Here is a 56012-nt window from a genome sequence, read left to right as displayed (position 1 = left end):
GGGCCCGGGCGGCGGGGTCCCGTAGGGGTTCGGTGGCGGCCCGTACGGATCCGGTGCCGGTGGCGGCCCGTACGGATCCGGTGTCGGCGTGGGCCCGTACGGACCGGGTGCCGGCGGCGGCCCCCAGTGATTGCCGCCCTGCCCGGGGCCGTTCGGCGGACCCCATCCCCCCGTTGCCATCGCGATTCCTCCTCGCCCCTGCGGCCCATGCGTTCGACCGCTCATTTTTCGCCAGTGGCCGGGGAATTGTAAGGCACGCGGTTCGGTGTCCTGCCGGGCCTCGGGAAGTGGTCACGTATGACAGGGCAGGGGGTCATCGCATGGCCAGCGCCGCCAGCACGGTGGCGGCCAGCGCCGCACGGATGACCATGCCCTGCACCGACGTGTTCTCCGAGCGGGCGTGTGCGCCCGAGCCCACCGCGCCGATACCGTCCAGGACCGGCGTGCCCTCGGCCACGACGAAGTTGCCGTCGCTGGCTCCGCCGACCGACGCCTCGGGCAGGTCGTGTCCGAGCAGTGCGGCGCACCGGCGCGCCAGCTCGGCGAGTGCGGCGACCCCTTCCGTGCGCTCGAAGACCGGGCGGTTCCAGCCTCCGGTGACCTCCACGCAGGTCCGTGGGTCGACGGGACGCACCGCGGCGAGGGCGTCTCCGAGGCGCTGTTGTTCGGCGGCGGTGGCGACGCGGACGTCGATACGGCCGACGGCGTGCCCCGCCGTGACGTTGCTGCGGGTGCCTCCCGCCACCACGCCCACGTTCAGCGAGGTGCCCGCGTCCGGGGCGCGCAGGTCCGTCAGACGCAGGATCTGGTGGGCGAGTTCGTCCACGGCGCTGGCTCCGGCGGTGGGGTCCAGACCGGCGTGGGCCTCGATGCCGGTGACCGTGACGGTGAAGAGTCCGACGCCCTTGCGGGCTGTCTTGATCGCGCCGTCGGCGGCGGCCTCGAAGACCATGGCGAGGCGGCTGTCGCGTGCCTCGTCGACGATGGCGTCGCGGGAGGCGAGACTGCCGGTTTCCTCGTCGCCGTTGAGCATCAAGGTGCAGGCCGGGCGCGGCAGGTCGAGTGAGTCGAGGGCGCGCAGTGCCCACACCGCCTGGACGAGGCCGGCCTTCATGTCGAAGACGCCGGGGCCGCTGATGTGGTCGCCGTCCCGCCGGAAGGGCCAGGTGTCCAGGGTGCCGGTCGGCCAGACGGTGTCGTAGTGCCCGAGGAGAAGGACGGGGCGGTTGTCCTCGGTGGTGGTGTCCCGGGCGGGGTAGCGGCGGACGAGGATGTCCCCGGCCTCCTCGCGCGCGAGGGTCTCCTCGGCGTCCGGTGCGCCGAGGCGCCGGTCGAGCCAGTCGCGCAGCCAGCCGAGGCAACTGTCCAGGGCGTCCGGGTCGTCGCTGGCGCTGCCCTGGGAGGTGTAGGCGGCGAGGTCGGCGACCATGTCCTCGCGGTGGGCGTCGAGCCATTGCCGCACCGCTTCGGCCTGTTCGGAGCCGAGCGGGAGCGAGGGCGCGGGGGGCTGGGCCAGGCGGTCCAGTTCGTCCAGCCGCGACTCCGACATGTCCTGCGCGGCACCCTCCAGTTGGCGCAGGCCGGTCACGACCGTGTGCAGCAGAGTGGTGGGCAGGCCTTCGCGCGCCGCGTGGTGGAAGACCTCGGTGTAGTGCGTGGGGGCTTCCACGGGCCGGTGGCGCACGGCGAGGTCGCGCCAGATACCGCTGCGGTCCTTCGTCTGGGTGCGCAGCCATGCGGTGAGACGGTCGAAGGCGGCGTTCTGGGCGGCCGGGTCCGTCCCGTGCCGGAAGGGGTGCGGCTCGAAGGCGTCGAACGCTTCCAGTGTGACGCCGAGGCGGTCGGATACGGCGAAGATCTCGCCGGTGAGCGCGGCCATGGCGGGGCGGTGCCGGTCGATGAGGTCGGCCATGGGGGCGTCCGCGAGGGCGGTGGCGGCGAGCATGGCGCCGAACCCGGCCTTGGCCCACAGGTATCCCTCGACGTTGTCGCTGGCCACGGCCGGGCCCCAACTGTGCAGATGGGCCACCAGGTCCCGGACCCTCGGGCTGACCGGCGCGCCGTCGGGCTCGCCGATGACGAGGGCTCCGGCGCCGCCGTCCAGGATGACGCCCGGTTCGATGACGTCGGCGAAGATGTTCACGAAGGCCGCGACGGTGCGGGCGGCCCCCAGACGCTCGGCGATCAGGGACTCGTTGAAGCCGTTCTGCAGGGAGACGACGTAGCCGTCCGGGGCCAGGCGGGGCGCGATCCAGTCCAGCGCGGTGCCGGTGGCCTGCGCCTTCACGGCCAGCAGGACGCGAGTGAGGCCACCGGTGAACTCCTCCGGGGTCGTGGCGGTGACCGGCACGCTCTCGCGGGTGCCGCCGCGGGCGACGACGAGTCCGCGGGTGCGGATGGCGTCCACATGGGCGCGGTCGGTGTCCACGACGGTGACCGGGTGGCCGGCCCGGGCGAGGGCGAAGGCGAGGGTGCCGCCGATCGCTCCCGCGCCGACGACGGTGTATCCGGGCCTGACCGGCTGGGCGTCGTTCATCGGGTGGTTCGTCCTTCTTCCGTGGTCGTGGCTGCGGTGCTCGCGGTCGCGGTGGTCGTGGCGGTCGTGGCCGCGGTGGTCGCGGTCGCGGTGGTCGTGGCCGCGGTGGTCGCGGTCGCCGGCACCGGGGCGGGCGCAGTGGCGCGGGTGTCGTCGGGCTGCCAGATCCGGGGCAGGTGCAGGGCGCCCGTGCTGGATCCGCCGTCCACCCGCACCACCTCGCCGGTGATCCAGGAGGCGTCGGGGCCGGTGAGCCAGCGCACCGCCCGGGCGATGTCCTGTGGTGTTCCCGGGCGGCCCAGTGGGTTGGTGCCGATGGCCTCGGCGTACTGGGCGGAGACGGGGTTGCAGTCGCTGTCCACCGGGATGAAACCGGGGCTGACCGCGTTGACGCGGATGCCGTGTGTGCCCAGTTCCAGCGCGGTGGCGCGGGTGGCCATCTCCAGGGCGGCCTTCGAGCTCGCGTACGGGCCTCCGCCGGGGCGGGCGCGCAGCGCGGAGCCGGAGGAGATGTTGACGACCGCACCGGGCCGCCCATGGCGGATGGCGAGCCGGGCGAACGCGGCGGTGGCCAGGACCGGGGCGCGCAGGTTGACGGCGAACAGCCGGTCCCAGGCCGACGCGTCCACGTCGGCCATGTCGAGGGAGGGGTAGACGCCCGCGGCGTTGACGAGGATGTCGATGGGGCCGTGCTCCGCCCAGGCCGCCTCGACGAGGGCGGCGGGCGCGTCGGGGTCGGTCAGGTCCGCGGCCCGTGCGGCGGTACGGCTTCCCTGCTGTGCCCCGGTCCGCTGGAGCGGGGCGAGGTCGCGGTCGACGAGGGTGAGGAACGCGCCCTGGGCGGCGAACTCCTCGGCGATCGCCCCGCCGATGCCGCCCGCGGCGCCGGTGACGAGGACGTGGGTCATCAGTTGAACTCCTTGTCCTTGGTCTCCGGCATCGTGAGGTAGACCACGAGGGAGATCAGTGAGGCCGCCGATACGTAGATCCACAGCAGGTCGCTGTGGCCGCTCTCGTGCATCCACGTCGTCAGATAGGGCGCGGTGCCGCCGAAGAGCGCGACGGCCAGGGCGTACGGCAGGGCGATACCGGTGGCACGCACCTCCGGGGGGAACTGCTCGGCCATGATGACGGCGCAGTTGGCGGAGTAGCCGAGGATCAGCAGCATGCCGACGAGCTGGACCAGGAACAGGCTGAGGAAACTGTTGCTCAGCAGGTGCAGCAGGGGCCAGGCCAGGATGACGAAGCCGCCCGCGAACCCCGCCATGGTCGGCTTGCGTCCCAGCCGGTCCGAGACCACGCCCACAAGTGGCAGCGCGATGACGAAGACGACCAGGCACAGCGTCTGGGACAGCAGCGCGGTCTTCAGCGGGATGCCGGTGGTCAGATTCGCGTACGTGGGAAGGTAGTTGACCCAGATGTAGTAGGTGAGGGTGCCCGCCACCGTGATGCCGGCGACGCGCAGGGCGGCCCCGGGGTGCTCCACGAACATGGCCTTGACGGGATTGGTGCGGGTGCGGCCGGAGCCCCGCACCTGGGCGAAGGAGTCGGTGTCCGCCACCGAGACCCGCAGCCAGAGGCCGACCAGTCCGAGCAGGCCGCCGACGATGAACGCCACCCGCCAGCCCCAGGCGTGCAGGGCGTCCTCGCTCAGTGCCGAGGTGGCGAGTGTGCCCAGGAGGGAGGCGACGAGCACGCCGCCGGCGACCGACACCTGCTGCCAGGACCCGGCGAAGGCGCGCCTGCCACGGGCCGCCGACTCGACGAGGAACGCGGAGGACGAGCCGAACTCGCCACCGGCGGAGAAGCCCTGCACCAGCCGGGCGACCAGCAGAAGCAGCGGCGAGCCGATGCCGATGGTCTCGTAGGAGGGGGTGATCGCGATGACGAAACCGGCGGCCGCCATCAGGCCGACCGTGAGGGTCATGCCCTTCTTACGTCCGTGGCGGTCGGCGTAGGCGCCGAGAACGGCGGCACCGACCGGGCGCATCACGAACCCGACGGCGAAGACGGCGAGCGTGGACAGCAGGGCCACCGGGCCGTCGCTCTTCGGGAAGAACTCATCGGCGATGATCTTGGCGAAGATGGAGTACAGGGCCCAGTCGACCCATTCGACGGTGTTGCCGATGGTGCCGGCGACGATGGCCTTGCGCTGGGCGCCGCTGAGCCGGGTCGTGGCGGGGGCGGCGCCGTCCTGGCGCAGGGGGCCGGTGGGCGTGGCGGATCCGGTGTTCATGGTGTGTGCTCCGGAGTGTCGGCGGCGGAGCCGGCTGTGGTCCGGCCGTGCAGCACGTCGCGGGCCGTGTCGGCGAGCTGGGCGTGCGTGGCGTACCAGACGCCGGGGTGAGCGGCGATGTGGTCGAGAAGCTCCCGCAGCGCCACCAGGCGCGAGCGGTGGCCGATGACGTGCGGGTGCAGGGTGAGCTGGAAGACGCCGCCGTCCCGGTAGGCGGCGTCGAACTCGTCGGTCCAGATCTCCCGTACGTCGCGCGGACGGCTGTGGGGGCGGGCGGAGCCGTAGCGGTCCATGGTGAAGTACGGGGCGTCGTCCCGGATCCAGTCGACGGGGATCTCCACCAGGCCGGTGGGCCGGCCGTCGGCGACGATCTCGTACGGCTCGTCGTCGGCCATGAGCGAGGAGTCGTAGGCGAAGCCCAGCTCGATCATGATGTCGAGGGTCGAGTCCGAGAAGTCCCAGGACGGGGTGCGGATGCCGACCGGGCGCCGGCCGGTCAGCGTGGTGAGGGTGTCCAGGGCCCGCGCCGTGAGGTCCCGCTCGTCGTCGCGGCCCAGCAGCATGTTGCGCTCGTGGATCCAGCCGTGGACGGCAAGTTCATGCCCGTCACGGGTGTAGGCGCGGGCCTCCTCGGGGTGGACGAGGGCGGAGACGGCCGGCATGAAGAAGGTCGCGGGGACGCCGTAGCGGGCGAGGAGGTCCAGGATCCGCGGGGAGCCGGCGCGGGCCCCGTACTCGCCCTGGGCGAGCAGGCCGGGGCTGGTCCCGCCGTCGCGCAGCGGGATCGTCTCGTGGTCGGCGTCGAAGGAGAGGGCGACCGCGACGCGGGCACCGCCGGGCCACCGGTCGGGGACCAGCCGCCGCCCGGCGCGGACCGCGTCGACGTGGCCGCGCCAGGTGTGTTCGGGCCAGCGCCAGCTCTCCGAGGGCAGGCCGAAGTCGTCTGTGGGCATGGTGATCTCCACAAGGATCGGAGCGGAAGAGGGCGGAAGAGGGCGGAAGAGGGCGGAAGGGGGCGGAAGGGGGCGGAAGGGGGCGGATGAGGGTATGGCCGGGCCGCTATCGCGCGGTGTGCCCGGCGGCCGGCCGGGGGCTCAGACGGTGCGGACCATCCGGTGCCAGGAGTACTTGAGGGTGGCGAGGTGCAACGTCACATCGGAGGCGATCAGCCCGGGCAGCGTCCCGATGACCTCACTGGTGTAGCGGAGCAGATCGGTGCGACGGGGCAGAACCATGTGTCCGACGAGGTTGAAACGCCCGGTCGCCGCGCACAGGAACTTGGTTCCCGGATGGCGCGCGAGCTGCCGCCCCGCGGCTTCGAGCCGGTCGGGCTCGATCGACAGCCACACCATGAACTCGGCGTCGTACCCGAGCAGGCCCGGTTCGACCAGAGTCCGGAACTGCAGGATGCCACGGGATATGAGACGTTCCATGGCCCGTGCGACGCCCGCCTCGGTGTGGCCCAGGCGCCGGGCCAGGGCGCTGATCTGGGCCCGGCCATCTTCCTTGAGAGCCGCCGCGACCTCCTGCTCCAGACCGGTCAGCGCTTTTGGCGCCTCGTCCCAGTCGTCGCGGTCGCACGACGACGCGAGGGAAGCGGGCCGCAGGTCCGCGGCCGCCTCGGCGGGCAGCAGCCCGGTGTCCCACATCGACGCGGAGGTGAACGCACGGATGACGGCGACCGCCTCGGTGCTGCTGATCAGGTCGGCCCCGGGCAGGTCGGTGAAGAGCATCCGCATCATCTCCTCGTTGTCACGGGCAACGAAATCGACGATGAGATCGGCCGCGCCGGTGACGACGGCCAGGAAGCGCACATCCGGGCTGACGGCGAGCTGGTCCGCGAGGTCCAGCCCGCGACCGGGCCTGGCCTGCACCCGGACGAGCATGGACGAGCCCTCCCGGGTGCGGTCCAGCTCCAGCGTGCCGACGACCCGCAGCAGTCCCCGCTCGCGCAGAGCCTTGTAGCGCCGCTGGGCGGTCGTCTCGCTCGTACCCACCCAACGGGCCACCGCGCACCACGGCGCACGACCATTGAGCTGGAGCGCCGCGATCACGCAACGGTCCAGGTCATCAATGGTGTCCACGAGTGCTTGGTGGGTCATGAGGCGGACGCTAATGAGCGCTTTTCCACTCGTCAATGATGGAATCCTGCATTGCTCCAGGTCACAGCCGGGCGATCCGGCACCCCGCAGATCACGAAGGCGTAACACCCGCAGATCTGGCGCGCATGAACGGACGAGGTGCGGCGTGACGGATTACGTCACGCGGATATCCAAAAAAGTTCACCCTCGCCCGCCGCGGCGCGCACGGGCGTGATTCCTTCACCTCCCCAGGTGGGGCGGCCAGTGCATCGGCAGCAACCGCGTGACGGCCGCGGTGATGGTTTGTGCGGCGTGGGTGAGGACGGTGATCTCGCCGGCTCGGCGGCGGGTGACGGCCATGATGCGGCGGGCCGGGGCCGCCCTGTATCTGCTGTTCCGATCGCGCTCGCCCTGCTGGCCGCCTACCGCCTCGCGACCGGACATGGCCCCTTCTCGCGCGCGGGGGAACAGACACCCGCGGCCACCCTGCTCTACCGAGTGGTCCACGAGGAACCCGACCAGGAACCCGACCTCGAAGGCGTCCCCCCGGAGCTGGAGCCACTGCTCACCGCGCGTCCGGCCAAGGACCCGGCCGGGCGCCCGACGGCGGCCCGGCTGAGCGGATGGCTGGAGGAGAGGGCGGCCGGACCGGGCGCCGGCCCGAGGAATGCCCCACGGTTCTCGCCGGAACACTGACCGAGGCCGAGCACGCGGCGCGCACCATGGTCGACCTCGCACACCACTCCACCGCGGCCCCCGCCGGTCCGGAATCGGCCCCGACGGCGGCCAGGCCCGACACCGTCCTCGTCACCCCCGCCGAGCCCGCCCGGCGCCGTCCGCCCGCCTGGCTGCTGACCACGGCCATCGCGATCGTCACCGCCACGACGACATATGTACAAGACCGACGGTCGGCGGCCCACGCACCATCCCCGCATGAGCGAACACAGCGTTGAGCTCTCGCGCGGGATGCATGTGGTCCACGACGGCCCTCGGCAGGCACCGCCCCTGTTGCTCATCCACGGATCGGGGGCCTCGGGCGGCTTCTGGGGCCCGGTGGTCCCGGCGCTCGCCCGCCACCATCACGTCGTTCGGGTCGACCTTCCGGGCTGCGGCCAGTCCCCGCCCGCGGCGTCCTATGACGTGCCCGCGCAGGCGGGTCAGGTGGCGGCGCTGTTCGACGGCCTCGGCCTCCGTTCCGTGGCCGTGGCCGGGCACTCCAGCGGCGGCTACGTGGCCACCGCGCTTGCCGAACACCGCCCCGACCTGGTGAGATCGCTCACGCTGATCAGCAGCGGCCCGAGTCTCGACGCCCTCCTGCCGCAGCCGCTCCTCCTTCGGGTGCTGTTGGCCCCGCCCCTCGGCCCGCTGCTGTGGCCGAGGCGTTCGGACGCGACGATCCGCAGGGGAATCGGGGCGGCGTGCGCTCGCCCGGTGGAGGTGCCGGACGACGTGGTCGCCGACATACGGAGGATCACCTACCCGGCGCTCAGGACCGTGCTGCGCCGGAACGCCGCGTACATCACCGAGCGGAGTGTGCCCGAGCGTCTCGCCGCCATCGACCTCCCCGTACTGGTGGTCTTCGGTACTGCCGACCCCCGCTGGGAGCCCTCATCGGCGCACCAGTACGACGCGGTGCCGAACGCGCGGGTCGAGCTGCTGCCCGGCGTCGGGCATGTGCCCATGATCGAGGAGCCCGAGGCGACCGGCACCCTGCTGCTGGGCTTCGCGGCGACGGGCGTTGACACCCCGCCCGTGACGCCCTGAGACCTGGACTGGTCGCGTGATGTCGGCGGGGACACCATTCGACTGGTCAGCGGTGGGCGTCGCGGTCCCGCGTCCGTCCGGTCGGCTGCCGGGGGGCAGCATGGCCGGGTTCCGCCAACGTGTCCCCGCGGCGGTGGACAATCGCCATGGTGGCGCACCCGTCCGTCACCCTGCTGCTCGACCTGAGCGAGGGCGAGGGCCTCGTCTACGACGCACACGGCCGGCATGGGCGCGGCAGTGTCGTCGTCGGGCTCCACCCCGGCGAGCTGCGGGCAGGCGGCCGGGTGGGCGAGTGCCTCCAGATCCGGCTGGAGCCGGTCGCGGCGGCCGCGGTGTTCCGCCCGTCGGCCGAGCTCAGCGGGACGGTGGAATCCCTCGATGATGTCTGGGGCCCCGACGCCGAGCGAGCCGAGGACAGGCTGTGTGCCGCCACGTCGTGGGACGAGCGGTGCGCGATCGCGGTGGACATCCTCGGCCGATGGCTGGGCAGGCGCCCACCCGTCGCCCCGGAGGTCGCCCACGCCTGGCGGCGGACGCTCACCGGCCGGGGGCGGGTGCGGGTCGAGCGCCTGGCGGAGGAGGTCGGCTGGAGCCGCAAGCGCCTGTCCGCCCGCTTCCGCTCCCAGCTCGGCATCACACCCAAACGCGCCGCTCGACTGGTGCGGTTCAACCACGCGGCCCACCTTCTCGCGGCGGGTCACGCCGCCGCCGACGTTGCCACCGAGAGCGGCTACGTCGACCAGTCCCATCTCCACCGCGAGGTCAAGGCGTTCACCGGGCTCACCCCCACGGCCGTGGCCGTGGCGCCGTGGCTCGCGATCGACGACGTGGCGTGGCCGGTTTCCTCGACGCCCCGGAGGCCGCCTGCCGTGATCGCGCAGGCGCAACCCACCTCATGAGAGGGCACCCCGGGGTTCGGAGAGCAGCCCGTTGAGTTCCGGGAAGGGGATCGCGCCGAGGAGGGAGCCGTAGTCACCGGTGTCGAAGAGTTCCCGCGCCGCGCGGCGAGCGGCAGCGTACGCGGCCTGCGCCACGCCGGAGCCCAGGCTGACGCGGGCCACGCCGAGGGTGCCCAGCTCGGCGACGGTCGGGGCGCCGGGGCCGGCCATGACGTTCAGCGGTCCCGAGATGTCTTTGGCCAGCGCCGCGATGGTGGTGGTGTCGGTGACACCGGGGACGAAGATGCCGTCCGCACCGGCGTCGACATACATGTGCGCCCGGGACAGGGTCTCCTCAAGTCGGGTGTCCGGGTTCCCGAGCCCCAACAGGTACGTGTCGATACGGGCGTTGAGGAAGAGGTCCGCCCCCGCCCGGTCAGCGGTCCGCCGGGCGACCGCCAGCCGCGTGGCGAGCTCGCCCGGGGGCCTGGTGCCGTCTTCGATGTTGACGCCGACGGCGCCCGCCGCGAGCACCCCGGTGATGGTCCCGGCGACGTCGGCCGCGTCCTGCCCGTACCCGCCCTCGATGTCGGCGGTGACCGGAACCGCGACCGCTGCGGTGATGCGGGAGATCGTCTCCAGTGCCTGGTCGCGGACGAGCGCGTCGCCGTCCGGGGAGCCCAGCGACCAGGCGACGCCGGCGCTGGTGGTGGCGATCGCGGGGGCGCCCGCGGATTCGATGACGCGAGCGCTTGCGACGTCCCAGGCGTTGGCGAGCGTGAGGGGCCCGGCGAGGGTGTGCAGGGAGCGGAAGAGGCGGGCTTTGGCCTGCTGCGTGGCGGTCATGCGGGTAGCCAAACACTGCCGGGTGGCCCTTTCCGGCAGGAATCCGACATCGACGTCGACCTTGCCGAATCTCGGCCCACCCACCGGTCGCTGGTAGTAGGTCCCGCGCCTCATGCGCACGGTGAGCCCGCTGGCTAGGGTCGGCTCCCATGCGGACCACGGGAAGCGTTCGCCGCCAGGCGGCGGAGCGACGGCGCGACACACTGGACCGGCTCGTCGCCGAGCGGGATGTATGGGTGTCGACGGGGCATCCTGAGCGCGGACCGCACCAGGTGCCGCTGTGGTTCCTGTGGGATGGGCAGGCCGTTTGGATGTGCACCAGCGCCACTTCGGTGACGGCGCGGAACGTCCGCGAGGAGCCGCGCGTACGCCTGGCACTGCCGGACACCTTCGATGTGGTGCTTCTCCAAGGGGAGGCGGAGTGCTTCCCGGATCAGGAGGTCCCCGCAGACGCGGCCGAGGCGTTCACCGCCAAGTTCGGGTGGGATCCTCGCACGGAGGAGGGCCCCTTTCTGTACGTCCGCGTGGTGCCGAAGACGGTGCTCGCCTGGCGCGGCGAGCAGGAGCTGCGCGGGAGAACCATCATGCGCGACGGGACGTGGCAGGAGTAGTCGCCGCCTCCGGGGAAGACGCGGCGCTCACCAACCGAGGCACTCAGTGGCCAACTGAAGCGCTCCGTCGCCAAGTACTGCGGTGTACCAGGCCGTTGACAAAGTCGATGGGCAGTAGAAATCTGTCGTCACGGCACTGCAAAAGATAGACGAAATTACTCAACTCTTGCACTGCGGCTGGCTCGGCTTCTTCACCGCGACATCGTCCGGGCCCGCTGAACACCGTCATCGTCCACCAGGCGCACCGCTCCCTCATGCCTGCGTGCTCCCTGCCCCGAGAAATCCTGCGCGTCGGTGGGCGGCGGGTGGCGGGGCCGGTTGCGAGCGCTCAGGGGAAGAGATCGAGAGGGCCTCATGAGAAGAAGACATCACGGTCGGCGGTTAGCCGCCGGGCTTGTGACGGCGGGTCTGCTCACGGTCGGGCTGCTGCCCGTGGCAGCCCATGCCGCAGAGGGAACGAACCTGGCGCTGGGCAGGCCGGTGACGGCCAGTGGGGCACACGGCTCCTACCCGGCGAGCAATGTCACCGACGGCAGCCAGTCCTCCTACTGGGAGGGCCCCGCGGGCTCGTTCCCGCAGTGGGTGCAGGTCGACCTCGGGAGCAAGGCGGATATCGACGAGGTGGTACTGAAACTCCCCGCGTCGTGGGAGTCCCGCACCGAGGGCGTGAGAGTCCAGGCCAGCGCCGACGGCCAGAACTTCACCACCGTGGCCGCCGACGCGCGCGAGGACTTCTCGCCGTCGTCCGGCAACACCGTGGCGCTCGATGTCACGGCCGACGCGCGGTACGTGCGCGTCCAGGTGACCGGCAACACGGGCTGGAACGCCGTCCAGCTCTCCGAGGTGGAGGTGCGCGGGAAGGCCGGCGGGGAGAACCCCGAGGACCCGCCCGCGGGCACCAACCTGGCCCTGCGCAAGCCGATCGAGGCGTCGTCGACCACCCAGAACTACATCGCGAGCAACGCCAACGACGGCAGCACCGCCACCTACTGGGAGGCGAGCGGCCAGTCCGCGACGCTCACCGCGAAGCTCGGCGCCGACGCCGATCTGACCGGCGTCGTCGTCAAGCTGAACCCCGATCCGGTGTGGAGCACCCGGTCGCAGAGCATTCAGGTGCTGGGACGGCCGGCCGGGGAGTCCGGTTTCACCTTGCTGAAGGATCGGGCCGACTACACCTTCAGCCCGTCGCAGAACAAGAACACGGTGACCATCCCGGTCACGGGCCGGTACGCGGACGTACGGCTGCAGTTCTCCGGAAACACCGGCGCCGGCGGCGGACAGGTCGCCGAGTTCGAGGTCGTCGGCGCGGCCGCACCCGCCCCCGACCTGACCGTCACCGATCTCTCCTGGTCGCCCCAGTCGCCCTCCGAGACGGACGCGGTCACCGTCGAGGCGACGGTCCGCAACGCCGGGACGGTCGCCGCGCCCGCGACCACGGTGAACGTCAGCCTCGAGGGCACGGTCGCCGGCAGCGGCGCCGTCGACGCTCTCGCCGCGGGCGCGTCGTTGAAGGTGCCGGTCAAGGTCGGCAAGCGGGCCATGGGCAGCTACACCGTCTCCGCCGTCGTCGATCCGACCGACACGGTCCCTGAGCTCGACAACACCAACAACAGCCGCAACGCCGCCTCGAAGCTGGTCGTCGGCCAGGCCCCCGGACCGGACCTGGAGGTCACCGGCATCACCACCAACCCCTCCAGCCCGGCCGTGGGCGCCAAGGTCACCTTCACCGTCGCGGTGCACAACAGGGGCACGAGCGCGGTGCCCGCCGGATCGGTCACCCGGCTCACCGTCGGCGAGACCACGCTGAACGGCACGGCGGGCACCGTCCCGGCCGGTGGTACGGCCACCGTGGCCATCGGCGGCGACTGGACCGCCACCAACGGGGGAGCGACGCTCGCCGCGACGGCCGACGCCACCGGCACCGTCGCCGAGACCAACGAGGACAACAACACCTTCGCCCGCTCCCTCGTCGTCGGACGTGGCGCCGCCGTGCCGTACACCGAGTACGAGGCGGAGGACGGCCGGTACGACGGGACCCTGCTGAAGGCGGACGCCAAGCGCACCTTCGGGCACACCAACTTCGCCACCGAGTCCTCCGGGCGTGCATCGGTCCGGCTCGACACCACCGGTCAGTACGTGGAGTTCACCTCCACCACACCGTCCAACTCGATCGTCGTCCGCAACTCCATCCCGGACGCGGCAGCCGGTGGCGGCAAGGAGGCGACCATCAGCCTCTACGCGGACGGGAAGTTCGTCCGCAAACTCACCCTGTCCTCCAAGCACAGTTGGCTCTACGGCACGACCGACGACCCCGAGGGCCTGACCAATCGGCCCGGCGGCGACGCCCGGCGGCTGTTCGACGAGTCCCACGCGCTGCTCACCGACTCCTACCCGGTGGGTACCAAGTTCCGGCTCCAGCGGGATACCGGTGACGACGCGGCCTTCTACATCATCGACCTGGTCGACCTGGAGCAGGTGGCGGCACCGGCCACCAAGCCCGCCGACTGCGTCTCCATCACCGACTACGGGGCCGTGCCCAACGACGGCATCGACGACGCGGACGCCATCCAGCGCGCCGTCACGGCGGACCAGGAAGGTCAGATCCCCTGCGTGTGGATCCCCGCGGGCCAGTGGCGCCAGGAGAAGAAGATCCTGACCGACGACCCGCAGGATCACGGCCAGTACAACCAGATGGGCATCCGGGACGTCACCATCCGCGGTGCCGGGATGTGGCACTCGCAGCTCTACTCGCTCATCCCGCCCCAGGAAGCGGGCGGCATCAACCACCCCCACGAGGGCAACTTCGGCTTCGACATCGACGACAACACCAAGATCTCCGACATCGCCGTCTTCGGCTCCGGCACCATCCGCGGCGGCGACGGCGGCGCCGAGGGCGGTGTCGGGCTCAATGGCCGCTTCGGCAAGAACACCAAGATCACCAACGTGTGGCTCGAGCACGCCAACGTCGGCGCCTGGGTCGGCCGCGACTACTCCAACATCCCCGAGCTGTGGGGGCCCGGTGACGGCCTCGAATTCAGCGGCGTACGGATCCGCAACACCTACGCCGACGGCGTCAACTTCACCAACGGCACCCGCAATTCGACCGTATACAACTCCTCCTTCCGCAACACCGGCGACGACTCGCTCGCCGTCTGGGCCAACAAGTACGTGAAGGACACCTCGACGGACATCGGCCACGACAACCACTTCCGCAACAACACCATCCAACTGCCCTGGCGGGCCAACGGCATCGCGGTCTACGGCGGCTACGGCAACACGATCGAGAACAACCTGATCTCCGACACCATGAACTACCCGGGGATCATGCTGGCCACGGACCACGACCCGCTGCCCTTCTCGGGCCAGACGCTCATCGCCAACAACGGCCTGTACCGCACGGGCGGCGCGTTCTGGGGCGAGGCCCAGGAGTTCGGCGCGATCACCCTGTTCGCCCAAGGGCAGGACATCCCGGGGGTCACGATCCGCGACACCGACATCCACGACTCCACCTACGACGGCATCCAGTTCAAGACGGGCGGCGGCGCGATGCCCGGCGTCCGGATCGAGAACGTCACCGTCGACAAGTCCAACAACGGGTCCGGGATCCTCGCGATGAGCGGGGCGCGCGGCAGCGCCACGCTGACGAACGTGACGATCACCAACTCGGCCGAGGGCGACGTGATGAAGGAGCCCGGCTCGCAGTTCGTGATCAACGGCTCCGCGAACCGGTCCGCCGCATCGGCATCGCGCGACTGAGCGCTGTTCCACAGGGTGCACCGGCATCGGCCCGTGACCAGCGGATCTTCCGATCCGCCGGTCACGGGCTTGACCTTGACACGGTGATAACGTGTGTCCTGGGTGCAGGAGGTGGCCCCGATCAACACAACCATCGGAACCCCGCAGAACACCCGCGTGGCCAACGCCCTGAGCGCCGACGACTCGTCGGTCCGGCTTCAGGCGGCCCTGGCGGTCGGCTCGAACCCCGACCCCGGTTTCCTGGAGCCGCTCGTCGAGCGGTGCGCGGTCGAGCCGGACTTCTTCGTACGGGACATGCTGTCCTGGGCGCTGACCCGCCTCTCGCCGGAGATCACCCTGCCCCGGATCCGCCTGGAACTCCACGCTGAGCGCACTCAGGCCCGCAGCCAGGCGTTGCACACGCTCTCCAAGATCGGCGACAAGGGCGCATGGGCCTGGATCACCCGCGACCTGCTGCGCGACACCGACGACGAGATCGCGCGGACCGCGTGGCGCGTCGCGGTCGTCCTCGTACCCGAGGACGAGAAGGAGGACCTGGCCGACGAACTGGCCACGCAGCTCGGCCGCGGCGACCGCGAGGTGCGGCTGAGCCTGAGCCGGGCCCTGGTCGACCTCGGCGATGTGACAGACCGCGCCCTGGAGCGGGCCGCGGCGGACGAAGACCCGGCGGTGGCCACGCACGCCCGCGCCACCGAGCTGCTCCGGCAGAACCCGGAAACCGGCTTCGACGCGGCCATCGACGAGGCGAAGCGAGTCGTCACACTCGGCCCGGAACGAGCCGCTGCCGCGGAGGCTACGGCGTCCGCGAAGACTGCGGAGATCGCGGATTGCTGATCGGCGAGGTGGCCCGTCACTCGGGGGTGAGCGCCCGGATGCTCCGGCACTACGACGCCCTCGGGCTGGTGCGCCCGACCGGTCGCACCGTCGGCGGCTACCGCGAGTACTCCGCCGAGGACGTCCGCAGGATCTTCCACGTGGAGAGCCTGCGGTCCCTAGGGCTCTCGCTCAAGCAGATCGGGCGCGCGCTGGACGACCCGGCCTTCATCCCGTCCGCCCTGGTCAGCGACCTCATCCAATGGACGGAAGACCGCTTGGCACGGGAAGCGGAGCTGCTCGAACGGCTCCGCGCGATCGATGCGTCGGCGCCCACCGGCTGGCAGGACGTCCTGCGCATCGTCGAACTCATGCAGGGGCTCAAGTCGACCAGCGCCGCGCGCAGGCAGCAGGCGGTCCTGGCCCGGCCGGGGGACGTGCCGGTCCCCGCCGAACTGCTGGCCGGAGCGGTCCTGGCCGAATCCGACCCCGTTGTCGCCGGCGCCCTGCGCTGGGCGCTCGCCCGATCCGGCGGCGACGGCGTGGCGACGCTGGCCGCCGGCGTGCACTCGGAGGACGTCGACATCCGGCGGCGCGCGGTACTGACGATCGCCGAGATCTCCGAGGCCCCGGGCGCGACCGCGGTGCTTGCGGACGCGCTCGGGGACCCGGACCCGGCGGTGCGCAGACACGCCGCTCTGGCGTCGGGCAAGCGTGGCGTGACCGCGGCCGTGCCGACCCTCGTCGGCATGGTGGTCGAGGGCTCCAACGACGTCGACGCGGCGGAGGTCCTGGGAACGCTGTCCCAGGACCCCGGGTGCGGGGCCCGGATCCTGACCGCACTGGCCGACGAACTCGCCGCCCCCACCGCGGACTCCGCGACCCGGATACGCCTGGCCCAGGCCCTGGTCGAGCTGTCGGGGACCGCCGTGCGGGAGGTCCTGCGCCAACTGACCCACGACGACGACCGCGCTGTCGCCCTCGTCGCCTCGTCCTTCGTCGGACTTCTCGAAGAGCGGAGGCGGGGCTGTCACAAACAGGGAGGCCGTCTTGTCCTTTCTATGGACAGTCCCTGTTTGGAGGAACACATGAGTGCTGAGCACGCACACCTGCCACATGGCGTTGAGGTGATCATGACCCTGCCGGGGGCGGCGGACCGGATCCCGGCCGGCGCCGAGGCCAGGACCGTCCGGGTCACCCTGGCGCCAGGTGACCCCGGCGCGCCGCCGCACCGGCACCCCGGACCGCTGTACGGCATCGTGACCGAGGGCGAGATCCTCTTCGAGCTGGAGGGGGAGGCGCCCCGGGTGCTCAAGGCCGGTGACGCCCTGTTCGAGCCCGGGGGAGATGTGATCCATTACCAGGGTGCCAACAACCTTCCGGACGCGCAGTCGCAGCTTGTGGTGACCATGTTCGCGCCGCCCGGTACCCCGGTTCTGACCGTGGTCAGCCCGGAGGAACTGGCCGAACGACGGCACCTACGGGTGGCCAACTGAAAAGCGTGGCCGACTGAAAGCTCAGTTACACGTGTGCGGGGTAGCCGGAGCACATAGCCGTGAACCGGCTACCCCTCGCCCTCGACGGACAGTCGGTAGGACGCCCTAATTCGGTGCCTGGAAGCCGCCGATCTTCTCTTCGAGCAGTTCGGCCAGCCGCAGCGGGGTGCGGTCCTCGAACATCGGGCCGATGAGCTGCACTCCCACCGGCAGGCCCTCGGGGGACCGGCCCGCCGGTATGGCGGTGGCGGGCAGGCCGGGCATGGTGGCCAGACCTGCCCAGACGAGCTGGTCGAAGTACGGGTAGTCGACGCCGTCGATGTCGATCCGGCGTTCCAGCGGATTGGGGTCGTGGTCGTGCGGGAACGCGGGAGTGGGCGTGATCGGGCACACCACGGCATCGAACTCGGCGAACAGTTGCCGCCAGCCGTGGCGGTGCAGTTCGCGGCGGTTGTTCGCCTGGAGCCAGTCGGGGTGGCTGAACACCATGGCGCGCAGCCGTGCCGCGTCGAGACTCTGGTCGTCCGCGCTCAGTCCGGCGGCGCGGGACCGCAGCCGATCGTACGGTTCGATGGGAAAACGTGCGACGGAGCCCGAAACCAGCAACTGGCTGTAGAGCGTCCCGGCCTCGGCCAGATCGGGTAGCAGCGGACTGTGCCGTTCGACGTGGGCGCCGCCGTCGACAAGCGCGTCGGCGACTCGGTTCACGCCCGCCCGCACCGCCGACCCGGTTGGAATGAGCGGATGTTCGTCGAGGATCAAGACCCGGAAGTCGCGGAGCCGTTCGTGGCGCGTGGGCGGCAACCTCAAGTGGTGCGCCACGCCGAGCGTCAACGGATCCGGTCCGGCCATGATGTCGAGCAGGAGTGTGAGGTCGCGGGCGGTGCGGGCCATCGGACCGACGACGGCGAGGTCGAGGTCGACCGGCAAGGCCGGTGCGGACGGCGGGACCATACCGCGGTTGGCCGCCAGCCCGAGTGTCGGCTTGTGTGCGTAGACACCGCAGAAATGCGCGGGGGTGCGCAATGAACCGGCGATGTCGGAGCCGATGGACAGCGCGCCGAATCCGGACGCCAGGGCCGCCGCCGATCCGCCGGAGGATCCGCCCGGCGTGCGGCCGTGGTCCCACGGGTTGTTGGTGGTGCCGTAGATCTCGTTGAAGCTCTGGATATCTTGCAGCCCCAAGGGCACATTGGTCTTACCGAGCACCACCGCGCCCGCGTCCTTGAGCCGCGACACCTGCACCGCGTCCTCGGCCGGCATGAAGTCGCGGTGTGGCGGCATGCCCCAGGTCGTGGGCAGCCCGGCGATGTTGTAGGACTCCTTGACCGTCACCGGAATGCCGAGCAGCGGCCGGTCCTCGCCACGGGCGCGCGCCTGGTCGGCATCGCGCGCGGCGGCCCGTGCCCGGTCGAAGTCCGGCACACAGATCGCGTTGATCGCCTTGTCGTCCCGCTCGATACGGGCGATCGCCTGGTCGGTCAGTTCCGCCGAGGTCACTTCACCGGCACGCAAAGCGGCCGCGAGCCTTTCGGCCGTCTGAAAATTCCACTCCATAAATCCGACCGTAACGGCCGCTGGAGCAGGCCATGAAACGCTTCTCAGCGCAACGGGACGAATGCCTGAATACGCATCAAGTTCCTCTTACCTCCGCTCCAGCGCGGCCAGTCGCAGCTCGAGCTGGTCAACTCGGTGCCGTAGCAGGGTGACCTGGGCCTCCAGGCTGACTTCCCGTTCCGCCCGGCGTTGAATGCGCGGTGACGCGGCGGCGCGCTCGATCACCGCGTCCAGTTGGACCAGGCGCTGCGGCCCGTTCGGGCCGTCCACGAGGCGGGACCGGATCTCGCCGTTGCGGTACCAGGACCGCAGGGCGGAGCGGGAAACGCCGGTCTCGGCCTCCGCCTTGGCCAGTGTGACCCAGGGTGTCTCGTCCAGCCGCTCGAACAGCTCCAGCTCATTCTGCCAGCGCGCGAGCCGGTCCTCCCAGTCCGACGGTGTCTCCATCACACCTTCCCTTCGCCACGGTGACCCTATCAATAACAGTGTATTGACAGGGGTTGCGACCATGGAGACATGCCATTTGAAAGGTTCACGGTGGAAGCCCGCAAGGTGGTCGTCACGGCTCAGGAGGAGGCGAGGCTGCTCAAGCACCACTACATCGGCACGGAGCACATCCTGTTGGGGCTGCTCGACGCGCCGGACAGCACGGCGGCGAAGGTTCTGCACCGGCTCGGGTACGACAAGGAGACGGCGCGGGCCGATATCGCCGCGGTGGTCAAGCCCGGCGCGCAGGAGCTGAGCGGCCATATCCCGTTCGCGCCGCGCGCGAAGAAGACGCTGGACCTCGCCGTGCGCGAGGCGCAGCAGCTCCACCACACCTACATCGGTACGGAACACATCCTGCTCGCCCTGGTCAGCGAAGGTGAGGGCGTCGGCGCGAAGGCGCTTGCCGAGCGGATCAGTCCGATCAGCAAGATCCGTGCCGCGGTGCTGGCCTCAGCGGAGGGATCGCCGGACGCCGCGGCAGGCCCATGGCCGGCCGGCACACCTGCCACGGAGGACACCGTGTCCGCCGCCGGCGCGCTGGCCGGTGGCGCACCGGTCGGCAGCCATCACCTTCTAGAGGCGATGCTGCGGGCGGAGAACAGCATGGCGGCCAGGGTGTTGCGCGAACTCGGAGTCGACCCGGACGCGGTCGCCGCCAAGATCGACGAACTGGACCCGGAGACGACCACGGACGCGAACCCGGAGGAAGCCGCCGCGCGCAGGATGGAAATCCGGCTGGTCGACGAAGAGGTGCACCTGATCCTGCGGGACCCGGCAACGGTCACGATCGCCAAGAACGTCACCGAGCTGTCCGGCGGCCCGATCCATGGCGTCGGGCCGGTCGCCGGGATGTTCGTCCCGCTCTGGCGGTCGACCAACCAACTGCTGCTGCAGATCCAGCGCGTGCTGGAACCGGAACCCGAGGAGGCGGACGGATCCGCCGCGAGCAAGGTGGCCAAGGCCGTGCGTACGGTGCTCGCGCCCCGGCTCCGCCGGTGAATCGGAGGCAACCATGACCATCGGCATCGTTGGAGCCGGCTTGGGCGGCCTGGCCCTTGCCCGTGTGCTGCACGTGAACGGCATCGACGCCATCGTGTACGAACGCGAACCGTCGCGCGACGCCCGCGGTCAGGGCGGCATGCTCGACCTGCACACCGAGACCGGTCAACGGGCGATACACGAGGCCGGTCTGATCGACCAGTTCCGCGCGATGGCCCGTCGCGAAGGCCAGGACCTGCGCCTTCTGGAGCCGGACGGCACCCTCCTGCTGCAGGAGGACACGCCCGAGGACGCCCCGCTCGACCGACCCGAGGTCGACCGTGCCGATCTGCGTCATCTGCTGCTGGATTCGCTGCCCGAGCACGCGGTGCGTTGGGGGCACGCCTTCGAGCACGCCGGTGACGGCCTGCTGCACTTCGCCGACGGCAGCAGCACGACGTATGACCTGTTGGTCGGCGCCGACGGCGCGGACTCCCGGGTCCGCGCCCTGCTCACCGACGCCCGACCAACGCACACCGGCCAAAACGTCGTTGAGCTCGGGATTCCCGAGATCGACCGCACCCATCCCGATCTCGCGGCGATGGTTGGGCGCGGCAATTACTGGGCGCTCGGCAACGGACAATCCCTCTCGGCACAGCGCAACGGCGACGGCCGCGTACGCATCTACCTCAGCTTCTACACCGCCGAGGACTGGTTCGGCCGTAGTGGCATCCCGTTCGACGACCCCGCCGCCGCCCGGGCGCGGCTGATCGACCTGTTCACCGGCTGGGACGCACGGTTCACCGCGCTGATCGCCGCCTGCGACGACACGGTCCTGCCACGGTCGATCACCACGCTTCCGGTCGGTCTGACCTGGCCGTCGACACCGGACATCACGCTGCTCGGCGACGCCGCGCACCTGATGCCGCCGGTGGGGCAGGGCGCCAACATGGCACTGCTCGACGGCGCCTTGCTCGGCCTCGCGCTGGCCGCGCACCCGGACGACTTTCCCGCCGCCGTGGGGGAATACGAACGCGAGATGTTCGAACGCACCAGCACTGCCGGTCGGCAGTCCGCGAGCGTCCAGGAAATCCTGATGTCGCCGGACGCCGGCCGGAAGATGCTCGCGTTCTTCCAGCCGCGCTGATGCGATCGAGAGGACCGGTGGCATGGCCACAGGGGCGGTCGGTCGGAACCGTGTGTGAGGGCACCGTCGGGTGCCTACCGGGCCGGGCGACGGGCTTGCGTCCGGCGGACTGATCAGGCAGCGGCCTTGAGCATGCGGTCGATAGTCGACCGATCGGCTAAAGATTAGTAGACCAGTCGTCTAATTGCCACCAGCGGCATGGACCAAGGGGGACCGGCCGACCCCCGGGCGTCCGGCGGGACGCCCGGGGGCTGCGGATTCTCGGTATAGACGATCGGTCGTACACTTACCGCCATGGGACGCACCAGTGATGCGAAGGAGAAGATCCTCAACGCCGCGCACTCGCTCATCGAGCTGCGTGGCTACTCGGCGCTGGGTGTCGCCGAGATCTGCAAGGCGGCCGACGTTCCCAAGGGCAGCTTCTACTACTTCTTCGAGTCGAAGGAGGCTCTTGCCCTGGCCGTCCTCGACGAGCACTGGCAGGCGCAGCGCGGCGACTGGGCCCGGGCCCTGCAGGACGACGGGGAGCCGCTCTCGCGGCTGCGCCGGCTGTTCGAGCAGACCCAGGCCGGTCTGCGCGCGGGCCAGCAGAGCTGTGGAACGGTCTCCGGATGCATGTTCGGCAACCTCACCCTGGAACTGAGCAATCAGACCGAGCCCATCCGCGCCCGCCTTCAGCAGATCTTCGACGCCCAGGTGGAGATGGTCGATACGGTCATCGCCGAAGCCCGGGAGCGCGGGGAGGTCACCGTCGGCGACACCCATGCCGCTGCCCGGTCGGTCGTCGCTCAGCTCGAGGGCCAGGTGCTGTTCGCCAAGCTCTACAACAACACGCAGCACCTCGAAGCCCTGTGGGACAACTGCCTGGCGCTGCTCTCCGCACGCCCGACGGGCATGGCGGCCGTCGGCTCCTGACCAGTCCGGGAGCGACCGCCCGGGGCCGTCGGTCGGCGAACAGCTTGGTGCGGGCGTAGTACCCCACCGCGCCCACGACCAGCCCGACGAGCCAGGACAGGTCGGCGCCGCCGAGGGATCGCACCAGCGGGCCGACGTAGCTGCTGCTGTTGATGAACGGCAGTTCGGCGGCGATCGACACCAGGTGGACGAGCACCGCCCACAGGTGAAGGTGCCGTACCGTCCGTTCTTCGTCAGCAGTTCGGGAATGTCGTAGTGGCCGTGGCGGGCGAAGTAGTAGTCGGTGAGGTTGATCGCGGTCCACGGCACCGCATGGCGAACCGGGCCGGGATCCCCGGGCGGGCCGAGCTGCTCGGTCGTGCTGCGCGTCCGTGGCGGGGTGGCAGGCGGCGTCCCACCGGCCTCAGCGGGGGATGAAGCGGTCGATCAGGAGGGCGAGGCGCTGGGGGACCTGGTCGGCGGGCATGCGTCCGGCACGGGTGAGGGTGACCAGTCCGTGCAGCGCGGCCCAGAACGTCTCGACGAACAACCCCGGGGCATCGGAGCCCGCGTGGTCCTGGAGAGGGTCCAGCAGGGCCTGGTACCCCTCGCGCAGGGGGGCGGGCGTGGCCTCGTCGGCGAAGGGCAGGCCGTTGTCGAGGCTGAACATCGCGTCGTACAAGGCGTGGTTGCGCTCGGCGAAGTCCGTGTAGGCGTGGGCCAGGGCGGTCACCGCCTCCCGGTCGGCCGGCCCCTCCGGCACCGCGGCCCGCAACGCGGCCGTCAGCTCGGCGAACCCCTCCATTGCGACCGCTCCCACGATCTCGTTCCTGCTCCGGAAGTGGCTGTAGAGCACGGGCTGGCTGTACTCGATCCGCTCGGCGAGCCGACGTGTGGTGACCGCGTCCCAGCCGTGGGTCTCGGCGAGTTCGCGGGCCGTTGAGACGATCAGCTGGTGGCGGTTGGCCCGCTCGCGTGCCTTGCGTTCGTGTACTGACATGACCTCGATCCTAGCATCGCTAGACAATAGTGCGTCGGCAGGTCTATCGTCGCACCAGATTCTAGCGATGCTAGGAATCGGTGCCGGGAAAACTTTGGAGGGGACATGCAGGACGTATTGGCAGTCGTCACGGTCGTCGTGGTCGGAGTGATGGTGGGCGTGGAGTTCGCGGTGGCGGTGTTCGTCAACCCGATCCTCGACCGGCTCCCGAACGACGGCGGACTCGACGCTCGCAGCGACGGGGCGCGCGTCCTGGGCAGGGTCATGCCGTTCTGGTACGTCGGCTCGGTCGTCCTCGGCGCGGTCTGGGCCGCGGTGACGTGGGGTGCCGCGGGCGCGTCGTTCATCACCGCGGGCACGCTCCTGCTCGTGCTGAGCGTGGTGATGTCGATCCTCCTGCTCGTGCCCATCAATTCGCGCGTCGCGGCCTGGTCGCGCGAGGGCGTGCCCGCGGACTGGAAGCATCAGGTGGGGCGGTGGGACCGGTTTCACTACGTGCGCGTGGGCGTCATCGTGCTCGCCTTCACGCTGTTCGCCGTCGCCCTCGTCCGGGGCGTATGACCAAGGTGCTGTCTCAGGTCCGTAGGGCTGTCTCAGGTCCGTAGGTAGGACGCGCCGTTGAGGTCGAGCACGGCTCCGGAGGACCACGCGGCCTCCGGTGAGGCCAGGTGGAGCACGGCGGCGGCCACCTCCTCGGGCGTCCCGACCCGCCCGAACGGGCTCTGGCCCCGTAGCTCGTCCCCGGTGGGACCGGCCATCTTGGGGGCCTGCCGTTCGGTCGCGACGAACCCGGGGGCCACGGAGGCCACCGCGATCGCGTGCGGCGCCAGCGCGACGGCCATCGACTGCCCGAAAGCGTGCAGCGCGGCCTTGCTCGCGCCGTACGCGGGGAAGTCGGGCTCGCCCCGGAAGGCGCCGCGGGAACCGATGTTGACGATGCTCCCGGTCGCGCCGCGGTCGATGAGATGCCGGGCGACGCAGTAGGTCATGTTCGACGCACCGAGCAGATTGACGTCGATCATGCGGTGCCAGATCCGCTGCCAGTCCGCGTAGGACACGTCGGCCACGGAGTGGCGGTTCTCGGCGGACGGCGCGATGGCGGCGTTGTTGACCAGCACATCGACCCCGCCCAGCGTCCGCACGGCCGTCTCGGCGATGTCCTGCGCCGCTTGTGGATCACCGAGATCGCCGCCGAGCAGACAATGGCCGGAGCCTGGCAAGCCTCGCAAGGTGTCCTCGGCATCCGCGAGGCCCGTCGCGTAGTGCACCCCCACGCGGTCGCCCCGCTCGGCGAACGCGTGGGCCACGGCACGGCCGATGCCCCGCGACGCTCCTGTGACCAGCACCCGCCTCATCGCACGAACACCTTCGACTCGTCACGGAACGCCTTGAACTCCAGCGCGTTGCCGGCCGGATCGTGGAGGAACATCGTCCACTGCTCCGCCGGCTCGCCCCGGAACCGAAGGCAGGGGTCGATGACGAAGTCGGCGCCCGCCGCGCGGAGCCGGTCGGCGAGCCCGTGGAAGTCCCCGGTCGACAGCAGCAGTCCGAAGTGGGGGATCGGAACCGCCTGCCCGTCGACCGAGCTGGTCCCGGTGGACACGGGGCCACCGGGGACCACATGTGTCACCAGTTGATGGCCGTGCAGATCCCAATCGACCCATTGGCCGGTGGAACGTCCCTCGGCAAGCCCGAGGACCCCTCCGTAGAACCGGCGCGCGGCATCCAGGTCATCCACGGGTATGGCCAGATGCACGGCAGGACGCACAGACATGGAGCGGCTCCCTTGGCTCGGATGGCTTCAGACCTTGCAGCACCGCACATCCGAATGTCAACATTCGACATGCCCATCGCACCGCTCCCCAGAGCCAGCCGCCGCGGACTGGCACAAGAGGCCGCCGACCTCATCCGCGAGGCGATCTTCACCGGCCACTTCCCGCCCGGATCGCCGCTGCGCGAGGTCGAACTCGCCGCCTCATTGGGGGTCAGCCGCGGATCGGTACGCGAAGGACTCGCCTTCCTCGAACGCGAAGGGCTGGTCCGGAGCGCCTGGCATCGCGGCACCACCGTCATCGACGTCACCGAGCAGGACGTCGAGGAGGTCTACGCCGTGCGCGCCGCGCTCGACCGCCTCGCGGCGACGAGCGCGCAGGGCAACGCGACCGCCGATCAGCTGACCGAGCTGGACACCCTGGTCCAGGCGATGGCGGAAGAGACCGGCGGCGAGGCGTCCGGCACGAGGCTGCTCGCGCTCGACATCGCCTTCCACGACCTGATCTACGCGGCCTCCGACAACGGCAGACTCGGCGCGGCATGGCACGCCATACGCTCACAGATCTATCTCTTCCAGCTCCGCCGTATCGCCCTCGGCTACGAGCACTACCGTGCCCGGGTGGTGGACGAACACCACGAACTGGCGAGGCTCCTGCGCTCCGGCGACCGCGAGACGCTGGCCCGGCGCGCCGAAGAACACGTCGACTCCGCTCGCCGCAGTCTCCTGACCGGACTGCACCCCTGAGCGGCTCGGATCGTGAACCGCCGGGCAGGAGCGGGAGAGACTCCTTCTAGGACCCGGTCTCGGGTGCGATCAGTGAGCGGGCCACCGTGAGCGCCGCTGCGTGGCGTTCCGCTTGTCGGCCGCCCAGTTCGCGTCCGCGTGCCGCGGCCATGACGACGGCGGACAGGGCCAGCCGTCCGCGCATCATGCCCTCGGGCCCTTCGCCGGTGGCCAGTGCGCGGGTCAGGTCGCCCAGTCGTTGCTGGAGTGTGCGCGCGGCGGCCAGGCCCCGCAGGGCGTGCTCGTTGACCTGGGCGCACACCAGCGAGGCACCGTGCTCGCCGCGGACCAGGGTGTCGAATTCCTCAACGGCTCGCATGCGGGTCGCGGCGGACGGCGGGTGGGCGCGTGCGGACTCGATGACGGCGTCGAGCGCCGGGAGCAGTTCTTCGTAGGAGCTGGTGAGCAGCTCCTCCTTGTTCGCGAAGTGGTGCAGGACGGCCTGCCTGGTGACCCCCGCCTGCTTGGCGACCTGAGTCAACGAGGTCAGCTCGTAGCCCTGCTCGGTGAACATCTTCAGCGCGATGGCCCGCACGCGCCGACGGGTGTCGGTACGCCTTCGATCGGCTTGCTCCGGCATATTCAACTGCCTTACTGGTAAGTCAGGTATTCTGGGCGCATGAATGGCACAGAGAGCAACCTACCCGCTGGTGGGAGCGGAATCGACGCATCCTCGCCGATCCTCGACGAAGGGCTTGCGGGGCGGCGCGCGCTGGTCACGGGCGGGAGCCGCGGGCTCGGCGCGGCGATCGTGCGGCGACTCGCCGCGGCGGGCGCGACCGTGTTCGCGGCAGCCAGATCGGCGCCGCCCGAGGGTTCGCTGCCGGCGCGGTTCTTCACCGCGGACCTCGCGGACCCCGACGGAGCACGGCAGTTGGCGGAGCGGGTGCGCGACGCCGCCGGCGGGGTGGACATCCTCGTCGACAACGCCGGTGCCGGCAGCGCCCCGGAGTCCACGCTGACCCGGCCGCCGGCAACCTGGCAGTCGGACCTCGAGAGCAATCTGCTGTCCGCGGTCCGGCTGGACCAGGAACTGGTCCCGGGCATGGTGGAGCGCGGCTCGGGGGTCGTGGTGCATGTCTCGTCCATCGCGAGCCATCTGCCGCAGCCGGGCCAGGCGGCCTACGCGGCGGCCAAGGCCGCGCTGAACAGCTACAGCCGCTCGCTCGCGGCCGAGGTCGGCCCGGCCGGGGTGCGGGTGGTCTGTGTCCTGCCGGGCTTCATCGCCACCCCGGGGGCGATCGCGCACCATCAGAAGATCGCCGACAGCCAGGGGGTTTCGCTGGAGGAGGCGCAGCGCGGCCTCGCGGCGCGGCTGAACGTGCCGATGAACCGCCCCGGAACCCCTGAGGACGCCGCCGAGTTGGTCGCGTTCCTGGTGTCGGAGCGGGCGCGCTGGCTCACCGGATCACAGTTCCGCGTCGACGGAGGCATCCTCGCCCAGGTGTAGCCCGATCGGCGCCACGGCCGCTCCGCGCTCAGGGGGGCGCTCAGGAGGGGGCGCTCAAGGACATTTCCACCATAAGTGTCCTTGTCCGGTGGTTCACTTGGCTCAGGCGTGCCCGCGGGGGGCACAGTCCGAGGGGGGAACACCGATATGGCCACGCCCATCGTCACCGCACTGGCGGTGTATGAAGCCGGCAAGAAGGCGTACGAGGCATACCAGGGCATCGTCGCCTTCGTCAGCCTCGGCAGTCACACCCCCACTCCCGAAGAGCAGATCCTGGCCCGGCTGGAGGTGCTGCACCAGGATTTCGTCGCCCTCCAGGGGCGGTTCGACGAGGTGCTCGAGGCCGTGAAACAGGCGGTCAGGGTCGAGCAGCAGGCGTATGTCCTCAATCTGCGGCGCGATCTGGAGGGGCTGCGCGGGCGGGCCCGCACGGCCATGGACGAGCTCAGCGCCTGGGTCGCCGACGGGCGCAAGGACCCCCTGCTGCGGTCCAACGCGGACAACAACTCACGGCTGGCGGCGAATACGCTGCTGGAGGGCGACTCGTACTTCTACCGCCCGGATCCGAATGCGCCGGAAAGCGTCTTCGATCACCGGCTGGCGTATATCGCCTACGTCTATGTGCTGACCGTCCGGTTCGGCGTGATCGCCGGTCTCAATCCGCAGTACCGCGAGGACCGGCTGGCCCGCGAGGAGCTGACCCGGCACGCGGCGCGGCTGGACTGGGTGTTCCAACACGCCGACCAGGCCATCGAACCGTATACCGGGGGCGGTCCTGACAACCGCGGCAGCTACTTCCTGGCCCACCAGTGCGTGGACCACATCACCGGCTACGACACGGGGCACACCGAAGTCGGGTGGCGTCCGGGAGGGCAGGCCGAGTATGACGACGCCCGCGCCTACTACGCCGATCTGCTGCGTGCCGATATGCGGGTCAGGACGGGTCTGGCCAAACTCATGGGCCTCCACGACACCGTGGCCCACTGGGCCAAGGACCCGCGCACACCCGGATGGTCCCCCTGGACCCCGGTGGAGGTGCCGGACAGCATCGTGACCCTGGCCGCGGCATCGGACCGGCCGGGGCACACCGTGCTGGTGTGGCGGGACCCGGACAAGGACCAGCTCCGCACCACGTCCTACGACGCCACCGCCGCCGCACCGGCCTGGAAGCCGTCGGTGGCCATCAGCGCGGAGAACACGGTGCGAAAGGAACCCACGCCGTGCGCCGTGTCGTCGGGGCCGGGTCTGATCACCGTGGTGATGCGGGGCAAGCAGGGCGGCATCTACGCCACGCGCACCGACCCCACCCGGCCGACCGGATGGCTGGACGCCCCGGTCGAGGTGAGCGGCGGCACCACCGATGTCTCGTTCGGCGAGGCCGCCGCCTCACCGGGCTCGGTCGTCGTGATGTGGCAGGACAATGGCACCGGCACGCTGATGGCCGCGTTCCAGGACGCCAAGGGGGCATGGGGGCCACCGCAGGCGGCGACCCCGGCAGGCGCCATTTCGCTGAACTCGGACCTCGCGGTGGCCTGTCCGGCGCCCGGGGTGGTGCTGGCGGTGTGGACCATGAACGAGCGCACGGTGCACAGCGTCACCTACGATTCCCACGCGCCCGTCCCCGCGTGGAGCGCACCCGCCCAGATCGCCGAATTCCCCGGGAAAGACTTCGCGTCGTCCATCCACGCCATGGGCACCGGCGACGGAAAGGCCGATGTGGTCTGGCAGGGCGCCTTCGGAGCCATGTGGAACATCCACTACGACGGCGGCTGGAGCGCCCCGGCCGAGATCACCCCGCAGCACCTCACCAATTGGGGCGAGCCCTACACGATCGTCCCCGCGGTGACCGGGGACCGGCGGCTCAACTGGTTCTGGCAGGGCCGGGACAGCCGCGTTCAGACCATCTACCGGGATCCCCAGCAGCCCCAGTGGTCGGCACCGCAGCGGCTCGGACAGCCCTGGTGGTCGTACGCCGAACTGGCGGCCGCGGCGCCGTCGACGGCTGGGAGCGTATCGCTCTACCGGGTCGACTTCGGCAGCGAGATCGGTGAGGTGCCAAGGCTCCAGACGTGTTTCTACGACACGGCCACGCCGACGGCGTCGGCCCGCATCGCGGACGCCCGAGCGCTGGTGGCGCGGGCCCAGACCCTCTGGAACCTGCCGGGCCCGGTGCGCGAGGAGGCCAATGCCCGGGCGGCCGACGCGATCGCCGTTGCCCGCGAGGTCGTGGCCCTGGACTCCGGCTTCCGGGCGACGCTCGCGCAGTGGCTGGTGTTCCCGGCGGGCACGTACCTGATGGGCAGTGGCCACCACGATGAGGCCATCGCCCGTATGCAGGAGGCCCTCGGCCTCTACGACGCACTGATCCATGAGCAACCCGGAGCTGAGGAGCTGCTCTACCGAAAGGCGTGGACGCTGGTCAACCTGGCCCAGGCTCTGTGGGGCAAACCCGACCATGCCCAAGGCGCACAGCGTGCGGTCGAGGCCACCGACCTGCTCCGCCAACTCGCCACCAGGACACCCACCTACCGGCCCGGGCTCGCTCAGTGGCTGGTGTTCCCGGCGGGCACGTATCTGATGGGCAGTGGCCGCCACGACGAGGCCATCGCTCGCATGCAGGAGGCCCTCGGCCTCTACGACAAGCTGATCGGTGAACAGCCCGGATCTGATGACCTCCGCTACCGAAAGGCCTGGACGCTGATCAACCTGGCCCAGGCTCTGTGGGGCAAACCCGACCACAGCCAAGGCGCACAGCGTGCCGTCGAGGCCACCGACCTGCTCCGCCAACTCGCCACCGAGAACCCCGGGAGGTATCGCGGAGGGCTGGGCGACTGGCTGATGTATCCGACGATCCCCTACCTGCGGCAGTCCGGCCGGAAGGACCAGGCGCTCGCGCGGGCGCAGGAAGCCGTGGAGATCTTCACCGCGCTCAACGCGACGGATCCCGCGGCCTACGGGCCGAAGCTGGCGGCGGCGAAGAAGCTCGTCGCCGACATCCAGGCCGAAACGCAGCCCGGCGATGTCCGGTCCGGCGATGTCCAGCCCGGCGATGTCCAGTCCGGCTGACGCGCCCGGGGCCGCGCCGGGCGTCAGCCCCGGTCGCGGCTGCCCGTGGCGTCGGGGCTCCGGTACGCCGTCGGCGGTTGGCCGAGGAGTTTTTTGAACGCGGCCGTGTAGGCGGCGGGGTTGTCGTAGCCGAGCTGGGCCGCGATGCGTGTGACGGGCATGCCCGCGGTGAGGTGCTGAAGGGAGTGCAGGACGCATGCGCGTTGCCGCCATTGCGAGAAGCTCAGGCCGGTGCCGCGCTGGAACAGGCGGGCCAGGGTGCGTTCGCTGATGCTGAGGGCAGCGCACCAACGGGCGGGCGGGTCATGGATGTCCGGCTTCCGCAGGAACACCTCGCACAGGTCGCGCAGCCGCGGATCGGAGGGCAGCGGCACATCGAGCGGCAGCGGGGTGAGGTTCCTGAGCTCGTGGAGGATGAGGGCCGCCACCGCCGCGTCGCGGCTGTGCTCGGGGTAGCGCGGCTCCATCTCCACGGCCTCCAGGATCAGCGCCCGCAGCAGCACGGAGACGTCGACGGCCTGACAGCGGGCGGGAAACCACGGCACGGCGGCGGGCTCGACGTAGAGGCTGCGGGTGCTGACGTCCGTCATCGTGACCTGATGCCCGGTCGCCGGCGGGATCAGCACGGCGCGGGCGGTGGGTATCGTCCAACTGCCGTCCGCCGTCTCGACCCGCATCACACCGGTGGCCGCGTACAGCACCTGGGCGCGGCGGTGCTCGTGCCAGACGAGCAGATGATCCTGGGGGTAGTCGGTGCCGATGGCCAGCACGGCACGATCGAGGTCGTCCACCTCCGCGACCCGGATGTTGCGCATACCGCGAGGCTACGCGGGACCGCGCGCCGCTGTCTGCTGCGCGTAGGAACATGGCAATCCGTCGATTGCCCGCCACGCCTGCTGGTATCTAGCGTCTGACCAGTGCTGACCTCGTTTTCCACTCTTCTGTTCCTCGGGTGCCTGACCGGCATCACGACGGTGCTCTTCGGCTTCGGCGGCGGTTTCATCACGGTCCCCGTCGTCTACGGCGTTCTGACCGTGACGGCGTCTCCGGGAAGAGACGCGGACGCCATGCACATCGCCGTGGCGACCTCGGCGGCGGTCATGGTCGTCAATGCCGCCGCGGCGGCGCTGGCCCAGTGGCGACAGGGCCGACTGCGCCGCGCGTACGTCTGGCCGCTGGCGGCGTTCATCGCGGTCGGCGCCGTCGTCGGATCCTTCGCGGCCACCTTCATCGGCGGTACGGCGCTGCGCCTGCTGTTCGCCGCCTACCTGCTGGTGACGATCGCGGACAGCCTGCTGAGGAAGGGCTTCCTCTCCGTGGCGCATCAGACGCGCCCGGAACCCCTGGGGCGGCGCACCACCACCCTCGGCGGAATAGGCATCGGCCTGGTGGCCGCGGGCCTGGGGGTGGGCGGCAGCGTCATGACGGTTCCGCTGCTGCGCCGCAGGGGTCTTCCCATGGCCGAGGCGACCGCCATGGCCAACCCCCTCAGCGTCCCCGTCGCCCTGGCCGGAACCCTCGTCTACGCCCTCGCCCCCGCCACATCCGCCGGCCCGGGACAGCTTGGCTACGTCGATCTCACCGCGGGCGCCGCCCTGCTCATCGGATCACTGCCCACCATCGCCGTGGCGAGGCGCGTCACCGGCCGGGTCCCGGACCGGGTCCACTCCGTCGCCTACATCGTCCTGCTCCTGATCGTGCTGGTCGTGATGGTGACCCTGGGAGTCTGACGCGTCTGACGCGCCGGTCTCCCGGACAGGCTCTCCCGGACACGCCTCGTCGGCGCGAGGCGCGGCGGCTCAGCCCGCGTTCCGCGCGCCGAAACGCAGGCCGTCGAAGAGGATCGCCGTGATCTGCACGGCTTCGTCCTGCCAGCCCTCCGTGGTGTGCATTCCGCAGATGCCCCCCAGCGCGCGCAGCAGTGTGCGTCCGCTGACGCCGCCGCGGATGGTGCCGGCCGTTGTGCCCGCTTCGAGCAGTTGCTGGAGAGCCTGTGCCATCCGCGTGCGGGCGTCATCGAAGATCGGTGAGTCCGTGGCCATGATGCTCTCCAGCGCGACGGCCATTCCCTTGCCCACGGCCGCGTGCTCCACGAGCAGCAGCAGGAACTGGCGCAGGGCCTCGTCCGGGGCATGCAGGCCAAGGAGTTCCGCAGGGGCTGCGCACAGCTCGTCGACCTCCTGGCGGTAGACCTCCTCGACGAGGGCCTCGCGTGTCTCGAAGTGGCGGTAGAGCGTCCCGACCGCCACTCCGGCCCGCCGGGCGATCTCTTCCACATGAGCGTCGGCCTCGCCGGTGAGGAACGCCTCCCGCGCCGTGGCCAGGAGTGCCTCGCGGTTGCGGCGCGCATCGGCGCGCATCGGACGTGACGACGGCAACAGTGCCTCCGTAAGGTGAGTCGGGTTCCGTTTATGTATAGTTTCCGGAGTCGGGTTCACCTTACTGGAGGGGCACTCCCATGACAGTTCCGGAGGAGGGGCTCAGCGGCCTTCGTGTGCTGGTCACCGGTGGCAGCCGTGGTCTGGGCGAAGCGACCGCCCGTCGATTCGCCGCCGCGGGCGCGACGGTGCTGACCGCCTCGCGCGGCGCGCCTCCGGAGGATCTGCCGGTCACCTTCATCCCCGCGGACCTCGCGACGGAGCAAGGAGCGGCGGAGCTCGGCCGACGGGTCATCGACAGCGTGGGCGGGGTGGATGTCCTGGTCAACAACGCGGCCGCCGCGAGCGCCCCGATGCCGACCCTGACGCGGTCCGACGCGTCGTGGCGTGCGGACCTCGAGATGAACCTGCTCAGTGCCGTCCGGCTCGACCGGGCCCTGGTCCCGGGGATGGTCGAGCGGGGTTCCGGCGTCGTCGTGCACGTCTCGTCGATCGCGAGCCGTCTGCCGCAGCGCACCGAAGCGTCCTACGCGGCGGCCAAGGCGGCGCTCAACGCCTACAGCCGCGAGCTGGCGACCGAAGTGGGAGAGCACGGAGTGCGGGTGGTGTGTGTCCTGCCGGGCTTCGTGGCCACCGAGGGCGCCGTCCAGCACCTCCAGCGCATCGCCGACCGGCAGGGCGTTGGCGTGGCGGAGGTCCAGCAGCAGATCGTGGATCACCTCAATGTGCCGATGGGCCGGCCCGGCGATCCCGAGGACGTGGCGGAGATGATCGCTTTCCTCGCATCCGGCCGCGCGAAGTGGCTCACGGGAGCCCAGTTCCGGGTCGACGGCGGCATCATCCCCGTGGCGTAGCGCCCAGGGCCAGGCTGTCTCCGGTCGGCCCGAGCCGCGCCCGGCCCGTCGTCCTCGTCCACGCCGGATCCCTGACCGGCGGTTCGGGCAGCGGCCTGAGCAACCGGGCTCCCGGTGAAGGCCAGCGCCTGGCCGGCGTGGTGATGGCGGCGGTGCGCGTGATGCGTGGGTTCATGACGGAGAGCCGCCCTTCGTGGCGGCGTTCCTGAGTGGTCTGTGAGGCTTCGTCATGCCTCAGCACACTCCCGTTTCCCGGACGGTCCCGACAATCCGGCCCGCCCCGGGGGATAGCCCCCGGGGGAGTGCGCCGGGCCCGGCGGCCAGGAACCCCGTTTCAGGGGCGCGGACGGTCGCCCACGCACACGCCGGGTGGGTCACATGAGCTTGTCGTCGATGCCGAGCGAGCCGACGATGGACCGCAAGCTCGCGATGAGCGGCGCGATGGAACCGTCGCCGGCCTCGGCGCGGCTGATCGCGCAGATCCGGACACTGTCGGAGGCATCGGCGATCAGCCCGGGGTGGACGATGGCTTCGGCGACCGGCGGTTGATCAGTCCCTCGCCTTGGACCGAGTATGGCGTCACATCATCCGATCACCGCGACCGGGATCGATGATTCCGTCGCGGCGCCGTAGCCCGAGGGAGACAGTGTGACCGAGACCGGTGGGCGGCGGCCGGGACGGGCCTGGATCGCGCGGCTGGGCCCGCGGGGTGCGGTCGACCTGGACCGAGCGGCGAGCCCGCGCCCGATCGTCGAGGACGCCGTCGCGCGCGTCGGCGCGGACCCGGTGCGCTGGGTGATCGAGCTGAACTCCGTGGTCGTGCGGCGGATCGTCGGCGAGGTGCCGGACCTCGGCGGTAGTCCGGCCGCGGTCGAGCTGCTCCGCCGAGGCAATGAAGCGACTACTCTGCGGGCGCTGTTCACTCTGGTGGACGGCCCGGCAGTGGCCCCGCCCACCGATGACGCGATCCTGGAGGGCATCCACGAGTTCGTTCACCGGGCCGTACCGCTCGAGCGGGTGTTGCACGGCGTCCGGATCGGGCATGCGGCGACGACCGAGGCGTTCCTGCGGGCCTGTGCCGAGCTGGTCGACCCGGAGGCGGCGGTCGATGAGGTCACGGCGATCTCCCGCGAGCTGTTCTCCTACGTCGACGACCTCTCCGACACCATGATCCGCGCCTACCTCGTGGAGCACGAGGTGTGGAGCACCAGCGCGGCCGCGGCACGGGCCGACATCGTGCGTTCCCTGCTGAGTGATGCCACGGCCACGGCCACGGATGTCGGTGAGGCGTCGCGTGCCCTCGGCTACGACCTGCGCCGGACCCACGAGGCGGTGGTGGTGTGGTCGGACGTGCCGAACGGCAGCTCCACGCTGCAGGCGGTGGCCACCGAGGCGCTCCGGGCCCGGGGCGCCACCACGACGCTGGTCGTCCCCGTGGCCTCGGGGCGGTTGTGGGCGTGGGGCACGGTGCCTTCGGACGGCACGGTGACTTCGGACGGTACGCGCCGGACCGGTTCGTGGGAGACCATCGCGGAGGCGCTGGCCCGGCAGCGGACGCAGGCGGCCTTCGGGACCCCGGGCGGCGGCGTCGAGGGCTTCCGTCGCTCCCACCGCGAGGCCCGGCGCGGGGAGCGGGTCGAGCGACTGCGGCGCGAGGCCGGGCGGGTGCCGAGGCATGCGACCGCCTACGCCGACGTGGCCGCCATCGCGCTGTTGGCCACCGATCTCGACGCGGCCGGTGACTTCGTACGACGTGAACTCGGCGGGCTCGCAGCCCGCAGCGCGTCGATGGAGGCGCTGCGGACCACGCTGTACCACTACATCGGCGCCGAGCGCAGCCTCGCGGATGTCGCCCGACGCCTGCACGTGGCCAGGGGGACCGTGACCTACCGCGTGAAGCGGGCCCAGGAGGTGCTGGGACACGGCCTGGACGACCGCCGCTTCGCCCTCCACACGGCGCTGGCGCTCACCGAGGAACTGGGGGACGCGGTCCTCCTGCCCCGCGACGTGAATGAGCGGTGAGCCCGGAGTGCCGGTCGCAGTCCGGACCGGTGCGGCGGACCAACGGACCCGTGCGCCAGACCAACAGACCGGTGTGGCAGACCAACCGACCGGTGTGGCAGACCAACAAACAGGTGTGGCAGCTCAACAGGCGGCCGGAATCCTGAGCCGACAGACCAAGCGCCCGCCCCGGCAGCCGGAGTTCACTGTGTGATGTCGGACGCGGGGCCACACAACACCACGCATCCCGACAGACGAACCCATACACCTACGGGAGGCGCACGATGATCAACCGAGAGACCTTCGTCGAGCTGATGAGCGGGGTGTGCTCGCCGGTCACCGTGGTGACGGCGACGACCGCCGACGGACGACCGCGCGGCACCACCGTCTCGAGCCTTGCCTCGCTCTCACTCGACCCTCCGCTCGTGAGCTTCGCCCTGGACCGCTCCTCGCGGCTGCTGCCCCACCTCCAGCCGGGGGACCGGGTGGGAGTGAACATCCTCGGCGCCCACCAGCGGGAACTGGCGTCGGCATTCGCCCGCCGGAGGGGTTCGGGCTCGAAGTTCGACGGCGTCACCTGGACCCTCCGCGCCGGACTGCCCTACCTGCCCGAGTCCGCCGGCTGGACGGCGGGACGCGTCGAACGCCACGTGGACGGCGGTGACCACATCCTGCTCGTCGTCGGCGTCGAGGAGGCCGAGCCGACCCCTGCGGCCCCGCTGACCTACGCACGCCGGGTCTTCGGCACCCACACCCCTCTCGCCGTCGCGAGCTGAGCCGTCCGACCCGTCCGACCCGTCCCACCCGTACGACCCGTACCCGCCTGATCCCCGACACCGAAATGACGACGATGACCATCACCCTGGACGTTCCCCGCACCACCGACACCGCGCGCGCCCTGCGGTCCGAGCTCGTCGAGCGCGCCGCCACCCTGCGACCGCTGATCGCCGCGGGCGCCGATCGGACCGACCGCGAGCGCATGGTCCCCGCCGAGAACATCGGCGCCCTGGCCGAGGCCGGCCTGCTCTCGCTGATGCAACCCGCCCGCTACGGCGGTCTGCAGACCGACTACCGCACCCTGCTGGAGGTCAGCCGCGAGGTCGGGCGGGCCTGTGGCTCCACCTCCTGGCTGACCTCCCTGCTCAACGCCAGTGCGTGGTTCGTCGGGCTCTTCCCGGCCCGGGCCCAGGACGACGTCTGGGCCCACACTCCCCACGCCCGAGTCGCCGGTGTCGTGACCCCCTCGGGCACCGCGCGCGTGGTCGAGGGCGGGTACCGGGTGAGCGGGCGCTGGGCCCCCGCCTCCGGGTGCGCCCACGCCGACTGGGCGGTCCTCGGGGTCACCCGGCCGGACGCCGAGGGCACATCGGACGCCGTCGGCATCGTGTTGGCGCCGATGTCGGAGCTGACCATCGAGGACACCTGGTTCGTGGCGGGCATGCGCGGGACCGCGTCGAACACGCTCGTCGGCGAGGACCTCTTCGTGCCCGCACACCGCTTCCACTCCGTCCCCGACGCCGTCGAGGGCCGCTACGCCACACCCTTCACCGACGAGGCGCTCTACCGGGCACCGTTCGTGCCGACCGCCGCGCTCGTGTTGACCGGGCCCCAGCTCGGGCTGGCCGCCGCCGCTGTCGATCTCCTGCTGGAGAAGGCCCCGCGGCGAGCTCTGACCTTGACGAGCTACGCCTCTCAGGCCGAGGCACCCACCATCCAACTCGCCGCCGCGAAGGCGGCGTCGCTCGCCGACTCCGCCCAACTGCACGCCTTCCGCGCGGCCGCCGACATCGACGAGGCCGCGCGGGCCGGGGTGTTCCCCGATTACGACGCGCGGGCACGGATACGGATGGACGCGGGAATGGCGGCGGTCCACGCGCGTGAGGCGGTCCGCATCGTGTGCTCTGCCCAGGGCGCTTCGAGCTTCGGCGAGTCCAACCCGCTGCAGCGCATCTGGCGGGACATCGAGACCGGGAGCCGGCACGCCGTCCTCAACCCCGAAGTGGCCGCCGAGATCTACGGGAAGTCGCTGTTCGGCATCCGGGGCACGGTGTCCGTGATGGTGTAGGAAGACGCTGAGCCGATCGACACCCCCGTCCGATCGACACCCCGTTCTCCCCGCGTACGCCATGCGCCGAACCGGAGTTGGGATCGGCCGCCGCGCCCGAACACGCACCGCCCCGAATCCTGATCAAGGAGCCAACGTGGCCATCCGCCTCTATCGCAACGCTTGCCTGCTCACCATGGATGAGTCGTTGGGGGACTTCGACAACGGCGATCTCTTGATCGAGGGAGACCGCATCGTCCGGATCGGTACCGTGCTGGAGGCGCCGGCCGGCGCCGAGGTCGTCGACGCCACCGGCCGCATCATCGTCCCGGGCTTCGTGGACACTCATCGCCACATGTGGCAGGCCATCCTGCGGGGTATTGCCCCTGCCCACACCCTTCGGCAATCCATGGACAACATCCTCGGCGAGTTCGGCCCCGCCATGACGCCGCACGACCTGTACACCGGCGATCTCCTCAGCGCCCGCGCCGCGCTCGCCTCCGGCGTCACCACCATCCAGGACGTCTCCGATATCCAGAACACGCCAGAGCACAGCGACGCTCTGGTCACCGCTCTGCGGGAGTCGGGAATCCGCGCCGTGTTCGCCTACGGCAAGAGCCTTCCGCAGATCTTCGCGCACGGGGCCGTTCTGCCCGACGACGCACGTCGCGTCCGCGGCCAGTTGCCGGCGGACTCGGATGCGCTGGTCACCATGGCGCTGGTGACGGAGGGCGGCAGCGATGAGGACGAGCTGGCCAACGCCGCTCTGGCACGAGACCTGGATGTGCCGGTCGCACGGCACTTCTCCCCCCGCCTGTCAGCGGCCCATCTGCAGAAGATCGGTGCCCTGTTGCCCGGCACCACCTTCATTCACGCCAACGGCCTCAGCACCGAGGAACTGGCCGTCATCGCCGACAGCGGCGGCAGCATCTCCGTCTCGCCCGCCACCGAGATGATCATGGGGCTCGGTTACCCCGTGATCGCTCCCGCCCATGCTCAGCCGAACCTGACGGTCACCCTGAGCGTGGACTTCGAAGCCACCGTCGCCGCCGACATGTTCACCCAGCTTCGCGCCGCCTACCAGGCCGGCCGCCACGCCCACCACACGGCCGGCACTGCCAGTGGCATCACCGTGCGCGACGTGCTGCGCATGGCCACCCTGGACGGGGCCCGTTCTCTCGGCCTGGCCGACCGTACGGGCTCGCTCACGCCCGGCAAGCAGGCCGACCTCCTCGTCCTGCGCGCCGACCGGGTCGACGTCGCCCCCGTCCACGATCCCTACAGCACGGTCGTCCTGCAGCTGGACCGCTCCCACATCGACACCGTCACCGTTGCCGGACGCGACCACGTCAGGGCCGGCCGCCTCCTCGCGGACAGCCGACACCTTCTGGAGGACGCCGCCGCCACCGCGCGTCGCCTGCTCGAAGCCGGTATCACCGCGGCACACAAGTAGCAGCCCCGCCCACGGCCATGGGCGGACTCGGCGATGTCAACCGGGTCGGTGACCTCCGTGGTGCAGCCGGTAGTGCTGGGCGAGGAGGTCACGTCCGTAGTTGTTGCCGTTGGGCGCCCGCACGATGGTGTGGACGTGGTAGCGGGCGGGCTCGGGATGGGTGAGGAAGACACCTGGATGGTTGTCGTACTCGACCAGGAGCACGGGGGAGTGGATCCGGTAGTAGAAGGCGCACTCGTCGTCGCGGCCGCCGCGCCAGGCGAACCGTGTCTGGTCGAAGTGTGCACGGACGAGCGCCAGGGTGCGCTCGGCCTGTGGCGGCGGGAGGCGGTCGAGATAGACCCGGATCAGCTCCACCAGACCGTCACGCTGGTCGGCCGGCAGGCTTGCCGCGACGATCCCCTCGGGAGGCAGGACGAGGTTGTCACTGCCCGCGCCGGCGAGATGCCGTCCATTCCACGGGCCGGTGAGCTCGGGCGGCAGGTCCTCCGCGCGCAGCGACGGCCCCATCAGGAACTCGTCCCCCCGGTTGGGGTCCAGAGTGCGGCGGAACGCCAGGGCGTCAGGGCGTCGGACGAGGGTCACCCTCCATCGAGTTCTTGGCGCACGGTGGCGGCGATGCGGGTGAGTGCGGCGCTGAGGTGGCGGCGTTGGGCGGCGCTGAGCGGATCGAACACGAGTCGCTTCACCTGCGCGACGTGTTCCGGTGCGCTCGCGACGACCTTCTGCCGGCCGGCGTCGGTCAGTGTGGCGAGGGTGTATCGGCCGTCGGTGGGGTCGGGTCGGCGGACGACCCAGTCGCGGGCTTCGAAGCGGTCCATCACCTTCGACAGGCGAGGCTGCGTGCTGTTGCAGTCCCGGGCCAGGTCGCTGAGTCGCATCGTGGCCTCGTCGGTCATGGACAGCCGGGCCAGAACGCCGTACTCGAAGTTGGAGATGCCCGCATCTCGTTGCAGTTGACGGTCGAGGGCCGCCGGAAGTGCGATGACGACGGTGAGCAGGGCCTGCCATAGCTCTTGCTGGTTGTCGTCGAGCCAGGGTGACGAAGTGTCCATACCCCACATCCTACTTGCCTGGGCAACTTAGATGACTTGCCCAGGCAACTCAATCGCGGTTACCTTTGACTTGCCTGGGCAAGTCAAAGGGTGCCGAGGTCGCCTACCCGACGGCCGAGCACTTCGTTCCGCTGCTGCTCACCGTTGGCGCCGCCTCCGATCCCGGGAGCGCCGTGAGTGCCATCGACCGCATGGTGATGGGCAACTCCACGCGGTCGGTGCAGATGGATTGAGGACGGCGGCGCTTGCCTCGCCCATGAACGAGCAACGCCCCGCACCTGCATGGGCTGAAGGCGCCGGCCACTTGACCACCGACACGCACAAAAACACACCGACACACCGACACACCGACACACCGACACACACAAGGGGAAATGCCATGAAGGCAGTGCGATACCACGGCTTCGGCAGCAGCGAGGTCCTGCGCTACGAGGACATCGAGCGTCCGGTACCCGACACCGGGCAGGTGCTGGTGCGGGCGGCGGCCACGTCGTTCAACCCGGTCGACGACCACATCCGCGCCGGAGCCCTGAACGCGATGCTCCCCATCGCTCTCCCGCATGTGCCCGGGATCGACTTGGCGGGCACCGTCGCCGAACTCGGCGCCGAGGTGTCGGGCGTGGCGGTCGGCGACCGGGTCGTGGCCATGCTGCCCCTCGACGCCGTGGGCGCGGCCGCCGAATACGTGCTCGCCCCGGCCGAGGCCCTGGCCGCGGCGCCCCGGTCGATCGACCTGGTCGACGCCGCGGCGCTGCCCCTTACCGGCCTGTCGGCCTGGCAGGTGTTGTTCGAGCTCGCCGAACTGAAGCCCGGGCAGACCGTCCTGGTCAACGGGGCAGGGGGTGCGGTGGGCAGTCTCGCGGTCCAGCTCGCCGTCGAGGCGGGGGCGCATGTGACCGCGGCGGCCAGTCCGCGGCACGCCGAGCGCCTTGAGGGCTACGGCGCCCGGGTCGTCGGCCGTCTCGATCTCGCCGCCGGTCCCGCCGCGGTGGGTGGCCCCTTCGAGGTTCTGCTGAACCATGTGCGCGGCACCGAGGAGGAGGCCGCGCAACTGTCGCGCTACGTCGCCGACGGCGGCGTAGCAGCCAGTACAGCGGGCCCGATACCGGAGGACCCCGCCCGCTCGGTACGCAGCGCCAGCTTGTGGGTCCGCAGCGACGCCACCCAGTTGACCGAGCTGGTGGCCAGGGTCGACGACGGTCGGCTCCGCATCCACATCGCCGACCGCCGCCCGGCGGCCGATTCGCGTGCGGTGCACGAGGATTCGGCGGCCGGGCGACTGCCCGGCAAGACCGTCCTGATCGCTCCCTGATCGCACACCGGCCGGGACGCCCGCCGTTCGCTCTCCGGCCGACCGGCGTCCCGGCCCTCATATCGACCGAATTTCCGCTGAGATCGGCTCAATGAGTGGCTATCCCGGACCGGACCGGCGCGCTGCGGCAACGTCCCGAACCAGCCCTGTATCCCTTTGGGCGTTACCTGAGGCGAGGGAAAGGCTGGAGACAATGGTTGGGCGAAGGAATTTCCTCATGGCCGGCGCCATGGGGAGTGCGGCCATGATTCCGCAGGGTGTTCTGGGGGCGCGGGCGTATGCGTCGCCGGCTCATGGGACAGGGTCTGCGGACACCCCGGTGACGCAGACCCCTCCGCTGGAGAAGTACGTTGACCCGCTGCCCACGCCGCTGACGGCCATCCCGGACCCTTCCGTCTATCCGGGCGCCGACTACTACGAAATCACGATGCGGCAGGGCTCGTGGCGCTTCCACCGGGATCTCGGGCCCGCGACCGTGTGGGGTTATTGGGCCAAGAATCCGCACCATCCGCACAGGGCGATCGGCATGGGCTATCTCGGGCCGACGATCAGCGTGATCAAGGATCACCCGACGGTCGTCAAGTACCGCAACGAGCTGCCGACCACCCACCTGTTCCAGTTCGTGATCGACGCCATTCGCAGCGGGGATCCCCAGCTCACCCCGATCGCTCCGCCTCCCTACAAGAGCAAACCGCCTTTTCCCCCGCATATCAACGTGTGGAACGTCGTGCACCAGCACGGCGGTTTCACAGCGCCGCAGTCCGACGGAATGCCGCTGCAGTCGTTCAGCCCGGACGGCTTCCACGCGGAGTCCTACTCCACCCTGGACCCGAGCCGGGTCAAGGCCAACGAAGCGATCTCCGGCTACACCAATCACGAGCGTTCGGCCATGCTCTGGTATCACGACCACGGCATGGGGATGACCAGCGTCAACGTCTATGCGGGCCTTGCCGGTCTCTACCTCGTTCGTGACCCCGCCGACGAGCGGCTCGGGCTGCCGCAAGGCGAATTCGAGGTCCCCCTCATCCTGCAGGACCGGACCTTCGGCCGGGACGGCTCGCTCGCCTACACCATGACCCAGCGGGAAGGCGAGGACACTCCGGTCGTCAATGGAAAGGCGTACCCCTTCCTGGCCGTCGAGCCGCGACGCTACCGGCTGCGCATTCTCAACGCTTCGAACGCGCGCTTCTGGCGGCTGAAGTTCGACGTTCTCAGGGACGTACTGCCCCAGCCCACACTGCCGTTCTGGCTGATCGGCACCGACGGCGGCTTCCGTCCTCCATTGCCCATGCTGAACTTCCTGATCTCGCCGGCCGAGCGGTACGACCTGATCGTCGACTTCAGCCAGATGCCCATGGGCACGAACGTGACGCTGACGAACTACAACGCGCCGGTCCACTTCCCCGGCGGCGATGGACCGGAGATCTCGGAAATCATGCAATTCCAGGTCACCAAGCGATTGTCCGGAGGCGGAGACAAGACGACGCCGCCCAAGAAGCTCAAGCTGCCGGAGATCGCCCCCATCGAGCTGAAGCCGCACACCCGTCGACGCGAATGGGTGCTGTACCAGCACAAGCTCTTCGGCACCATGACGCTCAACGCGGTGCCATTCATGGAACCGTCCCAGGACTTCATCAAGGCGGGCTCGGCCGAGATCTGGGAGTACATCAATCCCAACCACGACGCACACCCGATGCATGTCCACCTCGTCAACTTCCAGGTGCTGAACAGGCAGCCGATCGACGCGGCCGGCTACCAGGCGGATTACGAAAAGTGGATCGACGGTGGCCGCAAACCGGAGGACCGACCGGTGTTGGTGAACTACCTCACCGGCCCACCGATTCCGGCGGACCCGGATGAGGCACGGTCCTACAAGGACACCGTCAAGTCCTATCCGGAGACGGTGACCAGAATCCTCATCGAGGAATTCACCCCGCCGACGGGCACGATCGCGTCGATTCCGGACAGTGGCACCGAGCTCCCGGCGACGTACGTCCACCACTGCCACATTCTCGAACACGAAGACGACGACCTGATGCGCCCATGGACGATCGTCGACCACGACGACCACGGCGGTGCCGATCACGGCGGTGGCGGCCACAGTGGCGGCCACGGCCACTGACGGGATCGATCGACCCGCGGGGGCCGGTCCCCGACACGCTGACCCCGGCGGCATCGGACCACCAGGTACGGCCGCCGAGGTCTCCGGCGCAGGACGGCCGCCGGGTGTGCCGGGACTACTTCCGGTCGACGAGGTTGCGGCAGCGCGTCGCGACGGTGGTGTCCTCGTCGGCACCGGGCTGGTCAATGATGGCGAGGTCGATGTCCTGGTTGTTGGTGGCGGCGCACCCGTTGTCCTGGCCCAAGGTCTCGTCGTGCAGCCGGCCCTTGTTGGACACCTGGTTGTCGCAGTCGACACGCGTGGTGAGGTCGGCGCTCGCCCCCGGGGAATTGTTGAGGCTGTTACCGAAGAGACCGTTGTTGGAGCTGTCGCAGGTGTCGTTCTGGGTCAGGTCGACGCGCTCCATGCGGCCGTCGTTGGCCACGTCGTTGCGGCATTGGGCCGCCACATCCAGGTCCGTCGAGGAGCCCGGGGAGGTGATGTTGAAGCCGGTGTCGACGGCACCGTTGTTGGCGGCGTCACAGTCGCCCTGCTGGCCGATGTCGCTGTGCTCCACCGCCCCGGCATTGGTGACCTTGTTGTCGCACTGGCCGGAGACCTGGGTCTCGGAGGTGGCTCCGGGCGAGAGGGGCCCCACGTCGGAGTTGATGTCCCCGTTGTTGGCGGTGTCGCACTCCTCCCGCTGGCCGAAGGTGCTGTCGTGGACCGTGCCCTGGTTGGCCAGCGTGTTGCCGCACCGGGCCTCGATCGTGGTGTCGACCGAACCGCCTGGAGAGTTCAACACCTCGGGGGCGTCGAGAGCGCCGGTGTTGGTCGCGTCGCACTCCGCGGACTGATCGACGGCGCTGTCGGTCAGGCGTCCCTCGTTGCGCAGGTCGTTGTCGCAGCGGACCGTGTACGTGGCGTCCACCGAGCCTCCTGGGGAGCCGCTGACGCCGCCGCCGAAGAGACCACTGTTGGAGCTGTCGCAGGCGTCGCTCTGGCCCAGGGTGACACGGTCCATCCGGCCGTCGTTGGCCACATCGTTATGGCAGCGGGCCGCCACGTCCAGGTCCGTCGAGGAGCCCGGGGAGTCGTCGTTGAAGCCGGTGTTGACCTCGCCGGCGTTGAGCGCGTCGCAGTCGCCCCGCTGGCCGATGTCGCTGTGCTCCACGGTCCCGGTGTTGGCGACCGTGTTGTCGCAGCGGCCGACGATCCGGGTGTCGAGCGTGCCGCCGGGCGAGGAGTCCCCCAGGTCGGGGTTGAGCATGCCGGTGTTGGCGGCGTCGCATTCGCCCTGCTGGCCGATGGTGCTGTCGTGGACCGTGCCGTGGTTGGTCAGGTCGTTGCCACACCGTGTCGCGACCGTGGTGTCCGCCGAACCGCCCGGAGACAGGTCCACACCGGGGTCATCGAGGGCGCCGGTGTTGGTCGCGTCGCAGTCCGCGGACTGATCGACGGCGCTGTCGGTCAGTTTCCCGTTGTTGCGCAGGTCGTTGTCGCAGCGGGCCGAGAACGTGGCGTCCGCCGAGCCTCCCGGGGAACCGGTGATCTCGGGGTTGATCAGTCCACTGTTGGTCGCGTCGCACTTCGCCGACTGACCGACGGCGCTGTTGGTCAGCTCCCCCTTGTTGCGCAGGTCGTTGCCGCAGTCGGCCGAGAAGGTGGAGTCCGCCGAGGCACCCGGGGAATCCTCGATGAGGGGGTTGATCAATCCACTGTTGGCCGCTTCGCACTGCGCGGACTGATCGACGGCATTGCCGGACATCTTCCCCTTGTTGCGTACGGAGTTGCCGCAGCGGGCCGAGAGGTCGACGTCGGCCGAGGCGCCAGGGGAGTCGGAGACGACTGGATTGATCGGCCCGCTGTTGGTGGAGGGACAGTCCGTGGCCTGCCGGACCGTGTTGCCGTCGCCCCCGGGACCCGCCGCGAGGGCGCCGTTGGCGGAGGCCAGTACCACCGCACACACCCCCGGAACCATCAGCCACATCTTCTGCTTCATCGTGATCCGTCTCCATTGCCGTGCGGGGCCCGGCCCCTGACCCCGGACATCATCCGGGCGCGGCGGAACCGACCTGGCCCCGCCGTCACCGGGATGGCTCAACGCACCCGTCCGAGGCCACCCCTTCGGCTCAACCACGCGGCGGGCGAGGTCGCGAGGCATATGGACTTACGAGGCGACGGCGGCCGGCCGCGGCCATGGATGAGCGCCCCGGGAATGGTGCTATTCTGCGCCAAATCGGATATTGGGGATCGTGTGGCGGATACAGAAGTGATGGTGCGTCAGTGGCAGGCCCACACCCAGGCCGAGTTCGTGACTCGGGACGTGGATGCCACCATGCGGACCATGAGTGACAACCCCGCCGTTCTGCATGTGCCCACGGGCATGGGCGGTACGGGCTTCGAGGGTGTCCGGTCCTTCTACCGAACGTGGTTCGTGGGACGCAACGCGGCCGACCTGAACATCGAGTCGGTCAGCCGGACGGTCGGCGATATGACCGTCGTGGACGAGTTGCTGCTCTCGTTCACACACGACATCGAGGTCCCCTGGATCCTCCCCGGCGTGGCCGCGACGGGGAGGAAGGTCGACATCCCGGTGATCGCTGTCGTGGGATTCGAGGGCACCGCGGTCGCGTACGAGCACGTCTACTGGGACCAAGCCGCCGTGCTCGCCCAGGTCGGCCTGCTGGACCGCGCGACCGTGGAGCGGCTGCCCATCGTCACGACTCCGCGCGCTCTTCTGGACGGATCCCAATCCCTGAACCAACTCGCCCGGGCCAACTGACACTTGGCAGCCGGAGCCTCAGCCGGTGGCCGGCGTACGGTCCAGGAGAGCGAGCAGGCGGTTCCAGTGGCGCTTCAGCCCGGCGGCGCTGAAAGCATCGGTGTCGGACATCGTGAAGCCGTGGAGGGTCTCGGGGTAGATCTCGCAGGTGTGGCCGACACCCCCGGCATCCAGGGCCTGGTAGAGCTCACTGATGACCTCGGGCGACAAGTCGCCTTCGGCGAGGCCGAGATGGACTTCGGCGGTGAGCTCGGGCACGAGGCGGTGTGGGCTGTCGGGCGCGTCGGTGACCACGAAACCGGGGTGGAATCCGGCGACGGCGGCCACTTGGCCGGGGTGGGCCGCCGCGGTGCGCAGCGCCAAGAGGGTGCCGATGCAGTAGCCGGTCACGGCGACCGGTCCGGCGCTGACCTCGGGCTGGGTGGTGAGGAAGGTGAGGTAGGCGTCGGCGTCGCGCAGGACACGTTCGGTGGTGATGTGTGCCTCGAGCAAGGGCATCAGTTGGCCGATGACCGCGGGCCGGGTCTCCTCTCCGATGTGCTCGGGAAGTTCGATCACCGGTGCCGGGCCGTGCCGGTAGTAGAAGTTGGGGACGAGTACGTAGTACCCGTGCCCGGCCAGCTCGCGGGCCATCTCCTGCAGTGCGGGCCGCACTCCGAAGGCGTCCGAGTACATCAGCACCCCCGGGTGCCGCCCGCCCCGGTCGGGGAAGGCGGCGAAAGCGTCGGCCTGGCCGTCCGCGGTGGGAATCAGCAGCGTCTTGGTGGGCATGAACTCTCCTGTCGTGGTTGATGTGTGGAACCTGTGATCAACACGACGGAGGCGGAGCCCGCGCGGCAGGGCAAGATCCTTGATCGAAGAGCGGGCCCGCACCGGCCCGTACGGCGCTCAGCGGAGCACCGGGTCACCAATCCGTGCGTGGCGCGACGCCGTCCCGGGATTCATGCCCACAACGTAGTCCACGGAACGAAGCGGACGCCAGCGCCCCCAGCCCACTCCGCGGTTCGCGAGAATGATCTCGGCCGACGCGTAGGATCCCGACCCCGCAAGCGCTCCCTCGCTCTCGTGGTCTTATCCGCCGCCTTCGCAGGCATCGCCGCCACCGTGCCCAGCGCGTCGGCAGCCGCCAACAGCGCCTGTTCGTGTTCCAGAACACCGGGTCCCGCGCCGTCGACGTGGAGTACACCTCCTACCTGGACAACGGCACCACCCCGGTGGACGGCACGGTGGTGCGTCACGAGGGACAAGGCGAGTAAGCAGTTCTTCTGCAACCCGACGACCGTGCACAAGGTCACGTGGCGGGCCGACAATACGTGCTGACATGGCCGCATGGCGCGTGCTTCCCGATGGGAAGCGCCCGCTTTCCGTCAGCCCCGGTCGAAGGGGTCAGAGGACGTCGTAGGTCAGGTGTGTCACGGTCGATGTCGAGGTCACGCTCCGCTGCACCAGTGTGCGTGGCGCTCCGCCGGTGAACAGTGGCGTTCCGGTGCCCAGTACGACGGGCGCGAGGTGCAGCGTCAGCTCGTCCACCAGACCAGCGGCGAGCGCCGAGCGGATCGTGGCGCCGCCGCCCATGAGGAAGGCGTCGAGGTCCTTGCCGCTCTCGGACGATGCCGCCTCGGCGCGTTCGCGTGCGGCGTTGACGGCGTCGGGCAGGCCGGTGGTGACGAACGTCCAGTCGAGGTCGGTGAGGCGCACCGACTCCGGCGGCGAGCTCGTCACGACGATGAACGCGGGCTTGCCGACCTCGCCGGCGCCGTAGCCGGTCGTGTCGTCCCAGCCGTTCGGCCCGTCCACGATATCGAAGAGCCGGCGGCCGAGGACGACGGCGCCCGAGCGGGCGGTGGCCTCGCGCAGGATCCGGCGGTCGTCGGGGGCCTCGGAGAACGCCCAGGTGTGCAGGGCCTCGCCGCCGGTGCCCAGACCGTTGTCCGGGCCGGGGTCGGGCCCGGTGACGAAGCCGTCGAGGGAAACCGAGATGTCAGCGATGATTCGAGTCATGTCAGGGCAGACTCGATCGGCCACCAGAACTCATCGCTCTTGCCGTGGTGCCTCCTCTCTCGGGCCGCTTGCGGGGCGCGTGGTGAGGCCGGCGGCTACGGGGCGGGGTGCCGGAGTCGGGCATTCTTGGCTCGGCTTCTCTCGGCGCCACTGACGATCACTCTGCGATCCTGGCGACCGCGACCGCGACCGCGACCGCAACCGATTCGTCGCTCGGGAGACGCCAACACATGAATACGCCACCATCGCCGCCTGGAGCGGAGCCGACTGACGGGTCAGCCGTCCAGATCGGCGCACTCGTTCCGCTCACTCGGCCTGGCTGGGTCGAGGCAGGCCAACATCTGCTCGCCGGGCTTGAGTTGGCCGTTCGCGAGGTCAATGACGCCGGCGGGATTGCTGGAAGACCACTCGAGCTGGTGGTCCGGGACACCGCGGCTGATCCGCAGAGGGCCGCGGCGGCCGTCGACGAATTGGCTCGCCTGGGCGTGGCCGCGGTGGCGGGAGAGTACCACAGCGTCGTCGCTCGCGCCGCTGCCGCCAGGGCCGACGCCCTCGGCCTGCCGTTCCTCTGTTCGTCAGCGGTGCTCGACGCGCTCACCGAACAGCCGACGGAATGGGTCGCGCGCCTCGCCCCGGCACAGTCCCACGGCTGGCAGATCTACGCGGACTTCCTTCTCGGCGCGGGCCACAGCCGCATCGCCGTAGCGGCCCAGCCGAGTGTCTACTGGGCATCCGGGACCCGCATTCTGCGGGACCACCTCGCGCCACGCGGCGGCACCGTCATCGAACTCGACATGAGTGCGCTCACCTCCACGGCGGTGTGCGACGAACTCGCCGACCATCGCGCGTCGGCACTCCTTCTTCTGGTCGGTCACCCGGAGCCGGCAGTGTCGATCGTCAAGGCTGTCCGCCGCGACGAGCGGCTCGCCAACGTGATGATGGGTGCTCCGGCCGGGCAACCGGAGTTCGCCGAATGGGCGAAATTGCTGGGCGACGACAGCGCCGCGATCCCGTTCCTGCGCTACCTGCCCGAGCGCCTCAGCCCACTCGGTGCACGCGTCGAGACGGCTCTTAGCGAGCGGCTGGCCGAAGCGCCCTCCTTCGTCGCCTTCGAGGGCTACGACACGGTCGCCGTCCTCGCCGAGGTGCTGCGTTCGCACGGCGTGGACCGGGCGCGCACGGCCGAAGCCTGGCCGCGCGTCGCAGTCGAGGGCACCCGCGGGCAGATCCAGTTCTCCCGTACGCCGGGCATCAGCGTGTGGCAATGGGCTTGGGCGCCCGTCCAGGTCGTTGATCGGGATCCGGCGGACCCCGATCGCTTCAGGGTCCTCCACGCAGGCTGAGAGGCCACGGAGGCCCGACTGACCTGTTGCCCAGGTGATATTCGGACGATCTGGCAGGCGGGGCGGGATCGGACACCGCCACCGACGCCCACGGCACCCTGCGCATCGCCCAACCCGCCTGCGGCACGTCGAGTTGCACACCTCCTACGGCGCCATCGAGATCCGTATCGCGCATCCACGGCCACCTCGACGTCAACTCCGCACAGGAACAGGCGCGCAACACGCTCACCGCGCCCGAGTCCCGGAAGAGGTCACCGGCCGTCAGTCCTCGTGGACAGCGGCGGTGTGGCCTCCCGTCGAGGGTGCGCCTGGACAGCGGCAATGGCCATGGGGTACGGGTGGCCTCATGCCTCCCACGTTGAGTTCAGCGAAAACCCGCGTCGCGCTCCGCCAATCGGCGCGTGTCTCCCTTGAGTTGCTTCTGGTCCTCCTTATGACCACGGTGGTCCTGTGGGGCCTGGGCCAGATGTGGTCGGTGGTCTGGCCACTCGTCGTCGGCCTGCTCCTGACGACGCTGACCTGGCCCCTGGCCCGCGTTCTGCGGGGGCTCGGGTGGCCGCCCGCGCTGGCCGCCTCGGCCGTGACCGTGTTGTTCCTCCTGGTCGTCACGGGCATCGTGGCGCTGATCGCGGTACCGGTGGCGTCCCAGTCCGGCGAACTGACCGACCGTGTGACCGAAGGCATCCAACAGGTGCGTGAATGGGCCTCCGGGCCGCCGCTGAACATCAGCGATGCCCAGATCACCAAGGCCACCGACACCGCGGCCGACCGGCTGCAGAGCAGTGCCGGCAGCTTGGTCACCACTATCGTCACGGGGGTGAGCACGGTGATCGATGGTGTGGTCACCGCCGTCCTCGCGCTCTTCTTGATGTTCTTCTTCCTCAAGGACGGTCCGCGGTTCCTGCCGTGGCTCACCCGCCAACTGCCCGGTCGGCTCGCCACCGACATCCCCGTGGTGGCCGCGCGCGGTTGGGACACCCTGGGTGCCTTCGTGCGTTCCCAGGCGTTGGTCGGCCTGCTCGACGCCGTGTTCATCGGACTCGGTCTGTGGGCCTTGGGAGTACCGCTGGTGCTGCCGCTGGCGGTCCTGACCTTCATCTGCGCGTTCGTGCCCATTGTGGGGGCCTTGTTCGCGGGTGGGGTCGCGGTGCTCATCGCGTTGGTGTCCAACGGCTCGACGGACGCGCTGATCGCGCTGGCGATCATCGTCGTGGTGCAGCAACTGGAGGGCAATGTGTTCCAGCCCATGATCCAAAGCCGCGGGCTCGGCCTGCACGCGGCAGTCATCCTGCTGGCGGTGACGTTGGGCAGCAGCCTGGCCGGGATCGTGGGCAGTCTGCTCGCCGTACCGGTTGCCGCGCTGATCGCGGTGGTCTGGAACTACCTGCGCGAGCAGCTCAGCCATCCGCCGGAGGAGTTGGAGAACAACGAGCAACACGCCGGTGGCGCTGTCGTGTCGTAGACCCTCGGTGTCGGCGCCGGCCGACAGCACCCGACGCCGAAAACGCATCGGTGCTGTCGGCCGGGCCGTGGCGCATGCGATCGGGCGGGCGGGGTACTCGGCGGGCACACTTCGTATGGAGGAGTACTTCGCCATGATTTTCGGCATTGTTGGCATCTGCGTCCTACTGGCCGTGCTGGCCTTCCTGGTCCCGCGCCTGTCCCGGCACCCCGAACGGGGCACCCAGCGCACCCTGGGCGCCGGATCACGCGCCGGCGGCAAGGCCCCCGGCATCCTGGGGCGGATCCTCAGCAAGCCCTTCCGCAGCAGCTCCAAGGCGGTCGGCCGCAGCGGCTCCGCCGGACGGCGGGCCCGAGGCCGCATGCCGTTCTAGACAGGCGTCACGGGGGCGGGAAGCCACGCGGTCCCGATGGCTCAGTGTCCGCGGAACGCCTCTTCCAGCCACCAGGCCCCGTGATCGCCGACCACCTTGGCATCGATGAGGAGTGGCGCGGATCGTGGTCCGGCGACCCAGTCCTCGACGGCCTTGAGGTCCGCGGGTGTGCGTACGGTCACCGCCTCGAAGCCGTACCCTCGCGCCACGGCGGCGATGTCCGTCGGCGGGAACTCGACCGTGTCGAGCGGATACCCGTCGGGCTTGAAGTGGTGCACCTCCGCTCCGTAGGCGTCGTCGTTGTAGACGACGACCACCATCGGCAGCCCGAGACGGCGTACGGTGTCGAGTTCGGCAGCGCTCATCAGCGCGCCACCGTCGCCGAGCGCGGCCACGGGCAGCCGGTCCGGCCGCGCCAGTGCCGCGCCGATGGCCGTGGCAAGGCCCAGGCCGATCGACTGGAACGCCTGGGTGAAGCACAGGCCGTCGTGGTCCGGCACGGACAGGTACATGGTCGGGTAGCCCATGAAGTTTCCGGAGTCCACGCCCATCACCCGCTCGGCGGGGAGGATGTCGTCGAGCGCGATGCTCAGCGTCCTCGGGTCGATCCGTTCACGGCTGCTCTCGTCCTCGTACGGCACATCCCGCCACCGCACCCGTGCGGCGATGGCCGCCCCGATGCCGGCGGTCCGGTAACCCTCCCGTTGCCGTCCGGGCGTATCGAGCACCTGCCGTGCCGTGAGTTCCACATCGCCGGTGACGCCGAGGTGCACCTCCCGGTGCACACCGAGTGCCGAGGCCTCGTCGTCGACCTGTGCGACGGTGGCGTCCGGACCGATCAGCCGACCGTGCCGCATCGTCCACATATTCAGCGCGCAGCCCCAGCCCACGATCAGGTCCGCCCCCTGGATCAGCTCCGCCGTAAGGGGGGACGAGAAGCCGCCGGACACATCGAGCGACCACGGGTCGTCGTGGAACAGTCCGCGGGCGACGGCCGACGTGGCGAGCAGCGCACCGTGGCGCTCGGCGAGTGCCACGAGGGCATCCCGGGCGCCGGGCGCGCGCGATCCCCGGCCGGCCACGAAGACCGGACGTCGTGACCGGTCGAGCACCTGCGCCAGCGCCGCCACGTCGTCCGGCACCGGCTCGACCGCGGTCCGTTCGGGCGGCGGCGCGGCCAGGGCCGGTGCGTCGTCGGGTGCGTCCAGGGCCTGCACGTCCAACGGGAGGTTGAGCAGCACGGTGCGCCGTTCGTGCAGGGCGCGTCGCACCGCGGTGCAGGCTTGCTCGACCGCGTCCTCCGCCGACGTCACACGCGCCGTGACCGCGCCCACGGCGTGTGCCAGCGCCTCTTGGTCGACGGAGAAGTTGGACCTCGGCTCGGTGGCCTCGGCCGCCAGCACGAGGAGCGGCGTACGGCTCTTGGCCGCCTCGCCGATACCGGTGATGGCGTTGGTCAGGCCGCACCCCTGATGCACGGTCAGCGCGGCCACTGTGCCGCTCATCCGCGCGTAGGCATCCGCCATCGTGGCCGCGCCGCCCTCATGGCGTGCGGCGACGAACCGGGTACCCGCCGCCACCATGGCATTGGTCAGATGGAAGTTGCCCGAGCCGACCACGCCGAACACGTGGTCGACACCTGCCGCGGACAGCGCCCGGCCAACGGCTTCCGCGACCTTCATGACCGCTCCACCAGCGCGAGCACCCGTGCGGGAGCCCCGGATCCGGTGACGATGGGCAACGGCCCCGCGATGATGACGGCGCCGGTCGGTGGCAGCGCCGAGAGATTCTGCAACTGCGTCAGCCCGTACTTGTCACTGCCCATGAGATAGGAGTGACACGGGAAGGCCGGGTCGAACGAAGGCGCCTGCCCGGCGTCGGTGCCCACCGTTTCGACACCGAGGCCGATCACCGGCGACTCCTCCGCCACCCACCGAGCGCATTCCGGCGACAGGCCAGGGGTGTGCGGGCCGCTCGCGTCGGCGTTGAGGAACGGCTCCTGCGCGTGCGAACGGGCGTCCCACCCGGTACGCACCAGCAGCCAGCCACCCTCGGGCAGCGGCCCGTTCTCGGCCTCCCATGCCTTCACATGCTCCACCTCGACCAGGAAGTCGGGGTCCGCCTCCACCTCGGCGGAGAAGTCCAGCACGGCCGCCGGTGCGATCAGCCGGCCTGCCGGAACCGACGCCACGTCGGTGAGGTCCTTCCCGGTGACCCAGTGGTTCGGTGCGTCGAAGTGCGTGCCCGTGTGCTCACCACTGCGGAAGTTGTTCCAGTACCAGGCCGGTCCCCGGTTGTCGTACCTGCTGATCTCCTCCAGTTCGAACACCGCGGTCTGGCCGAACTCGGAGGGCAACTGGATTACCGGTGTGGAGGACGACAGCGGTGAGGTGAGGTCGACGACTTCGATGGCACCACTTCGCAACCCGGTGGTCAGGGCGGCGAGGACGGATTGGGGGGACATGACGGCCTCCTGCGCATGAGGGCTGATCGTGTGCCGTTCATCAATGCGTCACTGCAGGTCGTAGGGGCCTGGCGGGGTCCGCAGGTGTGCAGGGACTCTACCCGAGTGATCATCACAGGGGTATCAGGTGACGCGGAAGCCGCCCCCGGTTCCCGTGGCGCTGCCGTACGCGGTTACGCGATGAGCAGGAGCACGCTGATCGCCAGCATCACCACCGCTGTGCTCACGTGGATGCCGTAAACGGCGGCCTTTGGCCCGTTGCTGCGCAGCACGATCAGCGCATCGCCGACGAAGGTGGCCGCCCCGGATTTCCGGGGCGGCCTGGGCGGGGGTGGGCGGGAGTCGGGCTCCCGGGGTGTCCCCGTGGGTTCTCGGTGGTGTGGGGGCTACTTGTGCGTCATGGGCGTCCGGGCGGAGTCGGGGGTGGAGGGGGCCGGTGACTGGGAGCCGTTCGTGCCACCGAGCCACTTCAGGCCGTCGAGGAGGAAGCGGTTCTGTGTCTGGCTCGCGAAGGTGGACGACAGGGGGGTGTTGGTGTCGTAGTCCATCGCGTTGTGGCCGAAGTTCGCGTACAGCATCTTGTACTTGCTGTTCGTCCACAGGATCGGGTAATAGCCGCTGTACCAGGTCTGGTTGGGGTCGGTGCCGAGCGGGAAGCTGCTCGGGTCGACGGAGGCCAGGATCTTGATGTCCGGGTTCTGCCGCAGGTCGTTCGACCAGCTATACCACTCGCTGACCGATGAGGTGAAGGTGGCGGGCAGGGCCTTGGTGGACGGGTGGGTCCGGTCCTCGACCTTCAGGGTGGCCGTGGTCGGCCCCCAGGTGTTGGACTTGAAGTTGCCGCTGCCGAGGAACTCGTTGTGATACCAGGGCCAGCTCTGCGCCTCGGTGGTGAAGGCCGCTACGTGGAACCCCATCCAGGCGCCGCCCGCGCGCATATAGCGCTCGAACCCGGCACGTTGGGCGGAGGTCTGCGGCAGGTCGTCGAGGAACAGCACCACCTTGTAGTCGTCGACTCCGCCGTCGGCGAGCAGGTTCCAGTTGTTGCTCGCCGTGTAGGTGAAGCCGTTCTGGGCCGCCTGCTGGGGGAACCACTCGTTCGCTTCATGGACGAAGTTGATGTGGGCGGCGTCCCACGTACCGTTGTACAAGGCCAGGACCTTGAACGGCGCGTCCGCGCTGCGCGCCGTCGCGTGGACGGGGGCGACCGCCAGGCCCAGCAGCGTGGCCAACAGCACCAGCAGCCGTATGGCCACGGACGTCGTCCTGGGCGATCCGATGTCTCTGCTCTCCTGCATGTGCGCTCCTCGCTGTGCGGATGTTGCCGCTGTCACGGGTGGGGGATCTGGACACCGACGGCCAACGCCGACACAGCTGCGGAGCGGGTGGTCCACCATCGCAGAGGCACGGCTTTTCGCAGACGGGCGATGGGTGAAATTAAAGGTCTGAACCAGACACGTCAAGAGATGAAGCAAGAAGAGCACCACGGCGAGGTTCGCCTGAAGAAGTCGAACGCGCCCTATGTCGCTCCGTGGACCTTCTGTCGCCGCCCGGCCGGGATCCGCGCTCAGCGCCCCAGGATCCGGTCGATGTCGGTCATCTGACCGGCGGTGAGCGGCCCCTTCGCCAGCGCGCCCGCGTTCTCCTCGGCTTGGGCGACCGTACGGAAGCCGGGGATCGGGATCGTCCGCGAGCTGCGGGCCCAGATCCAGGCGAGGGCGCCCTGGGCGAGGGTGCGGCCGTCGCTGGTGAGGATGGACCGCAGGGCGTCGACCCGCTGGAGCCAGGCCGGGTCCGCGCCCGTGTTCGCGATGAAGCCCGGCAGCCAGGCGGGGGGCGCGTTGCGGATGTCCGCGCTGTCCAGGGCGCGCCCGGCGGTGTGTTTGCCGGTGAGCAGTCCCATGGCGAGGGGGCTGCGGTTGACGCTGGCGAGGTTCGACTCCGCGCAGAGGGCAAGGAGTTCGGGCGCGTCCTGGAGGATGTTCAGGCGGTGCTGGACGGCCGCGCAGTGCGGACCCTGGGCGAAGACGGCAGCCCGGGCGGGGTCGTCCGTACTCCAGGCGTACGCGCGGATCAGCCCCTCGCGCACCAACTCCTCGCAGGCGTCGCGAAGTTGGGCGGCGCGCTCGGGGTCGGCGTCGGAGATATGGAGTTGGTACAGGTCGACGTGGTCGCTGTTCAGGCGCCGCAGTGAGGCGGTCAGGGCGCGGCGCAGGTGTTCCGGGGAGTCG

Annotated in this window: 50 protein-coding genes and 3 pseudogenes (2 of these 53 cut by a window edge); 29 read left to right on the top strand and 24 right to left on the bottom strand. The window is 70.2% G+C overall.

Annotated elements, in window-relative coordinates:
* The 6 genes from STRVI_RS29165 to STRVI_RS29140 all read right to left on the bottom strand — a co-directional run.
* Nucleotides 1–180, bottom strand: the 5' end (the start) of a protein-coding gene (locus tag STRVI_RS29165; RefSeq protein WP_014059220.1) for a hypothetical protein. 783 nt of this gene lie to the left of the window's left edge; the window shows 180 of its 963 coding nt (coding positions 1–180); it begins with the start codon at nucleotides 178–180; the stop codon falls past the left edge of the window.
* Between the two features lie 133 nt (nucleotides 181–313).
* Nucleotides 314–2536 (bottom strand): M20/M25/M40 family metallo-hydrolase, encoded by a 2223-nt coding sequence (locus STRVI_RS29160; RefSeq protein WP_014059219.1) that lies wholly within the window; start codon nucleotides 2534–2536, stop codon nucleotides 314–316.
* Nucleotides 2533–3444 (bottom strand): SDR family NAD(P)-dependent oxidoreductase, encoded by a 912-nt coding sequence (locus STRVI_RS29155; protein WP_014059218.1) that lies wholly within the window; start codon nucleotides 3442–3444, stop codon nucleotides 2533–2535. The genes STRVI_RS29160 and STRVI_RS29155 overlap by 4 nt, the downstream gene beginning before the upstream one ends.
* Nucleotides 3444–4772, bottom strand: coding sequence for an MFS transporter (locus STRVI_RS29150; RefSeq protein WP_014059217.1), 1329 nt, complete (start codon nucleotides 4770–4772; stop codon nucleotides 3444–3446). The genes STRVI_RS29155 and STRVI_RS29150 overlap by 1 nt, the downstream gene beginning before the upstream one ends.
* Nucleotides 4769–5725: a polysaccharide deacetylase family protein gene (locus STRVI_RS29145; protein ID WP_014059216.1), complete on the bottom strand. Its 957-nt coding sequence runs from the start codon at nucleotides 5723–5725 to the stop codon at nucleotides 4769–4771. The genes STRVI_RS29150 and STRVI_RS29145 overlap by 4 nt, the downstream gene beginning before the upstream one ends.
* A gap of 141 nt (nucleotides 5726–5866) precedes the next feature.
* Nucleotides 5867–6874 carry an Lrp/AsnC family transcriptional regulator gene (locus STRVI_RS29140; RefSeq protein WP_014059215.1) on the bottom strand — a complete coding sequence of 336 codons (1008 nt, stop codon included), beginning with the start codon at nucleotides 6872–6874 and terminating at the stop codon, nucleotides 5867–5869.
* 291 nt (nucleotides 6875–7165) lie between these two features.
* On the opposite strand from STRVI_RS29140, the gene STRVI_RS50190 reads away from it, so the two are divergent.
* The 4 genes and pseudogenes from STRVI_RS50190 to STRVI_RS29125 all read left to right on the top strand — a co-directional run bounded on the left by STRVI_RS50190 (nucleotide 7166) and on the right by STRVI_RS29125 (nucleotide 9516).
* Complete coding sequence (locus STRVI_RS50190; protein WP_043236684.1) at nucleotides 7166–7549, top strand: hypothetical protein; 384 nt, start codon at nucleotides 7166–7168, stop codon at nucleotides 7547–7549.
* A gap of 26 nt (nucleotides 7550–7575) precedes the next feature.
* Entirely contained in the window at nucleotides 7576–7806 is a 231-nt protein-coding gene (locus STRVI_RS52180; protein WP_050993774.1) for a hypothetical protein, read from the top strand.
* Entirely contained in the window at nucleotides 7787–8617 is an 831-nt protein-coding gene (locus STRVI_RS29130) for an alpha/beta fold hydrolase (protein ID WP_043240137.1), read from the top strand. Before STRVI_RS52180 ends, STRVI_RS29130 begins: the two co-directional genes overlap by 20 nt.
* Before the next feature lie 19 nt (nucleotides 8618–8636).
* Nucleotides 8637–9516, top strand: a pseudogene (locus tag STRVI_RS29125) (helix-turn-helix domain-containing protein).
* Here the strand turns inward: STRVI_RS29125 and STRVI_RS29120 are convergent.
* Entirely contained in the window at nucleotides 9511–10341 is an 831-nt protein-coding gene (locus STRVI_RS29120) for an isocitrate lyase/PEP mutase family protein (protein WP_043236682.1), read from the bottom strand. The pseudogene STRVI_RS29125 and the gene STRVI_RS29120 sit on opposite strands and share 6 nt — an antisense overlap.
* 149 nt (nucleotides 10342–10490) lie before the next feature.
* On the opposite strand from STRVI_RS29120, the gene STRVI_RS29115 reads away from it, so the two are divergent.
* From STRVI_RS29115 to STRVI_RS52960, 5 genes and pseudogenes are all read left to right on the top strand, one after another.
* Complete coding sequence (locus STRVI_RS29115) at nucleotides 10491–10952, top strand: pyridoxamine 5'-phosphate oxidase family protein (protein ID WP_014059210.1); 462 nt, start codon at nucleotides 10491–10493, stop codon at nucleotides 10950–10952.
* Nucleotides 10953–11306: 354 nt separating this feature from the next.
* Complete coding sequence (locus tag STRVI_RS29110; RefSeq protein WP_014059209.1) at nucleotides 11307–14708, top strand: CARDB domain-containing protein; 3402 nt, start codon at nucleotides 11307–11309, stop codon at nucleotides 14706–14708.
* A gap of 102 nt (nucleotides 14709–14810) precedes the next feature.
* Nucleotides 14811–15542, top strand: a complete 732-nt coding sequence (locus STRVI_RS29105; protein WP_043240134.1) for a HEAT repeat domain-containing protein — start codon at nucleotides 14811–14813, stop codon at nucleotides 15540–15542.
* A pseudogene (locus STRVI_RS29100) lies at nucleotides 15536–16540 on the top strand (MerR family transcriptional regulator); the annotation flags it as partial. The gene STRVI_RS29105 and the pseudogene STRVI_RS29100, both read left to right, overlap by 7 nt.
* A 42-nt stretch (nucleotides 16541–16582) precedes the next feature.
* Nucleotides 16583–17017: a cupin domain-containing protein gene (locus tag STRVI_RS52960; RefSeq protein WP_353477083.1), complete on the top strand. Its 435-nt coding sequence runs from the start codon at nucleotides 16583–16585 to the stop codon at nucleotides 17015–17017.
* Between the two features lie 105 nt (nucleotides 17018–17122).
* Here the strand turns inward: STRVI_RS52960 and STRVI_RS29095 are convergent, their stop codons facing one another.
* Nucleotides 17123–18574, bottom strand: a complete 1452-nt coding sequence (locus STRVI_RS29095; RefSeq protein WP_014059206.1) for an amidase — start codon at nucleotides 18572–18574, stop codon at nucleotides 17123–17125.
* Nucleotides 18575–18661: 87 nt separating this feature from the next.
* Entirely contained in the window at nucleotides 18662–19021 is a 360-nt protein-coding gene (locus STRVI_RS29090) for a hypothetical protein (RefSeq protein ID WP_014059205.1), read from the bottom strand.
* 69 nt (nucleotides 19022–19090) lie between these two features.
* Between STRVI_RS29090 and STRVI_RS29085 the strand changes: the two genes are divergently transcribed.
* The 3 genes from STRVI_RS29085 (at nucleotide 19091) to STRVI_RS29075 (ending at nucleotide 22103) form a co-directional block, all read left to right on the top strand.
* Entirely contained in the window at nucleotides 19091–20062 is a 972-nt protein-coding gene (locus tag STRVI_RS29085) for a Clp protease N-terminal domain-containing protein (protein ID WP_014059204.1), read from the top strand.
* A gap of 13 nt (nucleotides 20063–20075) precedes the next feature.
* Complete coding sequence (locus tag STRVI_RS29080; RefSeq protein WP_014059203.1) at nucleotides 20076–21188, top strand: FAD-dependent oxidoreductase; 1113 nt, start codon at nucleotides 20076–20078, stop codon at nucleotides 21186–21188.
* A gap of 294 nt (nucleotides 21189–21482) precedes the next feature.
* Nucleotides 21483–22103 carry a TetR/AcrR family transcriptional regulator gene (locus STRVI_RS29075; RefSeq protein WP_014059202.1) on the top strand — a complete coding sequence of 207 codons (621 nt, stop codon included), beginning with the start codon at nucleotides 21483–21485 and terminating at the stop codon, nucleotides 22101–22103.
* A 403-nt stretch (nucleotides 22104–22506) separates the two neighbouring features.
* Here STRVI_RS29075 and STRVI_RS29070 read toward each other — a convergent pair whose 3' ends face one another.
* Nucleotides 22507–23082, bottom strand: a complete 576-nt coding sequence (locus STRVI_RS29070; protein WP_014059201.1) for a TetR/AcrR family transcriptional regulator — start codon at nucleotides 23080–23082, stop codon at nucleotides 22507–22509.
* Nucleotides 23083–23187: 105 nt separating this feature from the next.
* Between STRVI_RS29070 and STRVI_RS29065 the strand changes: the two genes are divergently transcribed.
* A complete protein-coding gene (locus STRVI_RS29065; protein ID WP_014059200.1) occupies nucleotides 23188–23643 on the top strand; it encodes a DUF1772 domain-containing protein in 456 nt (151 codons plus the stop codon).
* Between the two features lie 32 nt (nucleotides 23644–23675).
* Here STRVI_RS29065 and STRVI_RS29060 read toward each other — a convergent pair whose 3' ends face one another.
* Nucleotides 23676–24437: an SDR family NAD(P)-dependent oxidoreductase gene (locus tag STRVI_RS29060; RefSeq protein WP_014059199.1), complete on the bottom strand. Its 762-nt coding sequence runs from the start codon at nucleotides 24435–24437 to the stop codon at nucleotides 23676–23678.
* The gene (locus STRVI_RS29055; RefSeq protein WP_014059198.1) at nucleotides 24434–24856 is read right to left on the bottom strand and encodes a VOC family protein; all 423 of its coding nucleotides are present in this window, start codon (nucleotides 24854–24856) and stop codon (nucleotides 24434–24436) included. Before STRVI_RS29055 ends, STRVI_RS29060 begins: the two co-directional genes overlap by 4 nt.
* A 69-nt stretch (nucleotides 24857–24925) precedes the next feature.
* Between STRVI_RS29055 and STRVI_RS29050 the strand changes: the two genes are divergently transcribed.
* On the top strand, nucleotides 24926–25600 hold the full coding sequence (locus STRVI_RS29050; RefSeq protein ID WP_014059197.1) for a GntR family transcriptional regulator: 675 nt from the start codon (nucleotides 24926–24928) through the stop codon (nucleotides 25598–25600).
* Between the two features lie 46 nt (nucleotides 25601–25646).
* Here the strand turns inward: STRVI_RS29050 and STRVI_RS29045 are convergent, their stop codons facing one another.
* Entirely contained in the window at nucleotides 25647–26219 is a 573-nt protein-coding gene (locus tag STRVI_RS29045; protein ID WP_014059196.1) for a TetR/AcrR family transcriptional regulator, read from the bottom strand.
* A gap of 39 nt (nucleotides 26220–26258) precedes the next feature.
* Here STRVI_RS29045 and STRVI_RS29040 point away from each other — a divergent pair, with 39 nt between their 5' ends.
* Both STRVI_RS29040 and STRVI_RS29035 read left to right on the top strand, forming a co-directional pair.
* Entirely contained in the window at nucleotides 26259–27089 is an 831-nt protein-coding gene (locus tag STRVI_RS29040) for an oxidoreductase (RefSeq protein ID WP_014059195.1), read from the top strand.
* Between the two features lie 147 nt (nucleotides 27090–27236).
* On the top strand, nucleotides 27237–30155 hold the full coding sequence (locus tag STRVI_RS29035; protein ID WP_014059194.1) for a tetratricopeptide repeat protein: 2919 nt from the start codon (nucleotides 27237–27239) through the stop codon (nucleotides 30153–30155).
* A 23-nt stretch (nucleotides 30156–30178) separates the two neighbouring features.
* Here STRVI_RS29035 and STRVI_RS29030 read toward each other — a convergent pair whose 3' ends face one another.
* Nucleotides 30179–30970 carry an AraC family transcriptional regulator gene (locus STRVI_RS29030; RefSeq protein WP_014059193.1) on the bottom strand — a complete coding sequence of 264 codons (792 nt, stop codon included), beginning with the start codon at nucleotides 30968–30970 and terminating at the stop codon, nucleotides 30179–30181.
* A 102-nt stretch (nucleotides 30971–31072) separates the two neighbouring features.
* Here STRVI_RS29030 and STRVI_RS29025 point away from each other — a divergent pair, with 102 nt between their 5' ends.
* Complete coding sequence (locus STRVI_RS29025) at nucleotides 31073–31885, top strand: sulfite exporter TauE/SafE family protein (protein WP_014059192.1); 813 nt, start codon at nucleotides 31073–31075, stop codon at nucleotides 31883–31885.
* A gap of 69 nt (nucleotides 31886–31954) precedes the next feature.
* Here the strand turns inward: STRVI_RS29025 and STRVI_RS29020 are convergent, their stop codons facing one another.
* Nucleotides 31955–32533, bottom strand: coding sequence for a TetR/AcrR family transcriptional regulator (locus tag STRVI_RS29020; RefSeq protein WP_014059191.1), 579 nt, complete (start codon nucleotides 32531–32533; stop codon nucleotides 31955–31957).
* 80 nt (nucleotides 32534–32613) lie between these two features.
* Here STRVI_RS29020 and STRVI_RS29015 point away from each other — a divergent pair, with 80 nt between their 5' ends.
* The 6 genes from STRVI_RS29015 to STRVI_RS28995 all read left to right on the top strand — a co-directional run bounded on the left by STRVI_RS29015 (nucleotide 32614) and on the right by STRVI_RS28995 (nucleotide 38885).
* Nucleotides 32614–33387 (top strand): oxidoreductase, encoded by a 774-nt coding sequence (locus STRVI_RS29015; RefSeq protein ID WP_014059190.1) that lies wholly within the window; start codon nucleotides 32614–32616, stop codon nucleotides 33385–33387.
* A gap of 378 nt (nucleotides 33388–33765) precedes the next feature.
* Nucleotides 33766–33936: a hypothetical protein gene (locus STRVI_RS52955; protein WP_167543231.1), complete on the top strand. Its 171-nt coding sequence runs from the start codon at nucleotides 33766–33768 to the stop codon at nucleotides 33934–33936.
* Nucleotides 33937–34035: 99 nt separating this feature from the next.
* On the top strand, nucleotides 34036–35409 hold the full coding sequence (locus STRVI_RS29010) for a PucR family transcriptional regulator (RefSeq protein WP_014059188.1): 1374 nt from the start codon (nucleotides 34036–34038) through the stop codon (nucleotides 35407–35409).
* Nucleotides 35410–35672: 263 nt separating this feature from the next.
* Nucleotides 35673–36164 (top strand): flavin reductase family protein, encoded by a 492-nt coding sequence (locus tag STRVI_RS29005; RefSeq protein ID WP_014059187.1) that lies wholly within the window; start codon nucleotides 35673–35675, stop codon nucleotides 36162–36164.
* Between the two features lie 74 nt (nucleotides 36165–36238).
* Nucleotides 36239–37453, top strand: a complete 1215-nt coding sequence (locus STRVI_RS29000; RefSeq protein ID WP_014059186.1) for an acyl-CoA dehydrogenase family protein — start codon at nucleotides 36239–36241, stop codon at nucleotides 37451–37453.
* A 136-nt stretch (nucleotides 37454–37589) separates the two neighbouring features.
* Nucleotides 37590–38885: an amidohydrolase family protein gene (locus tag STRVI_RS28995; protein WP_014059185.1), complete on the top strand. Its 1296-nt coding sequence runs from the start codon at nucleotides 37590–37592 to the stop codon at nucleotides 38883–38885.
* A gap of 36 nt (nucleotides 38886–38921) precedes the next feature.
* Here the strand turns inward: STRVI_RS28995 and STRVI_RS28990 are convergent, their stop codons facing one another.
* Together STRVI_RS28990 and STRVI_RS28985 are read right to left on the bottom strand one after the other, a co-directional pair.
* The gene (locus tag STRVI_RS28990; protein WP_014059184.1) at nucleotides 38922–39470 is read right to left on the bottom strand and encodes a DUF3500 domain-containing protein; all 549 of its coding nucleotides are present in this window, start codon (nucleotides 39468–39470) and stop codon (nucleotides 38922–38924) included.
* Nucleotides 39467–39940, bottom strand: coding sequence for a MarR family winged helix-turn-helix transcriptional regulator (locus tag STRVI_RS28985; RefSeq protein WP_014059183.1), 474 nt, complete (start codon nucleotides 39938–39940; stop codon nucleotides 39467–39469). The genes STRVI_RS28990 and STRVI_RS28985 overlap by 4 nt, the downstream gene beginning before the upstream one ends.
* Nucleotides 39941–40319: 379 nt before the next feature.
* Here STRVI_RS28985 and STRVI_RS28980 point away from each other — a divergent pair, with 379 nt between their 5' ends.
* Both STRVI_RS28980 and STRVI_RS28975 read left to right on the top strand, forming a co-directional pair.
* Nucleotides 40320–41252, top strand: coding sequence for an NADP-dependent oxidoreductase (locus STRVI_RS28980; protein WP_014059182.1), 933 nt, complete (start codon nucleotides 40320–40322; stop codon nucleotides 41250–41252).
* A gap of 217 nt (nucleotides 41253–41469) precedes the next feature.
* Nucleotides 41470–43374 (top strand): multicopper oxidase family protein, encoded by a 1905-nt coding sequence (locus STRVI_RS28975; RefSeq protein ID WP_014059181.1) that lies wholly within the window; start codon nucleotides 41470–41472, stop codon nucleotides 43372–43374.
* A gap of 115 nt (nucleotides 43375–43489) precedes the next feature.
* Here STRVI_RS28975 and STRVI_RS28970 read toward each other — a convergent pair whose 3' ends face one another.
* On the bottom strand, nucleotides 43490–45355 hold the full coding sequence (locus STRVI_RS28970) for a hypothetical protein (RefSeq protein WP_014059180.1): 1866 nt from the start codon (nucleotides 45353–45355) through the stop codon (nucleotides 43490–43492).
* 345 nt (nucleotides 45356–45700) lie between these two features.
* On the opposite strand from STRVI_RS28970, the gene STRVI_RS28965 reads away from it, so the two are divergent.
* Complete coding sequence (locus STRVI_RS28965) at nucleotides 45701–46138, top strand: nuclear transport factor 2 family protein (protein WP_251982760.1); 438 nt, start codon at nucleotides 45701–45703, stop codon at nucleotides 46136–46138.
* A gap of 18 nt (nucleotides 46139–46156) precedes the next feature.
* Here STRVI_RS28965 and STRVI_RS28960 read toward each other — a convergent pair whose 3' ends face one another.
* Entirely contained in the window at nucleotides 46157–46909 is a 753-nt protein-coding gene (locus tag STRVI_RS28960) for a dienelactone hydrolase family protein (RefSeq protein ID WP_014059178.1), read from the bottom strand.
* Between the two features lie 615 nt (nucleotides 46910–47524).
* Complete coding sequence (locus STRVI_RS28955) at nucleotides 47525–48139, bottom strand: dihydrofolate reductase family protein (RefSeq protein WP_014059177.1); 615 nt, start codon at nucleotides 48137–48139, stop codon at nucleotides 47525–47527.
* Between the two features lie 230 nt (nucleotides 48140–48369).
* On the opposite strand from STRVI_RS28955, the gene STRVI_RS28950 reads away from it, so the two are divergent.
* From STRVI_RS28950 to STRVI_RS28940, 3 genes are all read left to right on the top strand, one after another.
* Nucleotides 48370–49482 (top strand): ABC transporter substrate-binding protein, encoded by a 1113-nt coding sequence (locus STRVI_RS28950; protein ID WP_014059176.1) that lies wholly within the window; start codon nucleotides 48370–48372, stop codon nucleotides 49480–49482.
* Nucleotides 49483–49828: 346 nt separating this feature from the next.
* Entirely contained in the window at nucleotides 49829–50944 is a 1116-nt protein-coding gene (locus STRVI_RS28945; protein ID WP_014059175.1) for an AI-2E family transporter, read from the top strand.
* Between the two features lie 133 nt (nucleotides 50945–51077).
* Nucleotides 51078–51317, top strand: a complete 240-nt coding sequence (locus STRVI_RS28940; RefSeq protein WP_014059174.1) for a DUF6411 family protein — start codon at nucleotides 51078–51080, stop codon at nucleotides 51315–51317.
* A 41-nt stretch (nucleotides 51318–51358) separates the two neighbouring features.
* Here STRVI_RS28940 and STRVI_RS28935 read toward each other — a convergent pair whose 3' ends face one another.
* The 4 genes and pseudogenes from STRVI_RS28935 to STRVI_RS28920 form a co-directional block, all read right to left on the bottom strand.
* On the bottom strand, nucleotides 51359–52999 hold the full coding sequence (locus tag STRVI_RS28935; protein WP_014059173.1) for a thiamine pyrophosphate-binding protein: 1641 nt from the start codon (nucleotides 52997–52999) through the stop codon (nucleotides 51359–51361).
* Nucleotides 52996–53781: a cyclase family protein gene (locus tag STRVI_RS28930; RefSeq protein ID WP_014059172.1), complete on the bottom strand. Its 786-nt coding sequence runs from the start codon at nucleotides 53779–53781 to the stop codon at nucleotides 52996–52998. The genes STRVI_RS28935 and STRVI_RS28930 overlap by 4 nt, the downstream gene beginning before the upstream one ends.
* Nucleotides 53782–54191: 410 nt before the next feature.
* Nucleotides 54192–55079: pseudogene (locus tag STRVI_RS28925) on the bottom strand (ThuA domain-containing protein); the annotation flags it as partial.
* A gap of 269 nt (nucleotides 55080–55348) precedes the next feature.
* Nucleotides 55349–56012, bottom strand: the 3' portion of a protein-coding gene (locus tag STRVI_RS28920) for an aldo/keto reductase (protein ID WP_014059170.1). The gene runs 332 nt beyond the window's last position; the window shows 664 of its 996 coding nt (coding positions 333–996); its start codon lies beyond the right edge, outside the window; its stop codon occupies nucleotides 55349–55351.

Origin of the sequence: Streptomyces violaceusniger Tu 4113, assembly GCF_000147815.2 — a bacterium.
In the GTDB taxonomy this organism is placed as follows: domain Bacteria; phylum Actinomycetota; class Actinomycetes; order Streptomycetales; family Streptomycetaceae; genus Streptomyces; species Streptomyces violaceusniger_A.
The sequence above is the reverse complement of the archived record's forward strand: the minus strand, read 5'-3'. Positions and strand labels throughout refer to the sequence as shown.

Excerpts from the sequence above, each read along its gene's own strand:
- STRVI_RS29035 (WP_014059194.1), top strand. The coding sequence starts at position 27,237 with ATGGCCACGCCCATCGTCACCGCACTGGCGGTGTATGAAGCCGGCAAG.
- STRVI_RS29055 (WP_014059198.1), bottom strand. The coding sequence starts at position 24,856 with ATGTCTGTGCGTCCTGCCGTGCATCTGGCCATACCCGTGGATGACCTG.
- STRVI_RS28970 (WP_014059180.1), bottom strand. The coding sequence starts at position 45,355 with ATGAAGCAGAAGATGTGGCTGATGGTTCCGGGGGTGTGTGCGGTGGTA.
- STRVI_RS29030 (WP_014059193.1), bottom strand. The coding sequence starts at position 30,970 with ATGCGCAACATCCGGGTCGCGGAGGTGGACGACCTCGATCGTGCCGTG.
- STRVI_RS29005 (WP_014059187.1), top strand. The coding sequence starts at position 35,673 with ATGATCAACCGAGAGACCTTCGTCGAGCTGATGAGCGGGGTGTGCTCG.
- STRVI_RS29080 (WP_014059203.1), top strand. The coding sequence starts at position 20,076 with ATGACCATCGGCATCGTTGGAGCCGGCTTGGGCGGCCTGGCCCTTGCC.
- STRVI_RS28975 (WP_014059181.1), top strand. The coding sequence starts at position 41,470 with ATGGCCGGCGCCATGGGGAGTGCGGCCATGATTCCGCAGGGTGTTCTG.
- STRVI_RS28935 (WP_014059173.1), bottom strand. The coding sequence starts at position 52,999 with ATGAAGGTCGCGGAAGCCGTTGGCCGGGCGCTGTCCGCGGCAGGTGTC.
- STRVI_RS29110 (WP_014059209.1), top strand. The coding sequence starts at position 11,307 with ATGAGAAGAAGACATCACGGTCGGCGGTTAGCCGCCGGGCTTGTGACG.
- STRVI_RS28945 (WP_014059175.1), top strand. The coding sequence starts at position 49,829 with ATGCCTCCCACGTTGAGTTCAGCGAAAACCCGCGTCGCGCTCCGCCAA.
- STRVI_RS29000 (WP_014059186.1), top strand. The coding sequence starts at position 36,239 with ATGACCATCACCCTGGACGTTCCCCGCACCACCGACACCGCGCGCGCC.
- STRVI_RS28960 (WP_014059178.1), bottom strand. The coding sequence starts at position 46,909 with ATGCCCACCAAGACGCTGCTGATTCCCACCGCGGACGGCCAGGCCGAC.
- STRVI_RS29160 (WP_014059219.1), bottom strand. The coding sequence starts at position 2,536 with ATGAACGACGCCCAGCCGGTCAGGCCCGGATACACCGTCGTCGGCGCG.
- STRVI_RS29090 (WP_014059205.1), bottom strand. The coding sequence starts at position 19,021 with ATGGAGACACCGTCGGACTGGGAGGACCGGCTCGCGCGCTGGCAGAAT.
- STRVI_RS28940 (WP_014059174.1), top strand. The coding sequence starts at position 51,078 with ATGATTTTCGGCATTGTTGGCATCTGCGTCCTACTGGCCGTGCTGGCC.
- STRVI_RS28950 (WP_014059176.1), top strand. The coding sequence starts at position 48,370 with ATGAATACGCCACCATCGCCGCCTGGAGCGGAGCCGACTGACGGGTCA.
- STRVI_RS29040 (WP_014059195.1), top strand. The coding sequence starts at position 26,259 with ATGAATGGCACAGAGAGCAACCTACCCGCTGGTGGGAGCGGAATCGAC.
- STRVI_RS29095 (WP_014059206.1), bottom strand. The coding sequence starts at position 18,574 with ATGGAGTGGAATTTTCAGACGGCCGAAAGGCTCGCGGCCGCTTTGCGT.
- STRVI_RS29085 (WP_014059204.1), top strand. The coding sequence starts at position 19,091 with ATGCCATTTGAAAGGTTCACGGTGGAAGCCCGCAAGGTGGTCGTCACG.
- STRVI_RS29150 (WP_014059217.1), bottom strand. The coding sequence starts at position 4,772 with ATGAACACCGGATCCGCCACGCCCACCGGCCCCCTGCGCCAGGACGGC.
- STRVI_RS29050 (WP_014059197.1), top strand. The coding sequence starts at position 24,926 with ATGCCCATCGCACCGCTCCCCAGAGCCAGCCGCCGCGGACTGGCACAA.
- STRVI_RS29075 (WP_014059202.1), top strand. The coding sequence starts at position 21,483 with ATGGGACGCACCAGTGATGCGAAGGAGAAGATCCTCAACGCCGCGCAC.
- STRVI_RS52180 (WP_050993774.1), top strand. The coding sequence starts at position 7,576 with ATGGTCGACCTCGCACACCACTCCACCGCGGCCCCCGCCGGTCCGGAA.
- STRVI_RS28930 (WP_014059172.1), bottom strand. The coding sequence starts at position 53,781 with ATGTCCCCCCAATCCGTCCTCGCCGCCCTGACCACCGGGTTGCGAAGT.
- STRVI_RS29060 (WP_014059199.1), bottom strand. The coding sequence starts at position 24,437 with ATGAGGCGGGTGCTGGTCACAGGAGCGTCGCGGGGCATCGGCCGTGCC.
- STRVI_RS29015 (WP_014059190.1), top strand. The coding sequence starts at position 32,614 with ATGACAGTTCCGGAGGAGGGGCTCAGCGGCCTTCGTGTGCTGGTCACC.
- STRVI_RS29155 (WP_014059218.1), bottom strand. The coding sequence starts at position 3,444 with ATGACCCACGTCCTCGTCACCGGCGCCGCGGGCGGCATCGGCGGGGCG.
- STRVI_RS29120 (WP_043236682.1), bottom strand. The coding sequence starts at position 10,341 with ATGACCGCCACGCAGCAGGCCAAAGCCCGCCTCTTCCGCTCCCTGCAC.
- STRVI_RS29145 (WP_014059216.1), bottom strand. The coding sequence starts at position 5,725 with ATGCCCACAGACGACTTCGGCCTGCCCTCGGAGAGCTGGCGCTGGCCC.
- STRVI_RS28980 (WP_014059182.1), top strand. The coding sequence starts at position 40,320 with ATGAAGGCAGTGCGATACCACGGCTTCGGCAGCAGCGAGGTCCTGCGC.
- STRVI_RS29115 (WP_014059210.1), top strand. The coding sequence starts at position 10,491 with ATGCGGACCACGGGAAGCGTTCGCCGCCAGGCGGCGGAGCGACGGCGC.
- STRVI_RS29065 (WP_014059200.1), top strand. The coding sequence starts at position 23,188 with ATGCAGGACGTATTGGCAGTCGTCACGGTCGTCGTGGTCGGAGTGATG.
- STRVI_RS29070 (WP_014059201.1), bottom strand. The coding sequence starts at position 23,082 with ATGTCAGTACACGAACGCAAGGCACGCGAGCGGGCCAACCGCCACCAG.
- STRVI_RS29140 (WP_014059215.1), bottom strand. The coding sequence starts at position 6,874 with ATGACCCACCAAGCACTCGTGGACACCATTGATGACCTGGACCGTTGC.
- STRVI_RS28965 (WP_251982760.1), top strand. The coding sequence starts at position 45,701 with ATGAGTGACAACCCCGCCGTTCTGCATGTGCCCACGGGCATGGGCGGT.
- STRVI_RS28985 (WP_014059183.1), bottom strand. The coding sequence starts at position 39,940 with ATGGACACTTCGTCACCCTGGCTCGACGACAACCAGCAAGAGCTATGG.
- STRVI_RS52960 (WP_353477083.1), top strand. The coding sequence starts at position 16,583 with ATGGACAGTCCCTGTTTGGAGGAACACATGAGTGCTGAGCACGCACAC.
- STRVI_RS29130 (WP_043240137.1), top strand. The coding sequence starts at position 7,787 with ATGAGCGAACACAGCGTTGAGCTCTCGCGCGGGATGCATGTGGTCCAC.
- STRVI_RS52955 (WP_167543231.1), top strand. The coding sequence starts at position 33,766 with ATGAGCTTGTCGTCGATGCCGAGCGAGCCGACGATGGACCGCAAGCTC.
- STRVI_RS29045 (WP_014059196.1), bottom strand. The coding sequence starts at position 26,219 with ATGCCGGAGCAAGCCGATCGAAGGCGTACCGACACCCGTCGGCGCGTG.
- STRVI_RS28955 (WP_014059177.1), bottom strand. The coding sequence starts at position 48,139 with ATGACTCGAATCATCGCTGACATCTCGGTTTCCCTCGACGGCTTCGTC.